This window comes from Streptomyces sp. NPDC060232, assembly GCF_042726555.1.
Lineage (GTDB): Bacteria > Actinomycetota > Actinomycetes > Streptomycetales > Streptomycetaceae > Streptomyces.
In genome coordinates this window covers 1-47,815 of the sequence record NZ_JBHXAG010000038.1, presented here as the reverse complement: position 1 = coordinate 47,815, position 47,815 = coordinate 1, and the positions used below count along the sequence as shown (strand labels likewise).

General features: G+C 71.7%; 27 protein-coding genes and 5 pseudogenes. 14 read left to right on the top strand and 18 right to left on the bottom strand.

Features of this window, described 5'->3' with window-relative positions; translation table 11 throughout:
• The first annotated feature begins 929 nt into the window (after positions 1-929).
• The 7 genes from ACFWFZ_RS32950 to ACFWFZ_RS32920 all read left to right on the top strand — a co-directional run bounded on the left by ACFWFZ_RS32950 (position 930) and on the right by ACFWFZ_RS32920 (position 11,973).
• The gene (locus tag ACFWFZ_RS32950; RefSeq protein ID WP_387127453.1) at positions 930-1,160 is read left to right on the top strand and encodes a hypothetical protein; all 231 of its coding nucleotides are present in this window, start codon (positions 930-932) and stop codon (positions 1,158-1,160) included.
• Between the two features lie 37 nt (positions 1,161-1,197).
• The gene (locus tag ACFWFZ_RS32945) at positions 1,198-3,852 is read left to right on the top strand and encodes a Helicase associated domain protein (protein ID WP_387127451.1); all 2,655 of its coding nucleotides are present in this window, start codon (positions 1,198-1,200) and stop codon (positions 3,850-3,852) included.
• Between the two features lie 149 nt (positions 3,853-4,001).
• Positions 4,002-4,676, top strand: coding sequence for a TnsA-like heteromeric transposase endonuclease subunit (locus ACFWFZ_RS32940; RefSeq protein WP_387127449.1), 675 nt, complete (start codon positions 4,002-4,004; stop codon positions 4,674-4,676).
• Positions 4,676-6,835: a Mu transposase C-terminal domain-containing protein gene (locus ACFWFZ_RS32935; RefSeq protein WP_387127446.1), complete on the top strand. Its 2,160-nt coding sequence runs from the start codon at positions 4,676-4,678 to the stop codon at positions 6,833-6,835. Before ACFWFZ_RS32940 ends, ACFWFZ_RS32935 begins: the two co-directional genes overlap by 1 nt.
• Positions 6,829-7,887 carry a TniB family NTP-binding protein gene (locus tag ACFWFZ_RS32930; RefSeq protein WP_387127443.1) on the top strand — a complete coding sequence of 353 codons (1,059 nt, stop codon included), beginning with the start codon at positions 6,829-6,831 and terminating at the stop codon, positions 7,885-7,887. The genes ACFWFZ_RS32935 and ACFWFZ_RS32930 overlap by 7 nt, the downstream gene beginning before the upstream one ends.
• Before the next feature lie 15 nt (positions 7,888-7,902).
• Positions 7,903-8,406, top strand: a complete 504-nt coding sequence (locus ACFWFZ_RS32925; protein WP_387127441.1) for a hypothetical protein — start codon at positions 7,903-7,905, stop codon at positions 8,404-8,406.
• A 3-nt stretch (positions 8,407-8,409) separates the two neighbouring features.
• Positions 8,410-11,973 carry a helicase associated domain-containing protein gene (locus ACFWFZ_RS32920; RefSeq protein ID WP_387127439.1) on the top strand — a complete coding sequence of 1,188 codons (3,564 nt, stop codon included), beginning with the start codon at positions 8,410-8,412 and terminating at the stop codon, positions 11,971-11,973.
• Here ACFWFZ_RS32920 and ACFWFZ_RS32915 read toward each other — a convergent pair.
• Positions 11,946-12,182: pseudogene (locus tag ACFWFZ_RS32915) on the bottom strand (ATP-binding cassette domain-containing protein); the annotation flags it as partial. The gene ACFWFZ_RS32920 and the pseudogene ACFWFZ_RS32915 overlap by 28 nt on opposite strands.
• A 113-nt stretch (positions 12,183-12,295) precedes the next feature.
• Here ACFWFZ_RS32915 and ACFWFZ_RS32910 point away from each other — a divergent pair.
• Complete coding sequence (locus ACFWFZ_RS32910) at positions 12,296-12,952, top strand: TetR/AcrR family transcriptional regulator (protein WP_387127437.1); 657 nt, start codon at positions 12,296-12,298, stop codon at positions 12,950-12,952.
• A 407-nt stretch (positions 12,953-13,359) separates the two neighbouring features.
• A complete protein-coding gene (locus ACFWFZ_RS32905; protein WP_387127435.1) occupies positions 13,360-13,884 on the top strand; it encodes a VOC family protein in 525 nt (174 codons plus the stop codon).
• Positions 13,885-14,238: 354 nt separating this feature from the next.
• Here ACFWFZ_RS32905 and ACFWFZ_RS32900 read toward each other — a convergent pair whose 3' ends face one another.
• Genes ACFWFZ_RS32900 through ACFWFZ_RS32870 form a run of 7 tightly spaced genes read right to left on the bottom strand, consistent with a single transcriptional unit; the run spans position 14,239 to position 22,451 of the window.
• Positions 14,239-15,096, bottom strand: coding sequence for a phytanoyl-CoA dioxygenase family protein (locus ACFWFZ_RS32900; RefSeq protein WP_386187136.1), 858 nt, complete (start codon positions 15,094-15,096; stop codon positions 14,239-14,241).
• A gap of 55 nt (positions 15,097-15,151) precedes the next feature.
• Positions 15,152-18,103: an amino acid adenylation domain-containing protein gene (locus ACFWFZ_RS32895; RefSeq protein WP_387127433.1), complete on the bottom strand. Its 2,952-nt coding sequence runs from the start codon at positions 18,101-18,103 to the stop codon at positions 15,152-15,154.
• A complete protein-coding gene (locus ACFWFZ_RS32890; RefSeq protein ID WP_387127431.1) occupies positions 18,100-19,719 on the bottom strand; it encodes an amino acid adenylation domain-containing protein in 1,620 nt (539 codons plus the stop codon). The genes ACFWFZ_RS32895 and ACFWFZ_RS32890 overlap by 4 nt, the downstream gene beginning before the upstream one ends.
• On the bottom strand, positions 19,712-20,041 hold the full coding sequence (locus ACFWFZ_RS32885; protein ID WP_387127429.1) for an acyl carrier protein: 330 nt from the start codon (positions 20,039-20,041) through the stop codon (positions 19,712-19,714). The genes ACFWFZ_RS32890 and ACFWFZ_RS32885 overlap by 8 nt, the downstream gene beginning before the upstream one ends.
• Positions 20,038-20,304 (bottom strand): acyl carrier protein, encoded by a 267-nt coding sequence (locus ACFWFZ_RS32880; protein ID WP_386187126.1) that lies wholly within the window; start codon positions 20,302-20,304, stop codon positions 20,038-20,040. The genes ACFWFZ_RS32885 and ACFWFZ_RS32880 overlap by 4 nt, the downstream gene beginning before the upstream one ends.
• A 24-nt stretch (positions 20,305-20,328) precedes the next feature.
• The gene (locus ACFWFZ_RS32875; protein WP_387127427.1) at positions 20,329-21,699 is read right to left on the bottom strand and encodes an MATE family efflux transporter; all 1,371 of its coding nucleotides are present in this window, start codon (positions 21,697-21,699) and stop codon (positions 20,329-20,331) included.
• Positions 21,690-22,451 (bottom strand): thioesterase II family protein, encoded by a 762-nt coding sequence (locus tag ACFWFZ_RS32870; RefSeq protein ID WP_387127425.1) that lies wholly within the window; start codon positions 22,449-22,451, stop codon positions 21,690-21,692. Before ACFWFZ_RS32870 ends, ACFWFZ_RS32875 begins: the two co-directional genes overlap by 10 nt.
• Positions 22,452-22,591: 140 nt before the next feature.
• Here ACFWFZ_RS32870 and fabD point away from each other — a divergent pair, with 140 nt between their 5' ends.
• Positions 22,592-23,545: an ACP S-malonyltransferase gene (fabD, locus tag ACFWFZ_RS32865; RefSeq protein ID WP_387127423.1), complete on the top strand. Its 954-nt coding sequence runs from the start codon at positions 22,592-22,594 to the stop codon at positions 23,543-23,545.
• Between the two features lie 89 nt (positions 23,546-23,634).
• On the opposite strand, the gene ACFWFZ_RS32860 is transcribed toward fabD, so the two are convergent.
• From ACFWFZ_RS32860 to ACFWFZ_RS32845, 4 genes are all read right to left on the bottom strand, one after another.
• Positions 23,635-30,771, bottom strand: coding sequence for an amino acid adenylation domain-containing protein (locus ACFWFZ_RS32860; protein WP_387127421.1), 7,137 nt, complete (start codon positions 30,769-30,771; stop codon positions 23,635-23,637).
• Positions 30,772-30,833: 62 nt separating this feature from the next.
• Positions 30,834-34,286 (bottom strand): amino acid adenylation domain-containing protein, encoded by a 3,453-nt coding sequence (locus ACFWFZ_RS32855; RefSeq protein WP_387127419.1) that lies wholly within the window; start codon positions 34,284-34,286, stop codon positions 30,834-30,836.
• Positions 34,283-36,886, bottom strand: coding sequence for a beta-ketoacyl synthase N-terminal-like domain-containing protein (locus ACFWFZ_RS32850; protein ID WP_387127417.1), 2,604 nt, complete (start codon positions 36,884-36,886; stop codon positions 34,283-34,285). Before ACFWFZ_RS32850 ends, ACFWFZ_RS32855 begins: the two co-directional genes overlap by 4 nt.
• 9 nt (positions 36,887-36,895) lie before the next feature.
• Positions 36,896-40,027 carry an amino acid adenylation domain-containing protein gene (locus ACFWFZ_RS32845; protein ID WP_387127415.1) on the bottom strand — a complete coding sequence of 1,044 codons (3,132 nt, stop codon included), beginning with the start codon at positions 40,025-40,027 and terminating at the stop codon, positions 36,896-36,898.
• Between the two features lie 307 nt (positions 40,028-40,334).
• Here ACFWFZ_RS32845 and ACFWFZ_RS32840 point away from each other — a divergent pair, with 307 nt between their 5' ends.
• Positions 40,335-40,646: a transposase gene (locus ACFWFZ_RS32840; protein ID WP_387127413.1), complete on the top strand. Its 312-nt coding sequence runs from the start codon at positions 40,335-40,337 to the stop codon at positions 40,644-40,646.
• Positions 40,643-41,119, top strand: a pseudogene (locus ACFWFZ_RS32835) (IS3 family transposase); the annotation flags it as partial. The gene ACFWFZ_RS32840 and the pseudogene ACFWFZ_RS32835, both read left to right, overlap by 4 nt.
• Positions 41,120-41,262: 143 nt before the next feature.
• On the opposite strand, the gene ACFWFZ_RS32830 reads toward ACFWFZ_RS32835, so the two are convergent.
• From ACFWFZ_RS32830 to ACFWFZ_RS32815, 4 genes and pseudogenes are all read right to left on the bottom strand, one after another.
• Entirely contained in the window at positions 41,263-41,769 is a 507-nt protein-coding gene (locus ACFWFZ_RS32830; RefSeq protein ID WP_387127411.1) for a hypothetical protein, read from the bottom strand.
• Between the two features lie 24 nt (positions 41,770-41,793).
• Positions 41,794-42,099, bottom strand: a complete 306-nt coding sequence (locus tag ACFWFZ_RS32825; RefSeq protein WP_387127409.1) for a hypothetical protein — start codon at positions 42,097-42,099, stop codon at positions 41,794-41,796.
• A 347-nt stretch (positions 42,100-42,446) separates the two neighbouring features.
• Positions 42,447-43,613, bottom strand: coding sequence for a hypothetical protein (locus ACFWFZ_RS32820; RefSeq protein WP_387127407.1), 1,167 nt, complete (start codon positions 43,611-43,613; stop codon positions 42,447-42,449).
• A 408-nt stretch (positions 43,614-44,021) separates the two neighbouring features.
• Positions 44,022-45,080 (bottom strand): annotated as a pseudogene (locus tag ACFWFZ_RS32815) (IS630 family transposase); the annotation flags it as partial.
• 295 nt (positions 45,081-45,375) lie between these two features.
• Here ACFWFZ_RS32815 and ACFWFZ_RS32810 point away from each other — a divergent pair.
• Positions 45,376-45,741, top strand: coding sequence for a hypothetical protein (locus tag ACFWFZ_RS32810; protein ID WP_387127405.1), 366 nt, complete (start codon positions 45,376-45,378; stop codon positions 45,739-45,741).
• Between the two features lie 193 nt (positions 45,742-45,934).
• On the opposite strand, the pseudogene ACFWFZ_RS32805 reads toward ACFWFZ_RS32810, so the two are convergent.
• Positions 45,935-46,370, bottom strand: a pseudogene (locus ACFWFZ_RS32805) (transposase); the annotation flags it as partial.
• A gap of 379 nt (positions 46,371-46,749) precedes the next feature.
• A complete protein-coding gene (locus ACFWFZ_RS32800; protein WP_387127403.1) occupies positions 46,750-47,052 on the bottom strand; it encodes a hypothetical protein in 303 nt (100 codons plus the stop codon).
• A 175-nt stretch (positions 47,053-47,227) separates the two neighbouring features.
• Here ACFWFZ_RS32800 and ACFWFZ_RS32795 point away from each other — a divergent pair.
• Positions 47,228-47,634: pseudogene (locus ACFWFZ_RS32795) on the top strand (transposase family protein); the annotation flags it as partial.
• Positions 47,635-47,815: the final 181 nt, after the last annotated feature.

Here is a 47,815-nt window from a genome sequence, read left to right as displayed (position 1 = left end):
GAGCGGGTCCCTCCTCGCTGCGCGAGGAGCAAGCGAAGGCACCCCGCTTCGCGGGGTGCTGAGCGGTTCGCTGCGCTCACCGCGCCCACGGCTTCGCCGTGGGCGGCTCCCTTCGCTGCGCTCCGGGAGCCTTGGGGCCGGCCGCTGCGCGGCCGGCCCTGGTGGCGATGCGTCAGGCGGCCTACTGCGGATGGTGAGTGGCGGGGTGTCAGAGGCGCTTCGCGCCCAAGGTGGGGTGGGTCCGCTGCGCTCCCCTGCCTGACGGTCCTTCCGGCTGCGCCTCCAGAACCGTCGGGGCCCGCTGGCGCGGGCCGGGCTGGCTACGAGGGGTGGGGGTCGCTCGTTCGTGTCGGGTCCCAGTATGGCGGCTGCATCAGGTTGATGCAGCATGTACCATTGGCGGAAAGACGAGACATCTCCCAACCACCCGGAAACCCTCCCTCATGTTCAAGAGGAACGGCCGCAGATGACCGGTCACGGTGAATCTACCGGAAAGACACCCACGCTGAGCAGCGATTCCGTGCGCAGGGTGAGCCAGTATCAGACGGCGGGCACCAACGCCCGGTTGAGGCTGTTCGCGCTCCTGGCCGCCCAGGGCGTGCCCGCGAGCGAGGCAGACGACCTGGTGGCCGCGCTGGAGACCGGGGCGGCCGCCGGGGCGCAGTCCGAGGTTGTCGAGTTGGACGGCATGGCGCCGGCCTCTCGCGGCTCGGTGTTCGCGGACGGCTGGGACGAGGGCGTGGTGGCCGTCAGCGAGGCCCTGGTGGGCATCGCTGACCGGGACTGGGACCGGCGCGGCGGCCGGTCGGCCGGGGCCGCTGAACTGGCCGTACATATCGCGGACGTGAGGAAGCGTGAGCGCGCCGGGCTGGAGCGCCTGGAGGCGTTCGTCCGGGAGACCGTGCTGCCGCGCACGTACCCCGAACACCATGGAGCGCCGCCGCGTCCTGGAGGCGCTGGGCGAGGCGGACCGGCTGTGCAGCGCCCGCACGATCGAGTACTCCACCGGCGACGTCATCCTCTGCACCCTCAAGGCCGGCCACTACGACCCCGAGGGCTACGACCCGCTGAGCGAGGAGAAATCGGAGGGCTGGCACAAGTGCAATACGCGCACCTGGATTGATGACCGGCCCTACAGCCACCCGCACACGGCCGCCTGAAATTCCGCGAGAAGATCCGAAAAGGGGAGGCAAGGAAATGTCAGCGATCCAGCTCAAGGAACACCAGGTCGACCAGAAGTCGGCGTTCCGTAAATGGGTCGGATTCCCCGCAAGATCATCTGTGCCTCCGGAGGGGGCCCGTGCCATGGGGGTGTCCGCGACCGGGACCGGGAAGACGATCACCGCCGCTGTCTGTGCTCTGGAGTGCTTCCCGGGCGGGCGGATCCTCGTCATGGTGCCCACCCTGGATCTGATCGTGCAGACCGCTCAGGCGTGGCGCCGGGTCGGTCACCGCGCGCCCATGGTCGCGGTCTGCTCCGTGGAAAAGGATGAGGTCCTGGAGCAGCTCCAAGTACGGACGACGACGAACCCGATCCAGCTCGCCCTGTGGGCGGGGTCCGGGCCGGGGGTCGTGTTCGCCACGTACGCCTCCCTGGTGGACCGCGAGGACCTCACCGACATCACCGGCCGGCGGACGGTGCGCGGGCCGCTGGAGGCGGCTCTGGCGGGCGGGGAGCGGCTGTACGGGCAGCGGATGGCCCCGTTCGACCTGGCGGTTCTGGATGAGGCGCACATGACGGCCGGGGACATGGGCCGGCCGTGGGCGGCAATCCACGACAACGCGCGGATTCCGGTTGATTTCCGGTTGTACCTGACCGCCACCCCGCGGATCCTGGCCGCGCCCAGCCCGCAGCGCGGTCGGCACGGCCGGGAGCTGGTGATCGCGTCGATGGAGGACGACAGCGCCACCTACGGCACCAGGATTTTCGACCTAGGGCTGGCGGAGGCGGTGGAGCGGGCGATCCTCGCGGGCTTTGAGATCGATGTGCTGGAGATCCGTGACCCCGACCCCATCCTGGGCCTGTCTGAGGACGCGCTGCGCGGCCGGCGGCTCGCGCTGCTCCAGGCCGCACTGTTGGAGCACGCGGCGCAGATGAATCTGCACACCGTCATGACCTTCCACCAGCGGGTCGAGGAAGCCCGCGCGTTCGCCGAGCAGATGCCGCGCACGGCCGCCGAGCTGTACGCCACCGAAGCATCCGAGGCCGCTCTCGCCCGTGCGGAGGAACTGCCCGCCTCCTCCATCGACGCCGAGCTGTACGAGCTCGAAGACAGCCGTCACGTGCCCCCGGAGCGGGTGTGGGCGGACTGGCTGTGCGGCGACCACCCCATCGACCACCGGCGGGAGGTGATCCACCGGTTCGCCAACGGCATCAACGCCGACAGCCGACGCGTACACCGGGCATTCCTCGCCTCGGTACGGGCCCTGGGCGTCGGCGTCGACATCACCGGCCTGCGCGGCGTGGAAGCGGTGTGCATCGTCGGCTCGCGCAGCTCCCAAATCGACGTCGTCCAGAACATCGGACGCGCCCTGCGCCCCAACCCCGACGGCAGCGTGAAGACCGCGCGGATCATCATCCCAATCTTCCTGCAGCCCGGGGAAGACCCCAAGGACATGGTCGCCTCGGCCAGCTACCAGCCCCTCGTCGACATCCTCCAAGCGCTGCGTTCACACTCGGAACGTCTCGTCGAGCAACTCGCCTCCCGCGCCCTGACCCGCGGCACCGGGCGCCGACGCCTCCACGTCCGCCCCGCCCCCGCAGCGGGAGCCGAGGGCAGTGACGAGGAGGAGACCAGCGAGGCGCAGCAGGAGGTCGACCCCGTTACCTCGGTCGTGGTCAACTTCGCCTCCCCCCGCGACGCTGCCGACATCGCCGCCCTGACCCGCTGCCGCGTCATCCGCCCCCAGTCCCTGGTCTGGCTCGAGGGCTACCAAGCCCTCATCCGCTGGCGCGCCGAGAACGAGATCACCGGCCTGCACGCCATCCCCTACGACACCGAGACCACCGTAGGCGCGACAACGGATTTCCCCCTGGGCAGATGGGTCCACCAACAGCGAAAAGCGCTGCGCGCCGGAGAACTCGACCCCCACCGCAAGGAGCTCCTCGACGAGGCCGGGATGGTCTGGGAGCCGGGCGAGGAGGTGTGGGAGACCAAGCTCGCCGCGCTGCGCTCGTACCGGCGGGTCACCGGGCACCTCGCGCCACGCCAGGACGCCGTGTGGGGCGAAGACGCGGAGATGGTGCCCATCGGACAGCACATGGCCAACCTCCGCCGAAAAGACGGCCTCGGAAAAGACCCGGAACGGGCCGCCGTGCGCGCGAAGCAACTCGCGGCGATCGACGAGGACTGGAACTGCCCCTGGCCGCTGGACTGGCAGCGGCACTACCAGGTGCTCGCTGATCTGGTCGACGCCGACGGCAGTCTGCCCGACATCGCCCCCGGCGTGCTGATGGACGGCGACGACATCGGGCGGTGGCTGGAGCGGCAGACACAACCGGGCACCTGGGCGCAGCTGTCCAGAGAGCAGCAGGAGCGGCTGTCGAAGTTGGGCGTGCAGCCCGTCCAAACGCCGTCTCCCGCCCCCACGGCCAAGCCCGCGGCGAAGGGCCCGACGAAGGCACAGCAAGCCTTCCAGCGCGGCCTGACCGCCCTCACGCAGTGGGTGGAACGAGAAGGCACCCACCGGCCCGTCCCGCGCGGGCACGCTGAGGAGATCGCGGTCGACGGCGAGACCGAGCCGGTGATCGTGAAGCTGGGCGTATGGGTCTCCAACATCAAATCAAGGCGCGACAAACTCACCCAGGAGCAGCTGAACGCGCTGCGGAAGCTGGGCGTCGCATGGGCGTGACGGAGTAGGTCGCCATATGCCCATTACCTGATGGGATGCTCGTCGGTTGATGGTGCGTGTGGCAGCAAGGCTCCTCGGCGCACCTGGCGGTCGCTGATCCAGGTTCGTACAGCGCCCGTTTCCTGGATCCGTACGGTGGAGAACAGCGGATGCCGTGGGGCGAGGCCGCTCGTGTCGTTCGTCTGGAGGACTGCGGTCCGGTACGTCCGTTTCCCCTGCGATCTGGCCGTCGTTTCGCGCCGGGCTGGTGGTGGTCGGCTACCACCGGGCGGCTGGTGCACTACGGGTCGGGTGTCATGCGCACCCAGGTGATGCTGCTGGACCGTGATCCTTCGGTCATAGCGATGGCATGCCGCCCTGTAGAGCTGTCCTGGCGGGAATCTGAGGGGACCGTGTCGCATGCGCCGCATCTGATGGCACGGTTCAGCGACGGCGGCGGTCTGCTGCTCGACTGTGCCGGGCGAGGGGAGATCTCTCCCCGGCTCGCACACCGTGCTGCCGTCATGGCAGCGGCGGCACGTGCGGTGGGATGGCAGTACAGGGTCGCCTCGCCTCCAGAACCGGCTGTCGATGCCAACCTGGGCTGGCTGTCGGGATACCGGCACCCCCGCTACCGGGACACCGCGCTCATGGAGGAGGCGGTGCGGGCCTTTGCCCGTCCTCGGCCGCTGATCGAAGGAGCACGTGACCTCGGAGACACCATCAGAGTTCTCCCAGCCCTCTTCCACGCCCTATGGACCGGGGCGCTGTCAGTCCCGCTGAACGAGCCCTTGCATGAACGGGTGACCGTGACAGCAGGCCCGGGCGTGGGGACCTCTGCGTGATGGCGGCAGTACTCGAGGTGGGGAGCCAGGTGCGGTTCGAGGGCCGCTCTTGGACGGTGGTGATGCTCGAAGGGGCCCGTGCCAGGCTGGTCGACTCGGACAACTCCCCGGCAACGGTGCTGGTGAGCTATCTGTTCGCTGCTCCTGACTTCGAACTCGTAGGAGCGCCCCGCCGCCACGTGCCTCCGTTCGGCCTCCTGGAGGAACTGCCTGTGCAGGCACGCGAGCGTGCTGAGGCCTGGGAGCGGCACGTGCGCGAGGTGGAGACCGGCCTTCCTGTGCCGGGGCAGGGCGGTGTGCCGCGGGCGGAGTTCGATCCGGCGCAGCGGACTGTGGCGGAACGGGAGGAGGCCAAGGCGGCGGAGTTGACTGCGGCGGGGCAGCCGACGAGTGCGGTGACCGTGCGGCGGATGCGGGCCCGTTACCGCGAGAAGGGGCTGTGGGGGCTGGTCGACCAGCGCACGGCTCGTAGGCGTTCTGTGGTGGGACGGGCCGATGAGCGTGTGGTCGCTGCGATCACTCAGGTGCTGGAGACGCAGCGGGAACGTTCCAGTGGCACGCTGAGCCGGCTGCGGCGCATGGTCGGGTGGGTTCTGGAGGAAACCCATGGTCCCGGCGCGGTGGAGGTGCCGCCGGTGACGACGTTCAACCGGCTGGTGCACGCGCTCGCCGACGGCAATGGGCTGCTGGGGTCGGCGGCACAGCAGCGGCGGCGCACGTCGCGGCCGGCTCCTCCCTTCACTCCGACCGTGGCGCTGCGGCCGGGTGAGCTGGTGATGCTGGACAGTACGCCGCTGGATGTGCTGGTTGTGCTCGCCGACGGGGTGACGGGGTCGGTCGAGTTATCGATCGCGTTGGACGTGGCAACGCGCAGTATCTGTGCTGCGGTGGTGCGTCCGGTGGGCACAAGATCGGTGGATGCGGCGGTGCTGCTGGCGCAGATGGTCACGCCCATGCGGATGCGCCCGGGGTGGGAGGCGGCGCTGGCGATGTCCCGGTCCGTCATCCCCTATGAGCGGCTGGTGTCGTTGGATGCGCGGCTGGAAGGGGCAGCGGCCCGGCCGGTGATCGTGCCGGAGACGGTGGTGGTCGACCAAGGTGCGGTGTTTGTCTCCGGGTCCTTCATTGCCGCGTGCGAGAGCCTGGGGGTGTCCGTTCAGCCGGCGCCGCCGGCCAACGGCCCGGCCAAGGGCCATGTCGAGCGGACGTTCCGCACCATCGGGGACCGGTTCTCCCAGTACGTGGCCGGCTACAGCGGCTCGGATGTCACCCGGCGCGGTACGCGCGTTGAGGACGAGGCGTGCTGGACGCTTGCGCAGGTGCAGGACCTGCTGGATGAGTGGCTGGTCACCGACTGGCAGCACCGCCCGCACGCGTCGCTGCGCCATCCGCTGGCGCCGAGGCTCGCCCTGTCGCCGAACGAGATGTGGGGCGCGCTCGTGGGAGTCACCGGCTATATCCCGGTGCCGCTGAGCGCGGACGACTACATCGAGCTCATGCCCATCAAGCGGGTGGCCATCAACGACTACGGCATCCGCTTCGACTACCGCACCTACGACCACAAGGTCCTCAATCCGCACCGCGGGGACCGGTCGGGCGCGCCGGACGGCAGATGGGAGGTGCACCACAACCCCTACGACCCCAATCAGATCTGGGTGCGGCTGCCCACCGGGGGGGAAGAGGTGCCGTGGATCCACCGCGGCTGTGTCAGCCTGCCCTTCACCGACTTCACCTGGCAGCACGTCCGTGCCGCAGTCGAGCGCCGCGGCGACCGCGTCGAGCACGAGCGGCAGCTCGCCCAGGCCCTGGACCGCCTCCTGCGGCGTGCGAGCAACGGTGCCGGGACTCGCCGCGAGCAGACGGTGGCGGCGCGCGCCAGCGCCGCAGCGTCCTTGGCCCGGCCGGCCGTGCCGCAGGCGATCCCGGACCCCGTGGCCGCTCCGACCCTCTCCTACGGCCTGGTGGGTGCCTTCACCCCGTTGGAAGAAGAGGATCAGCAAGGGGAGACAGGGTTCGAGGGCGGCTGGGATGAGGACGACGACCTACCCGGCCCCGCAGACACCGACGAGCCTGCCGGAGGCGAACGGCCGGACTCCTCAGCCGAAGTTCCGCGTCCCTCTCGGATCTATGACGCCCACCAGGAAGCAGCACAGTGGTGACAGACGCCCCTGCCAACAGCACTCTTCACGACGGAGCGAGTGCCGCGGCGTACGCGCCGCCGACCACGCGGGACGGATGGCAGCAGTTCGTCGCCGCTCCCCCGCTGCAGCCCCATCCGGCCACCGACGAGGACTGGTCGCTGGAGGAACGGCTGGACTACCACTCCCGGTTCGTGGTGCTGACCACCCCGGCCATGGAACGCATCTCCCTGTCGCTGCGGCGCCTGATGCTCCTCAACCGCCGCCAGCAGGGCACCGCACGCCGCGGCCTGATCGTCTCCGGACCGCCCACCACCGGCAAGACCACCACCCTGCTGGAAATGGGCCGCACCTTCGAACTCGCCGAGCAGCGCCGGCACCCCGGCAGCACGGACCGCCTGCCCGTGATCTTCCTGGCCGTGCCACCGGCCTCCACGCCGAAGATGCTGGTCAGCGAATTCGCCCGGTTCCTCGGCATCCCCATTGCGGTCCGCATGAACCAGGCACAGATCACCGACGCCGTCTGCCACCTGCTGTGCCTCCTGGAGACGAAGCTGGTCCTTGTGGACGACGTCCACCTGCTCGACACCCGCACCCGGTCCGGCGCGGAGACCTCCGACCAGATGAAACACCTCGGCGAGCGCATCCCCGCCACCTTCGTCTACGCCGGCGTCGACGTCGAAGCCTCGCCCCTGCTTACCGGGCCGCGCGGCGCCCAGCTCGCCGGCCGCTTCACCCTGATCCGCAACACCGCGCTGCCCTGCGCCACCGAAGAGCAACGCGAGATCTGGCGCGCTCTGGTCACCGATATGGAAGAAGCCCTGCGCCTGCGCCACCACACCCCGCACACCCTGGCGCGGCACGCCGACTGCCTCCACCAGCGCACCGGCGGCGTCATGGGCAGCCTCTCCCACCTCATCCGCGAAGCCGCCCTGACCGCCCTGCTCGACGGCAGCGAAAAGATCACCAAGAAGCTCCTGGCCGGCATCCAGCTCGACATCCGGGCCGAACAGCAAGCCCGCCCGCCCCGAAAACGCCTCCCACGCCCGCGCAGCCACAAAGCGGGATCCTGACAGGTTGGAGCGGCGGTGACGAAGACCACCAGCGCGCAGCAGGCGCAGCCACTACAGCGCGAGCAGCCCGAACTCTGCGGGCCCAGAGGGGCTTTGGGCGCGGTGCGGGTAGCGCCGCTGCACAGCGAGACGACGCTGTCCTACATGAGCCGAGTTGCCTCCCGCTACCGGCTCACGGCCAAAGAGCTCATCGGCGCACTCGTGGACGTGGGACGGCGTCCCAACCTCTTCACCGTGCGGCCCGACGGCGAAGTCGTCTTCAACGCCGAGGCCTGGGCGGTGGTCGCCGCCTTCTGCCGCATGCCCGAAGAGCACCTGCGCCGTGCCCTTCCCGCCTGGGGCCGGGAGGTTCCCTCAAGCAGACTGGGCAGCGGGCCGGCCGCCTGGGTCCGCACCGCAGCCACGATCCCGCCGACAGGCCCCGGCTGCCGGGCCTGCACCGCGAGGGCCACACAGGGCCGGGAAGAAGCACGCCGCTACCTCCAGCCCCACGGCCGGGTATGCGTCAAACACCAGTGATGGATGCTGGAAACCCCCGTCGTCGATGAAGCGACGGCCGGCCCTGGGCAGCTGGACGTGCGGCACGTGCCGCAGATCGCAGCGGCCCAGCGCCGTCACGCAAGGCTGCTACGGCGCAGTCCGCACGCCGGCGAAGCGTTCGCTGTGGCGCAGGCGGTTGCGGCGTCGTGGTGGGACGAGTCCTGGCCGGAAGAGACCCTCTGGCCCGATCGGCTGCGGTCGATGGCCTTGGGCAACGGCCTCGTATGGCGTGTAGCGGCGCGGGATGCGGTGACCTACCCGGAAGCCGTCACGCTGGCCGCGGCCCTGGCCGATGCGGGGGTGCAGCAGCAGCTGCTCGACGAGGCGGGCCGGCATCAACCGCACTCGCTCGCCGATGTCCCCCGCCTCGTCGACGAACTGGCCCGGCGTCTTGAGCGGCCGTGGATCGCCGACCGCCTCACTGTGGCCACAACAGGACCGCTGAACGCCTGGGTGCGCGCCTGCGTACGCAGCCAAGCCGGACATAAACCGAAGACGCGAAGCATGTGGCGCGTCTCCCCGCCTCACCGGCCCACCCCAGTTTCCCAGCTCCTGGCGCAAAGCAGCGACCGGGGCGGGACACCCGTGCAGCCCGAGCCTGCGTTGCTCCCAGACAGCGCCGAAGACGCGGCCCGGGGGTTCGCGCGTGGGCTGCGCCATGCCCGTGCCTACGCCACCGAGCACGGCCACCTGTGCGCGCCCAACACCGTGCGGGCCGAAGGCTTCGCCATCGGCCTGTGGCTCGCCAACCAGCGCGCCGCAGGACCCGAACTCGCTCCCGGACCCGCCGCCGCCCTCGACGCCCTCGACCCGTGGTGGAACCCACCCTGGAACCTGTGGTGGCAGCGCATCTACCACCGCGCCAAGGCACTGGTGCACGCCGGGCAGCCGCTCACGCCCGAACACGGCTTCCCCGGAACCACGGAGAACCTCGGCACCTGGCTCTACGAGCAGTGCACCACCTACACAAGCCTCCACCCCGGACAGCAGCGCCTCCTCGCCGACCTCGGCATCACACCGGAACGCGCCCGCGCCGCCCTGCCCCGGCGCCGGGATCTCAAGGCAGCCCGGCGCACCGCCCTGGACCACGCCCGCGCCTACGCCGGCGAGCACGGCCACCTATGCGCCCCCACCTCCACACGCCAGGACGGCTTCGCCATCGGTAAATGGCTGCACAGCCAGCGGGTGCGCGCCCGACGCGGCCAACTCGATCCCATACTGAACCAGGCGCTGACCGGCATCGACTCCTGGTGGAATCCGCCTTGGCCCACCGACTGGCAGCGCGAGCACCACCATGCTCACGCCGCCGTCGCCGCGGGCACCCTCCTCGACCCCCAAGCCGGGTTCCGGAACTTCGACGACCGCACCGGGCAGTGGCTGTACGCCCAGTGCGTCAACTACCGCCTTCTCCAGCCCGGCCAGCTGGACCTCCTCGCCCGCATAGGACTCACCGAACCCGTCGCGGGCAGCTCCGCGCCCAACCCAGCCACCCAGCACCCGGTTATGGAGACCGGCCTGTACTACGCCCGCACTTGGGCAGCCGAGCACGGAAGCCTCGACCTTTCCCGCACCGCTCAGCACGGCGGCTTCCCCCTCGGCCGCTGGCTGGCCCAACAACGCCACCAGGCCAACCTCCACCGCGAACTCTTCGACACCCCCTGGCCGCACGAGGAACACCTCGCCCGCATCGACCCGTACTGGAACCCGCCGTGGGGCATGAAATGGCAACGCCGCTACCAGGCCGCCCGCACACAGCTCACCCCCGGCCAAAACCTCGCCCCCGAGGAGGGCTTCCCCGGCACACCGGACTGGACCGGGCAGTGGCTGTACAACCAGTGCACCGTCTACGACGACCTCCACCCCCGCCAGCAACAGTTACTCACCGACCTCGGCCTCACCGCCGAAGGCGCCCGCACCGCCCGGCCCCGCCGCATCTCCCAGGCCTCAACCTTCGCCGCCGGACTGGCCCACGCCACGGCCTGGGCTGACCAGCACGGCCACCTCACGGTCCCCGGAGACACCTGCCACGACGGCTACCCGCTCGGCAGCTGGCTCCGCCAACAACGCAAACGCGCCGCCCGCGGGAGGCTGCCCGACGACCGCGCACAGGCACTCGCCGCTCTCGACCCACGGTGGAACCCACCCTGGAACATGCGCTGGCACCAATCCCTGCACACCGCGCGCGCCCATACCGCCGGCCTTCCTCTCAGCACCACGGCCGACCTCGACGCCCTGCCCACAATCACCTCGAAATGGCTGTTCACCCAGAGCTCCAGCTACGACAACCTCCACCCCGGGCAACACCAGCTGCTGGCCGGCATCGGCCTCACCGCTGAACGCGCCCGCGCCCTGGCCCCACCGCCGAAGCCTCCCCAGCCATCCCGCCCGGCCCGCCCCCGCCTGAAGAACCCGCCCTCGTCCATCGCAGCCGGCCTGCCCTACGCCCGGTCCTGGGCCGCCCAGCACGGCAACCTCACCTCAGCCGGCTACCGCACCGAACACGAAGGCTTCCCCCTCGGATGGTGGCTGTACAAACAACGCCGAGCCGCCATCGGCCACCTGAAACGCACCGGAAACCCTTGGCCCCACGACGCGCAACTCGCCGCCCTCGACCCGTGGTGGAACCCACCCTGGCGAGCCAACTGGAACCACAGCTACCACCAAGCCCACGCCTACTACAGCGCCGGCCGGCCCTTCCCCAACAACACCACAAAGTGGATCCGCACCCAGCAACGAGCCTGGGAGCAGCTCCACCCCCACCAACAACACCTCCTGGCCACCCTCGGCATCCTCGGCCCCACACCCCTGTGCCGCTACAACAGCCTCCCAGCGGAACTGACCTGCCAGCCAAACAAACTGACCAACAGCCACACCGGCGCCCCGAAGCGAGAACACCACAGCTCACAGACCTGCCCGGCTCCAGCCCGCAAGCAATGTCAAGCCCCCCCCCCGCCAGCACACAGCACACCGCCAGCCCCAACCAGCCAACTGATCAACCCAGCTCAACACACCAGACACCGATCAAGAAGAACGAACGGCGACACGCGACCCAGTCGTCACCCCGGACCGGCTTCTGGGCGAGGAGCGGTACGAGGAGCGGTTGCGGGGGCAGCGGCTGGCGGCGACGCAGACTGCGCTGCTGGAGACCATGGCCGAGCACGGGCTGCAGACCACCATCACGTTCCACCACCGCACCGTGGAAGCGGAGGCCTTCGCCGCAGGGCTGGAACGGGTCGCCGCACGGCTGCACGCCGTCGACCCCGGGCGGCATCCGCAGCGGGTGTGGTCGGGCTGGCTGTGCGGGGAACACGACGGCTCCCACCGGCAGGCGGTCCTCGCGGACTCGGTGACACCGCGGACGAGACCCTCACCGCCTACGCCGACCTCCTCACCGCCTTCGAACTGCGCGGGGGCTACGACGGCCCACCTCACCGTCCAGCAGGTCCTCGACCGCGCCCTCGCCGAACTCCGCGTCCTGGAGGACCGCCTACGCCACACCGAGGCCCGCATGGCCGACCGGGGAGGTGCTCCTCCTGGGCGAGGTAGCCGATGCCGCCTTCGGCGCGGGCGGTGACCGTGCCGCTGTCAGGGCGTTCGGCTCCGGCGAGCAGGCGCAGGAGGGTCGACTTGCCGGATCCGTTCTCGCCGACGATGCCGAGGCGGGTTCCGTCGGTGACGGAGCAGTCGACGGAGTCGAGGACGGTGCGGCCTGCGTAGGACTTGCCGAGGTCAGTCGCGGTGAGCTGTGCGGTCATGGAGCGGCTCCGGGGGTTCGGGGGCGGAGGAGAGTGCGGGAGCGGCGGTGTGGTGGCGGGTGAGGGTCATCGAAAGCTCCTTATAGCGACGGATGTTGCTTTAAGATCGTTCCATGGATGTTGACGCACAGGCAAGCGAGAATTCCGGCCATGGGGACCATCCGGATCCGGCCGCACCGCGGCGTCGGACGGGCGGGCGGAGCGCCCGGGTCCGGGCCCAGGTGCTGGCCGCGGTGGGCGAGCTGCTCATGGCGGGCGGGTACGACGGGCTGACCGTCGAAACGGTCGCCGAACGGGCGGGCGTGCACCGCACCACCGTCTACCGGCGCTGGCGCGACGTCGGCGGCCTGCTCGCCGACGTGCTCGACGCCGCGTCCGACGACGCGTGGAGCCCGCCCGACACCGGATCGCTGGAGGGGGACCTCACCGCACTCAACCAGGAGGTCTACCAGGCCCTGGCAGGCGGCGGACCCAACCTGACCACGGCACTGATCGCCGCCGGATTCCGCTCGACAGAGGCGGCGGCGGCCCTGGCCCGCTTCTGGGACGACCGCTACGCACGCTGCGCGGTGGTCGTCACCCGGGCCGCCGAGCGGGGCGAGCTGCCGGGCCCCGCGGACGCCCGCGCGCTGCTGGTCGCGGCGACCGCCCCGCTCTACCACGAGCTACTGCTCCTGCGGGCGGCCCCCGACCCGGCCCTCCCCCGCCGGGCCGCGGCGGGCGCCGCGGCGGCGGGACGGACGGGTGCCTACAGCGTCCCGGATGCATGACGGCGGGCGTGGTCTCCTGGCGGAGCCGAGGGCACAGGCACTCCCCCGCGGGCCGGGCCAAGGCTTCCGGGCGTGCGCTCGGTTGACGCACCGTTCGTCCCGTCCGGTCGGGAGCCGGTCCACGGCCTCCCGAACGGTCGGCCCGTTATGATCAAAACGGGCCGTGCGTCGTCGACATCATGCACCTCACCCCCGCTCAGCCGCCCAGCCGATCGCAGCGGCCGTCGAGAGTCGGCCTTCCGGCGCAGCGTCTCGCAGGTGACAACACGGCTGTCCCACGGCACCGGGCGGACGCCGGAGAGCGGGAAGGGGCGGTACTGATCTCGGGCCCGTTCTAGGTCAAGGGTTGTCCTCATTGGGTCTTAGGGTCGTCTCATCGCGAGGGACCGATTGGGAGGACGAGACCGATGAGGCACACCGCGCCTGAGGGATACACGAGTGTTGCACCGTGGGTGGTCACCGATGACACCGGTGCGCTGCTCGACTTCATCACAGCCGCCTTCGATGGCGAGGAGATCGCGCGCGTTCCGGTCGAGGACGGCACCATCGGTCATGGTGAGATCCGTGTCGGCGACACGGTGGTGCTGGCCTTCGATCGGCGGTCCGACTGGCCCGAGATGCCCTCGCTGCTGCGGGTCTACGTCCCGGACGCGGACGCCGCCATGGCCGCTGCTGTCGCGCACGGGGCTCAGTTGGTCACCGAAGCCGCCGACAGCGCGTGGGGGGATCGCGGTGGCCGGGTGCGGGATCCGTTCGGCAACATCTGGTGGGTGGTGAGCCGGGTCGAGGAGGTCGCACCGGACCGGGCCTGGGAGCGCATGTCCCAGCCGAAGTACGCCGAGGCGATGCGCATGGCCCAGGAGACCCTGGACACCGCACTGAGCGGCCGCGATTCAGGGCGGGCGAGCGCCCCGCAGCGCCCGACCGACTGAGCCTCTCCCCGGCCCGGGGCGACGGACTCCCGCAGACCGGCCGGCAGACGCCCAACGGGGCGCCGTACCGCCGAAGGACGTATCGGGCCCGTGGCAGCGCGGGACAGTGCCTCATGTCCGAGGTGCGGTCCGGGCCCGGCAGGGGCGCCCGGGCCGGAGGGGCCGGGCGCCCCTGCCGGGGCGGTCAGGTGGGGGTTCGCCCGGCGGTGTGCCCGTGGCCGGCAATGCCCCGTGCCAGCAGGGCGATGCAGGACGGGCAGCAGACGTCCTCGGACACGGCACGGGACAGCTGTCGGGTCATACCGACGAGTGCCACCGCGGTCCGGGCCGTCTTCCGCCAGGTGGCCCGCACGGTCACCTCATCTCGCCCGGCCGGCCCCGCACCAGGGACCGCTGCTCAAGGGTGAGCCGGTCGTCGGTGATCGGGGTGACGGGAGTGGAATCCCGCGCCACGAGGAACTCCGGCCGCGTCGGGTTCGGCGGCGCGTTGTCGACGGCGTTGTACGTGATCAGCAGCAGCGCGCGGCGATCGGGCGACAGGTTGTTCGACGAGGAGTGCACGATGCTCGGGTGGAAGGCGTGGACCGTACCGGCCGGCCCCATGATCCGTACGCGTCCGCGCTCTCGGCCCAAGGCCTCGGCCCGCTCCTCACTGACCGTGTAGGCAAGGTCCGCGGAGACGTGCTGCTGCCAGGTGGAGCCCTCGCCCGCGCTCTTCTCGGGGAGGTCGAGGAGGCCCAGGCGGTGCGAGCCCGGGACCACCACGAGAGGACCGTTGTCCTCGTGGATGTCATCGAGGGGGACGGCTATGTTGACGGCGTCGGGCCGCGGCATACCGTCCTCTTCACTCCAGAAGGCGTAGTCCTGGTGCCACGGCCAGGCGGCCCCCTCATGGGCCTGTTTGAGGTTGACCTTGAACTGGTACACGTAGACCGGCTTGCCCGTCAGTTGCTCGGCCAGGGCGACCAGTCGCGGATGACGGACCAGCGCGGCGCACAGGTCGTCGAAGTCGTGGCATCCGTGGATGGCGCGGACGGTCTCCGAGTCCTTCTCGTAGACCACCTCGGGCCTGCGCTCACGACTGATCGCGGCCACGGCCTCCTTCATGAGCCTGACCGCCTCGTCGGTGAAGCGGTAGGGCAACTCACACCAGCCTGCGGTGTCATAGGCGCCCTTCAGGTCCTCGACCTCGAGTTCGGTGGTGGTGGACATATGTCGCCTCTTTCAGATAAGGGTTCCAACTGGTGCAGGGGTGGGATCCGACCGGCTACGGGAGTGCCGCCAGGGCGAGCCGGTCGACCTTTCCGCTCGGTGTGCGCGGAAACTCTCCGTCCGTCGGGATGTACGCCGACGGGAGCATGTACTCGGGCAGGAGGTCGGCCAGCGCCGTGCGCAGGGCCGCCGCGGACGGGGCCGGGTCCGTGCCGGGCCGGTAGTGGACGACGAGCCGGGTGTCGCCGACTTCCGACGACCGGGCGATCACGACGGCGTCGGCAATGCCTTCGAGCGAGCGGATCGTGGCTTCGACCTCGCCGAGTTCGACGCGGTATCCGCGGATCTTGACCATGCCGTCGCGTCGGCCCAGGAACTCGATCTCGCCGTTCGGCAGGTACCGCGCCATGTCGCCGGTGCGGTACAGCGCGCCCGGGCCGCCCAGGGGATGCGGGACGAACTTCTGTGCCGTCAGGTCCGCGCGGCCCCAGTACCCCTGGGAGACCGGTGTTCCCGCGACACACAGTTCGCCGACCACTCCGGCCGGCTGGGGACGCAGCCGCGCGTCCAGGACGTACACCTCGGCGCCGTTGATCGGATATCCGATGGTGGGCATGAGGGGCCAGGCGGACGGGTCACCGTCCAGGCGCAGCGAACTGACGCTGTGGGTCTCCGTGGGCCCGTACTGGTTGAAGAGCACGGCGCCGTCGAGCCGGCCGAAGAACTCCCGGATGGCCGGGGTCACGTGCAGTTGCTCGCCGGCGGTCACGCACTCGCGCAGCGCGGGGGCGGGCAGGTCCATCGCGGTGGCGTAGAAGGCGATGCTCTGCAGCGCCACGAAGGGCAGGAAGATGCGCATCACGCGCTGCTGGTCGATGACCTCCAGCAGCGCGTCGTAGTCCGTGCGTTGCTCGGCGTCGATCAGGACCAGGGTTCCGCCCGTGGACCACGTGCTGAAGAACTCCAGGAACGAGGCGTCGAAGCTGAGCGCCGAGAACTGCAGGGTGCGGTCACCGGGGCCGGCCGCCGAGTCGCGGCACTGCCACTGAACGAGGCCGGCGACGGGGCCGTGGGGCATGGCCACGCCCTTGGGCTGTCCCGTGGATCCGGAGGTGTACATGAGGTAGGCCAGGTCGTCCGGGCCGGTCTCCGGCAGACCCGTCGCTGCGACCCCGGTCGCCTCGGCGCCGGTCCCCGCAGCGCCGGTCGCCCCTTCCTCGGCCCACTGGTCCGGCTGGAGGACGTGCACGGACGGAGGGAGGGTGCACCGCTCACGCAGGGACGGCTGGGTGAGCAGGGTGTGCAGCCCGCTGTCCTCGATCATGTAGGCGAGCCGTTCAGCCGGGTAGGACGGGTCCAACGGCACGTACGGGGAGCCCGACTTCAGTACGCCGAGGACCGCGACGGCCATGTCCAGGCTGCGCTCCATGAGGATGCCGACGGGCCGGCCGCTCGAGCCCCCGCGGATCAGGCGGTGGGCGAGCCGGTCGGCGGCGGCGCCGAGTTCCCCGTACGTCAGCTCTCGGCTGTGCCAGACGGCCGCGGGTGCGTCGGGCGTGCGCCGGCGCTGGGCCTCGAACGCCACGTGCACCGGCGGCGGGGGTTCGGCGGGGTCCGCGGCCCGGGCCCAGGTCCGGGTCACCAGTGCGGTCTCTTCCGCTGTGAGCAGGGGTGCCTCGGCCACGCGCAGGTCGGGGTCGGCGACGGCGGCGGCGAGCAGCGTGCGGAACCGGTCGGCGATCCGGCGGACGGTGTCCGGGTCGTAGAGGTCCGTCGCGTAGTCGAGGAAGCCCCGGAAGGAGCCGCCCTCGGCCGCGAGGTCGAAGCACAGGTCGAATTTGGCCGTCCCCGGGTGCACGTGCAGCCGTTCGGCCTGGATCCCCGGCAGGTTCAGGTCCGGTGCCGGTGCGTCGTTGACCTGGACGACGGTCTGGAACAGGGGGAACCTGCCCAGCTGTTCGGCGGTGACGGTCCGCCTGACCAGTTCACCGAAGGGAACGTCGCGGTGCCGGAGCACGCCGAGTGCCTCGGACCGGAGCGACCGGACCAGGTCGCGGAAGGACGCGTCGCCGTTCACACCGGTCCGCAGTGGCATGAGGTCGCTCAGGCAGCCCATGACGGAGTCGAGGTCGGCGTTCCCCCGGCGGGAGACCGGCGTTCCGACGACGATGTCGTCCCCCGCGCCGTGACGGTGCAGCAACGCGGTGACGGCGGCCGCGAAAACCGTGAACGGAGTGGTACGGGTGGCACGGGCGAGCCGGCGCACGGCGTCGGTGAGGTCTTCGTCGAGGCGGAAGGCGATGCGCGCCCCGCCGGTGCCCAGCTCCGCAGGGCGGGGCCGGTCCGGGGGGATCGTGCAGATCTCCGGCGCGTTCTCGAGGCGTGTGGTCCAGTGACGCAGGTCGTCCTCGTCGAGGGGGGTCGCGCGCTGGGCGTCCGCGTACGTGCCGAGCTGTGGGGGCGGCGTGGTTTCGGCGGAAGGGGCCGGCGTCGTGTCCGGTCGGGTCCGGGCGCGGTAGAACCGGCTGAACTCGCGGTCCAGGAGGGACAGTGACCAGTCGTCGATGACCAGGTGGTGGATGAGGGTGGTCAGTACCCAGTCGTCGTCCGAGAGCCGTAACAGCACGGGCCGCACGGTTCCGTCGGCCGGATCGAGCGGCTCCGCCGCCAGGGCGGCGAGCCGTTCGCCGAGTTCGGCCTCGGGGCAGTCCGCCCGGACCAGGGGGTGGCAGGGTCGCTCCTCGACGTACTGGAGCGGGTTCCCGTCCTCGATGAGGAAGCGGCTGCGCAGCGACTCGTGCCGGTGGATGACGTCGTCGAGCGCTCCTGCGGCCGCCTCGGGGTCGACGTCACCGCGCAGGCGGTGCGCCCACAGCACGGTGTAGCAGGATCGGTCCTCGGAGAGCGCGTCGTTGATCCATATCGCCTCCTGCTCCCGCGTCAACCGGTGGGCGGCTGCGGCCCCGGCGCGGTTGCCGGTCGTTCCGCTGTCGGCCGGGGTGGTCATGTCGTGCTCCGTTCGATGGGAGGGACAGCGGTTCGGCGCGCCGGCCGCCGTGCGGGCCGTCGGCGTCGCCGGCGTGAGGCCGTGCTCTCCAGCGCGGCGCGGTCCAGCTTTCCGTTGGGTGTGAGGGGCAGGGCCTGCAGGGCGGCGGTGATCGCGGGGACCAGGTGGTCCGGGAGAACGGCCGCCAGGTGCTCGTGCAGGTGCACCGGGTCGTCGTCGCCGGGTTCTCCTCCGGGCCGGTGCGCGCCGTCCGCGCATGTGTAGAACAGGGCGATCCCCGTGGCTGTGCCGTCCGCCGCGCGGAGCGGCACCGCCGCCGCGGAAAGGACGCCGGGCACGGACGCGGCGGCTGCTTCGATCTCCGCGGCCTCGACGCGGTGGCCGCGGATCTTCAGCTGCCGGTCCGTGCGCCCCCGGAAGTGCAGTACGCCCGCCTCGTCGAGGTGGCCGAAGTCGCCCGTGCGGTAGGCGCGTACGGTTGTTCCCGGCAGCTCGACGGGGACGAAGGCGCGTGCCGTCGTCTCGGGCTCGTCGAGGTAGCCGAGGGCCAGTCCTTCCCCCGCCACGTGGATCTCGCCCGTCCGGCCGGGCCGGCAGGGTCGGCCGTGGGGGTCGAGGACGATCACCTGCGTGTGCGGAACCGGGGTTCCCAGGGGGATCCCGTCCCCGCGGTCGCAGTCCTCGGGCCGGACAGCGCGGTTCGTGGCGTGCATGCAGCTCTCGGCCGGCCCGTAGCCGTTGGTCAGGGTGGTGCCGGGGTGGCGGGCCAGGAAGGCCGAGGCGTGCGCGGGTGACATGCGTTCCCCGCCCGCGTAGACGTGGCGCAGTCCGGTGAAACAGTCCGGGTCCTCGTCCACGAACAGGTGGAACAGGGTCGTGGTCAGTCGCAGCGTGGTGGCGCCCTGCTCAGCGATCATGCGCCGCAGTGTCTGGGGCAGCAGGTGGTCGCCGTCCGTCAGCACCGAGGTGCCTCCGGTCATGAGCTGCCCGAAGAGTTCGTAGGCGTACATGTCCCACCAGGGCGGCGCCGCCTGGGGCATGACGTTGCCCCGGCCGAAACCGGGCGGCCCGCCGTCGCGGAAGATGCGGGTGATCGCCCGGTGCGGCAGCACGACTCCCTTGGGCCTGCCCGTCGTACCGGACGTGAAGATCACCGTGGCCGGATCGGCCGGTGAGGGCTGTGCCGTGGGCGCCCCGGTGCCCTCCCGGGCAGCCCGGTGGAGGTCTTCCTGCGGCGTCCAGACCGTGTGGGGGTGGTCCAGGGGTACCGGGCCCTCGGCCACCACGGTGGCCGGATCGCCCAGTGTGCCGAACACCTGGCGCAGCCGGGCGGCCGGCCAGCGGCCGTCCAGGCTGGTGTAGGCAGCGCCGAGCCGCAGGACGGCCAGCTGCACGGCGACCAGTCGCGGTGAGCGCGGGAGCAGCAGCGGCACGATGCTGCCCGGGCCCACGCTGTGCCCGGCCAGCTCGGCCGCGTACCGGCCGGCTGCCGCGTCCAGGGTCGCGTAGTCGACGCACGTGTCCTGGTGGACGAGGGCGACGGCGTCCGGGACACTGTGCGCGTGCCGGGCCACCGCGTGGTGGACCAGGGACGGGTTGAGGGAGGGATCAGCCACGGCCGCCCTCCGGTGCCTGGGAGAGCAGCAGGACCAGGTCGCACAGGACGTCGTACTCCAGGACGTCGACCGGCTCGATCGCGCGGCCGGTGGCCTTCTCCAGGCGGACGCAGAGGCTGATGGCCTGCAGGGAGGTGCCACCGAAGTCGTAGAAGCTGTCGTCCATTCCGACGCGGTCGACGCCGAGCACCCCGGCGACGACGGAGGCCACGGTGGTCGCGAACTCTCCTTCCGGTGCTCTGTATTCGACCTCGCACGTCTCTTCCCTGCGCCGCGGCGGCGGGGTGTCCGCGGAGGTACCGGGCCTGACCGGGGCGCTCACCGGCTGACCTGCTCGCGGATCGCGGCGGCCAGTTCCCGGACGGTCCGGTGCCGCATGATGAGACGGATCTGCAGACGGGCGCCGAGGCGGCCGCCGAGCCCGACCATCACCCGTACTGCGGTCAGGGAGTTGGCTCCGTCGAGGGAGAGGAAGGCCTCGTCGTCGGCGAAGTCGGTGTGGCCGAGCACCTCCTCCCAGGTCTCGCGGACCGCGGTTTCGAATTCGGCCTGCGTCGTGGGCAGGGTGTTCTGCTGATGTGTCATGGGTGTGTGTTCTCCTTGTGCGGTTCAGGTCCGGGCGGCCGGGGTTGCGGAAGCGGCGAGCCTGCCGCTGCGCTGGTGGAAGAAGCCGACCTGCCCGACGATCAGCAGGATGTTGGCCACGAGCAGGGCGAGCCACAGGGCGTTCAGGCCGCCGACGGCCGAGAGGGGTACGGCGGCCAGGGCGAGCAGGCCGTAGCAGACGGCGAAGGCGACCAGGCTGGGCACCGTGTTCCTGATCGCGATGAGCCCGAAGCCGAACACCGCCTGCAGTGCGTCCGTGACCACCACCAGGAGCAGCAGGGGTATCAGGGCCAGCACCTGGTCGCGGGCAGCGGGATCGTGGGTGAAGAGGGAGAGCACCGGTTCCCTCAGCACCGCCAGGACACACCCCAGGAGGGCCACCGCGCCGAGGGCGGTCTTGGCCCCGGCACGAACGCCGGCGCGCAGCCCTTGGACGTTCCCGGTCTTCAGGTGGGGTGCCATGAGCGGGATGGTGGCCTGGCCGATGGCGACGGCGGCCGTGAACATCAGGGCGACCAGGGACACGGCGATGCTGTGTGCGGCCGCGGCGACGGTGCCGACCCGGGCGGCGGCGACGGCCAGCACGCCGAGGACGGCGAACTTGATGAGTACGGTGGCGGCGAGCGGGAGGCCTACGCCGGCCAGTTCGAGTACGGCGCGGGGGTGCGGGCGGCCAAGGCCGAGGGGGCGGCCGGCCAGGAGGGTGGACCGGCGGAGCCCCCAGTGTGCGACCACCGCGCTGATCAGGCTGGACACCAGCATGGCGACTCCCGCGCCGGGCAGCCCCAGCCCGTCGATCGGGCCCACGCCGTTCACGAGCGCCAGGGAGAGGACCACGGCTGCGGCGGTGCCGGCCGTCCCGGCCCGCATCACGAGCGCGGAGCGGCCGAGGCCCACCAGGGTGGACGTCGCCGAGTTGCCGACTGCGGCCACCAGGACACTGGCCGCCAGCAGGGCGGGAAGCGGGCCGAGTGCCGACAGGGTCTCCTGCGGGACGCCGGAGGCCAGGCCGATGAGCGGCACGGCGCAGACGGCCACCGCACCCAGCGTTCCCGTGAGGATGCCGAGCCAGGTGCCGTTGCGCACCACCGGCACGAGGGCGTCGGGGTCGTCGTCGTGGGCGGCGACGAAGGGCATCACCCCGCGCATGGCGCCGGCGACGGTGGCCGTGGCGGGGGTGTAGACGGCCATCGTGAGGGCGAACGCGGCCAGTGAGGCGGTGGCGTGCCGGCCGAGCACGGCGGTGTCGACCAGTCCGGCGACGGACGAGGCGATCATGGTCAGGTAGAGCGGCAGGGCTGCCGTGATGGTGCGCCTGACCAGGCCGCGGTCGGCGGCGCCGGGGGACGGAGCGGTATGCGGACTCAGGCCCATGACGCTCCTTGCCGCGTTTGCCTGCGCCCCTGCGCCCGCCGCATCGCCGCGTGCACGTCCTGCGTCCACTGAGCGGCGAATTCCCGGGGCCGGTCGAAAAGATAGAAATGCCCACCCGGCCGAGGCCGTATTTCGGTGCGCTCCGAGGAGTATTCGGACCATGGCGACACCAGTTCCCGCCCCGCCAGCGGGTCGCGGTCACCGTAATAGACGGAGAGCGGAATGCCGAGGACTCCCGAGGGGTCCGCCGTGTAATTCTGCATGAGGTTCAGGTCCAGACGCAGGGCGTGGGTCAGGTAGGCCATGAGTTCGGGCTCTTCGAATGCCTGGGGAGGTGTTCCCCCGAGCTCGCGCAGGAAGCCGGCGAGGTCTTCCTGCGTGTGCAGGTCGCAAAGTCCGTCCCGCGGCTCCCGCACGTGCGGAGCCGGGCTCGCCGAGACGCCCAGCAGGACGGGTGGCACGCCGAGCCTCTCCAGTTGCCGCGCGAGTTCGTAGGCGATGAGAGCGCCCATACTGTGCCCGAACAGGGCATAAGGTTCGGTCAGTTGCTCCGTCAGGGCCGGCGTCAGGAGCGAGACCGCCTCCGTGAGTCCGGTGGGGGCGGGGATCGCGGCCGCCGGACCGCGCCCCGGAAGTTCGAGCGCGAGCAGCCGCCAGTGGTCCGGGAAGAACGAGCGCAGCGGAAGGAAGCTCAGGGCGGAACCGCCGGCGTGATGCACGAGGACGAGCGTGAATTCCTCTTCACCGGTCACACCATTGTCGGCGCTCCGACCTTTTCTCAGGACCCTCACGAGAACCGTGGAGGGCTTTGCATCGGCGCCGGAGGGCCGGTAACGTACCCTTCCGTCAAAGCGCGATTCTTGCATCATTTTCCCTTGAACAGGAGACTGCCGTGAGTCGACTTGCATTTTTATTTCCGGGCCAGGGTTCGCAGGTTCCCGGAATGGGATCCGAACTTCTGGAGCGGTATCCCGAACTGGCGCGCCCCTACTTCGAGACCGCCGACGAGGTGCTGGACATACCCCTGAGCCGCCTGTGCTTCGAGGGCGACGCCGAGGAGTTGCGGGACACGTCCGTGACCCAGCCGGCCGTCTATGTCGTCAGCCTGGTGGCGGCCGCCGTCCTGCGTGACCGGGGGGTCAGCCCGTCGGTGGTGGCGGGGCACAGCCTCGGCGAGTACACGGCGCTGGTGAGCGCCGGGGTCCTCGACTGGGTGGACGGCCTCGTACTGGTCCGCCGGCGCGGCCTGCTCATGGCAGAGGTGAACCGGCGCACGCCCGGATCCATGGCTGCCGTCATCGGACTGCCCGCGGCGCGGGTACGGGCGCTGTGCGAGGAGGTTGCCGCCGCCCGGCAGCGGGTCGTCGAAGTGGCCAACTACAACTCCGCCCTGCAGACGGTCGTCTCCGGCGACGCCGACGCGGTGGCCGAGGTCGGCCGGCGGGCGCTTCAGGAGGGCGCCGGCCACGCGAAGGAGCTCCGCGTCGGAGCCCCCTTCCACTGCTCCTTGATGGCGGATGTCGCCGCCGAGTTCGGCGAGCACCTCGCGGCGACCCCTTTCGCCACCCCGAACCTCCCCGTGGTGGCCAACGTGACCGCCACCTACGTGCATTCGGGGCAGGAGGCCCGCACGCTGCTCGCGCAGCAGCTCGCCGCACCCGTGCGCTGGCACGAGACGCTCAGCCTGCTCGGCCGTGAGGAGGTGTCCGCGTTCGTCGAGGCCGGGCCGGGGCGCGTGCTGAGCAACCTGAGCCGTTCCGTGCACCCGGCCGTCCCGGCGCTGCCCGCGGGAACCTGCGGCCAGATCGACCGTGCGGTGGAGAAGCTGAGCGGCGTCCTGGTGTAGCGGGTGCCCGGTGGGCGCCCCCGTGCGGGGCGCCCACCTCGGGCGGGGCGCGGCCCGGTACGCGGTTGCGGCGCGGTGCGTGGCGGCGGTCATGAGCCCGCTCCCGTCGGGTCGAGCGAGTCGGCGGTCGCCTCCGGTTCGAGGACGAGGCCGTACAGGGCCTGGCGGTACAGGGCGAGCAGCCGGTCGTCGCCGGTCGACGCATCGTGGCGCAGCAGGGCCCGGAAGGAGTCCTGGGTGTCGACGACCGTCAGGTGCAGGCGCCGCCCGGGGGCCAGCAGATCGGGCCCGACGTCACGCAGGGTCCCGGTCCCGAAGCGCAGCGGCTCGTCGTCCCTGGCGTAGTTGAACACCACGTCCAGGTCGGCGAAGGCCGCGAGGTCGGGGTGCTCGGCCGCGAGGTCCGCGTACGGGACCGCGCTCACCGACAGCACCTGGTCGACGGTCGCCCGCGCGTCCTCCAGGATCCGGCCGAGCGGCCGGTCGCCCGGCACCGCCAAGGGCATCGGCACGATGTTGGCGAACGCGCCGACCGATCCGTCGAACCGCCGCTGGAAGCGGCCGTCGAGCGGGAGCGCGGGGCAGACCACGTCGGTCGTGCCCATCCGGCCCAGCGCCACCGCCACGGCGGTCAGGTGCAGGACGAACGGGGTGGTCCGCTGCTGCGCGCAGCGTGCCCGCAGGGCGGTCTGCAGGATCGCGTCGGGTGCCCAGGTGGCGCGGCCGGGTTCGCGGGCGGGCCGGGGGGCGAGGCGTGGAACGGCGGACGCCGGCGCGAGCAGACGCCGCCACAGCTCGACGGCCTCGGTGCGCCGGGGGCTGCCCGGCAGGGCGTTGCGCCATGCCAGATGGCGCAGGAACCCGTCGTCCGGCCCGCGCGGTGCGGGCGTCCGGTGGTAGGCCTCGTCCAGCACGCGGCACAGGTTGTCGAGGCCCCGGCCGTCGAGGGCCAGCAGGTGGACGGTGACGGCGAGCAGGCCCGCGCCTTCGGGCCCTTCGACGGTGGACAGGCGGACGAGCGGACCGGTGCGGGGGTCGATCGGCTCGGCCTGGCCGCGCTCGTACAGCCAGTCCGCGAGCCGCTCGGCGGGGACGCCGTCCGGGCGCCGCCGCCGTACCACGGCGTCGGAGACGACTTCGGCCGTGGGCGCCGGTTCGGCGTGGTGTCCCCGCGCGACGCGCAGACGGAGGGCCGGCTGCTGCTCCAGCAGCACGGTGACGGCGTGGCGCAGCCGCTCGGGATCCAGTTGCCGACCGGTGTCGTACACGGTGGTCTTCTGCCGGTCCGGACCCGGGAGATCGGCCAGGGCGGCCAGGCCGGGCGGCAGGACGACCGGCGTGACGGCCGGCGGCAGTTCCTCATCGGGATGGGCGGCGCCGAGCCTTCGGCGCCCCGCCACCAGGCCGGCGACGTCGCGGGCGGTGCCGCACTCGTAGAAGTCGGAGATGGACAGCCGTACATCGAGCTCTTCGCGTACCCGGTGCACCAGCCGCGTGGCCAGCAGGGAATGGCCTCCGGCGTGGAAGAAGTCGTCGTCGGGTCCCAGGCCGGGCTGGTCGAGCACGGCCCGGAACGCCGCCAGGACCCGCTCCAGCGGATCGTCTTCGGCCGTGGGCCCGTGCGGAGGTGCCTGCGCCGGCCCCAGGAGCCGCGGACCGGCTTGCGGAGCGGCCGTGCCGGGGGGCGGGAGCAGGGCGTGGTCGACCTTTCCGTTGGCGTTGACCGGCAGTCGGTCCAGGAGGGTGAAGGTGGAGGGCACCAGCGCGGGAGGCAGTACCCCGGCCAGGCGCCCGCGGGTGCGCGGTCCGATGTCCTCGGATCCGGGCAGCGCCGGGACCAGGTAGGCGTCGATGCGCCGGTCGCCCTCGGGGCCGCGCACGACCAGCGCCACGTCCGCGATGTCGGCGTCCTCGCGGATCACCACTTCGATCTCACCGGGCTCCACCCGGTATCCGCGGATCTTCACCTGCTGGTCGCGGCGGCCCAGGAACTCCACGTCGCCCGTCGGCAGCAGACGGGCACGGTCCCCGCTGCCGTACTGACGCCGCCCGTCGGCGGACGTGGTGAACCTCGCTTCCGTGAGCCCGGGTTCGTCCAGGTAGCCGGTGGCCACGCACGGTCCGCCGATGACCAGTTCCCCGACGGACCCCCACGGCACGGGCCGCCGCCCGTCGGAGCTCTCCAGTGCCAGCGTGACGTTCTGGATCGGATGGCCGATCGGCGCGTAGCGCGGCCAGTCGGCCGGCCGCCCCGCAAAGCTGTAGGAGGTGACGACGTGGGTCTCCGCGGGACCGTAGTTGTTGATCAGCCGGCAGCCGTCCAGCTTCTCGAAGAACGCCAGGAGCGACGCGCTGAGCCGCAGCTGCTCGCCGGTGGTGGCGATCTCCCTCAGGGAGGCGAAGGAGCTGGGATCCTGTTCGAAGCGCGTGGCCAGGGCGTGTGCCAGCGACACCGGCAGGATCGCCTTCTGCACCTGGTGGAGCCGGACGAACTCGGCGAGCGCGTCGTGGTCGTGCCGGGTCTCTTCGTCGGCCACATGGAGCGATCCGCCGGAGCACAGGGCGGCGAACGTCTCGTGGAAGGCCGCGTCGAAGCCGAAGGACGCGAACTGGAGCCAGCGCATCGCCCTGCCGTACCCGTCGGTCTCCCAGTGGATCAGGTTGGCCAGCGCACCGTGGGGGAAGTGGATGCCCTTGGGACGCCCTGTGGTGCCGCTGGTGTATGTGAGATAGGCGCCGACCGAGGCGGGCACCCGGTCGCCGGGGGCGGAGCCGTCCCTCGCCGGCATCCCGGACACGTCCGGCAGCACGATCCGACGTACGCCCTCGGGGACGAAGTCCGCCTTCTCCGGGGTGTCGCACAGCACCAGTCGTGTTCCGCAGTGCTCGGCGATGGCGGCGAGCCGGGCCCTCGGGTGGCTCTGGTCGAAGGGCACCGGAGTGGCGCCGGCACGCAGCACGCCCAGCAGGACCGCGACGGTCCGGGCGTCGCGCGGCAGGGCGATGCCGACCGGCTCTCCGATGCCCGTCCCGTTCGAGGTCACCAGGTCGGCGACGCCTGCGGACAGGCGTGCCAGCTCTCCGTAGGTGAGCGTCGTGCGGCCGTCGCTCACCGCCTCCCTCTCGGGGTGGCGTGCGGCGTGGTCGAGGAAGACCGCGTGCACCGGCAGGTCGGGCACCGGCACCCGGGGGCCGGTGAGCGCCGCCGCCGCCCGCCCGGCCCGTGCCGGCGGCTCGGCGGGAACGCCGTCGACGGCGGCGTCGGGCGTGCCGGTGAGGGTGTCGAGGAGGAAGGCGAACGACTCCCGCCACGCGTCGACCGTGGGCCGGGTGAAGCGGTCACTGTCGTAGATGAAGCGGCCGCCGATGGTGCCGTCCTCGGTCCACCAGTCCAGGGACAGTTCGTAGGGGCTGGTGGCGCGGTCGAAGGGGATGGGCCTGACGTCGACTCCGGCCGGTGCGGGCGCGGTCATGCTTCCCGGGTGCAGCAGGTTGAACAGCACCTGGAAGACCGGGGAGGACGCGCCGCGTGCGTCGGATCCGCGGGCCGCGTCCCGCGCCATGATCTCGTACGGCAGTTCCTGGTGGTCCATGGCGCCGGTGACCCGCCGGGCCGTCTCCCGCACCAGGGAACGGAACGACTGGCCGGCCGAGATGGTGCTCCGGATCGGAAGCGTGTTGACGAAGTTGCCGATGAGGTCGCGCGTCTCGGGACGGTGCCGGCCGGAGACCGGGCAGCCGATCACGAAGTCCTTCTGGTCGCAGAGCGATGCCAGCAGGACGGAGAACGCGGTGAGGACCACCACGAACGGTGTCGTCGACTCCTCGGAGGCAAGGGCGTGCACGGACTGCGAGGTCTGCGTGGGCAGGGTGAAGGTGAGCTTCTCGCCCCGGTAGCTGCGCCGGGCGCCGCGCGGACGGTCGCCCGGCAGTTCCAGGGGTGCCGGCAGGTCGGCGAGCTCCCGGCGCCAGTGGGCGCGCTGCCTGTCCGCGTCGGCGGTGGTGAGCCAGTGGGCCTCCGCCCTGGCGTGCCGGGCGGTGAGTGTCGCGACGGGCGGCAGGTCGGGCGCACCCTCGCCCGTGCGCATCCGGTAGAGGGCGTACAGGTCGTTCAGGAGGATCCCGATGGACGTGGCATCGGCGACGAGATGGTGCAGGGCGAGGGCCAGGACGGTCCGGTCGGGCCCCATCCGGAACAGCCGGACGGCGCACAGCGGGGCGCGGTCGGTGGGGATGGTGGAGTCCAGCAGCGAGGCGATCGCTCCGCGCAGGGCATCGTCGTCCGCCACGTCCTCCTCCCGCACGTCGACCTGCGCCTGCTCGTCGAGCACTTGGAGGGGACGGCCGCCCACGGTGCGGAACACCGTGCGCAGGCTCTCGTGACGGGCGACGAGATCGGCCAGCGCCTTGCGCAGTACGTCGCGGTCCACGGGGCCGCGCAGGTCGGCGAGTACGGGCACGTTGTACGCCTCGGCGGCTCCCTCGAACTCGCTGAGGAAGAGGAACGCCTCCTGGATGGAGGTCGCCGGCACCGGTCCGGTGGCCTCGTCCGGTCCTGCGGACGCCGGCCCGGCCGGGGAAGGTCCGGCACTGGTGGCCGACGGGTGCGCCTGGGCGGCCAGCCGGGCCAGCCCCGTCGGGCTCGGTTCCTCCATGAAGGAACCGAGCGGGATGCTCCTCCCCCAGTGCTGCCGTGCCTGGGCCACGATCCGGGTGGCGAGGAGCGAGTCGCCGCCGAGGGAGAACAGGTCGTCCGTCGGGGCGATGTCGCTGCGGCCCGTCGCCTGGGCGAAGAACCTCAGGGCCGTCGCGGCGAGGTCGTCGCCGCTCTGGGCGCCGGGGTCGGCGGGAGGCTCGGTGGCGGGGGCCTCGCCCGCCGCCGCGGGACGCGCCTCCAGCCAGTACCGCCCGCGCTGGAACGGATAGTGGGGCACCTGCGTGAAGCGGTGGGGGGCGTCGGCGGACGCGAACGGCTCCGCGTCCTCGACCAGCCCCGCCACCCAGGCCTGGCCGAGGGCGGCCGTCAGCGCTTCGGCTCCCGGCCGGACGTCCTTGGCGACCGTGAGCGTGATCGCCTCGGGGAACACCGCGGGCAGGGGCGGCGCCGGCTCGGTGACCGGTACGGGGTTCAGGAGTGCCGGAACCCGCGGAGGCAGTGTGCGCCGCCCGGCAGGGGCGGTGGCGTCACCGAGGGCTGCGGCCGCGTCGGGCGTCCGGCCCGCGGGGCACCGTTCGGCTCCGTCGGCGTCGTACCAGGGGATCGTCGCGGGATGCAGCGCTACGGCGGTCAGTGCCTCGGCGGGGTCGGCTCCCCGGGCCAGGGCCGCCACGATGCCGGGCGCGTCCGCGTCGGCCACGACGCCGCTGATCACGGCGGCCGCCGCCCGGTTCCCGGTGGTGGCGACGACGGCGCCGGGGCGTACCCCGTGCTCGGCCCACAGCGCGGCGCCGGCGAGAGCCGTCACCGTGGCCGCGGCGCTCGGAGCCGCCCGCCGCAGGTGGGCCAGCGGGTCGGTGCCCGGCGGGAGGGCGCAGTGTGCGGTCAGTCGGCGCACGTGCTCGGCGAAGGCGGGCCGGCTCTCCAGGAGCGAGGCCACGGCCCCGCTCGGCAGGACGTCGTCGGTCAGGGTGAACGCCGGTGCCCGTCCGCCCAGGGCCGCGTCCGGGAGCCGGCTCTCCAGCAGTACCGGATCGGCGCCCTCGCGCCAGAGCAGGCCGCGACGGAGGGAGTGCGCGCCACGGCGGGCGATCAGGGTGGAGGCCACGTCCAGGGCGTCTTCCGGCGTGCTCGCGACGACCCGGGAGCGTACCGCGTCCTCCAGCGCGTCCAGCGCGGCACTGGACCGGGCGGAGAAGAGCAGCAGTTGGCGGGCATCGGCGGCCGGGTGTCCGGCTGCGGGCCGGTCGACTGCTTCCGGTGCCTCCTCGACCAGCAGGTGGACGTTGGTGCCGCCGACGCCGAGCGAGCTGACGCCGGCGAGCAGGGGCCGCGGCCCGGTCCACGGCCGCAACCCCGTGTTGACCCGGAAGGGCGAGGTGTCGAAGTCGATGTGGGGGTTGAGGCGTTCGCAGCCCAGCGTGGCGGGCAGCTGCCGGTGGAGCAGCGACAGCACCACCTTGATGAGGCCGGCGATGCCGGACGCCGAGTCGAGGTGGCCGATGTTGGACTTGACCGAGCCGATGGCGCAGTGGCCGACGGCGGACGTGGTCCGCCGGAACGCCTCGGTGAGCGCGCCGACCTCGATGGGGTCGCCGAGCGGAGTGCCCGTGGCGTGCGCCTCGACGTAGGAGACGCGGTCCGCCGCGACTCCCGCGACCTCGTGCACCTCGGCGATGAGTTCGGCCTGTCCGCGCAGGCTGGGCGCGGTGTACCCGCTCTTGCGGGCGCCGTCGTTGTTGAGTCCGCTGCCGCGGATGACGGCGAGCACGCGGTCGCCGTCCGCCAGTGCCTCGTCGAGTCGGCGCAGCACCAGCAGGCCGACGCCGCTGGAGAACACCGTCCCGCCGGCGTCGGCCGAGAAGGGGCGGCAGTGGCCGTCGGAGGAGGAGATGCCGCCTTCGACGGGCGCGTAGCCGACGTCGGTCGGGTTGATCGCGGCGCCGCCGACGAGTACGGCGTCCGCCTCGTAGTCCATCAGTGCCCGGCAGGCGTGGTGCACCGCGGCGAGGCCGGAGGAGCATGCGCAGTCGACGGCGAGGCTGGGGCCGGTGAGTCCGAGGCGGTAGGAGAGCTGCGTGGCCGTGTACCCGCGGTCGTTGCCCATCAGGACCCGGTGGAAGCCGAGCGGTTCGATGGCCTCGGGGTGCGGCAGTACGTTCTGCAGGAGGTAGTCGGAGATGTTGACGCCGAGGTAGACGCCGATGCGGCCCGGGAAGGATTCCGGTACCAGCCCTGCGTCCTCCAGGGCGTGCACGGCGGTCTCCAGCAGGAACCGCTGCTGGGGGTCGGTGACGGCCGCCTCCGCCGGGGACATCCCGAAGTAGTCGGCGTCGAACATCGACGGGTCGCCGAAGGTCTTGCGCACCGCGACGTAGGAGGGGTCGGACAGCGCCCAGGCGCGGCCTGCCCTGCGCAGGTCCTCCTCGGGCACCGGCTCCCGGGGGTCGACGCCCTCACGGAGGAGTTCCCAGAACTCCTCGGCCGACTCGGCGCCCGGGAAGCGGCAGGCCAGGCCGGTGATGGCGATGGCCGGCACGTCGTCGGACAGCTCGGCGGCTTCGGTCATGTCGCGGTCTCCATCTGATCAGCTGGTGGGGGTCTGGGTGGGGGTGGCCGGGCGGCGGCGGATCAGCCGGTGCGCTCCCGGCGCCGCTGCGCCGCCTGCCGCATGCGCTGCCGTCGGCCGCCGGCACCGGCCGCGTCGGCGGGAACGCGGTGCTGCGGGACGGTGTCGGACGCGTCGTGCCCGCGGTCGGCGATGTGGGCGGCGTAGGCGCGCACGCTGGGGAAGCTGAAGAAGTCGGTGACGCGTGCGTCGGGGCGGACGTGCTCGCGCACCTCTGCCAGCAACTGCACGACCAGCAGGGAGGAGCCGCCGACCTCGAAGAAGTCGTCGGTGACCCGCAGGCCGTCGGTGCCGAGGACGCGGCTCCAGATGTCCAGCAGCCGCTGCTCCAGCACGTGGGCCGGCTCTGCGGTGGCGTCGTCGGGGCGGTGCAGCGGCACGACCGGCAGCGCGGTGCGGTCGACCTTGCCGCCGCTGGTGGTGGGCAGGCGGGCGATCGCGGCGAACGCCGACGGGACCATGGCGGCCGGAAGCCGCTCGGAGACGGCCGCCCGCAGCGTCGCCTCGTCGAGTCCGGCGCCGGGCCGGGGCACGTAGTGGGCGACGAGCACCTGGTGCCCGCCGTCTTCCTGCAGCACCACCGCGCACTGGGTGACGCCGGGGACGGCGTTGACGGCCTGCTCGACGTCCTCCAGCTCGATCCGGTGTCCCCGGAGCTTGATCTGGTTGTCCAGGCGGCCGGCCAGTTCCACGGTGCCGTCCGGCAGCAGCCGGGCCAGGTCTCCGGTGCGGTACACCGGGCCGTCCGCATGGAGCCGCGGGCGCAGCGGGAACCGCTCGGAGGTGAGCTGCGGCTTGCCGACGTAGCCCCGTGCCACTCCGGCGCCGCCGATGACCAGTTCGCCGTACATGCCGACCGGCAGGGCGTTGAGCCGGGCGTCGGTGACGTACAGGGAGGTGTTGGCCAGCGGCCGGCCGACGAGGACGCGTTCGGGGGTGTCGGGCAGCTCCCAGGAACTGGACCAGACCGTGGTCTCGGTGGGGCCGTACATGTTGACCACTCGGGGGATGCCGAGTGCCTTCAGCCGGCGCGCCAGCGTGAGGTCGAGCGGCTCGCCGCCGACCATCAGGATCCGCAGCGCGGCGAGGGCCTCGGCGGCGCGGGGCAGCGTGAGCACGGTGCGCAGGAAGGTGGGGGTGGCCTGCATCGCGGTGGCTCCGGAGGCCAGGATCAGGTCGGGGACGGCCGCGGGTTCGGCCGGGTCGGCACCGCCCGTGGACCGGCGCAGGGTCTCCAGGTTCTCGGCGAGCACGACCGGGATGCCGCGGGCCAGCGTCCAGAGCAGCTCGACTACGGCGATGTCGAAGGTGACCGCGGTGACGGACAGCCACGTGGTGGCGCCCTCGGGGCGGACGACGTCGTCGAGGGCCCGGAAGAGGTTGGCGAGGTTGGCGTGGGTGATCTCGACGCCCTTCGGCACGCCGGTCGAGCCCGACGTGAAGATGACGTACGCCGAGCCCGCCGTTGAACCCCGCGGCAAGTCGCCGGCCACCGCGTCGAGCAGCTCGGACGCGGTGAGGCGAGGCCCGACGAAGGCCGGGCAGACCTCACGGTAGGTGTCGTCGGTGACGAGCGCGCCGCAGTCCGCCGCCCGCACCATCGCCTCGAGGCGGGAGGCCGGTGCCGAACCGTCCAGCGGCACGTACACCAGCCCTGCGGACATCGCGCCGAGCAGGACCGCCACCAGTTCGGGGGTGCGCGGCATGAGGATGCCCACGCGGTCGCCGGGCCGCAGACCCGCCGCCCGCAGCCCGGTCGCGGCGGACGCGGCCCGGCGCGCCAGGTCGTCGCGGGTCAGGGTGGTGCCGCGGAACGTCAGGGCCGGTTGCTGCGGTTCCTCGGTCAGCCGCGCCAGGATGTCCTCGTGGATCGGACGGTCCGGCACCGGCCGGGCCGTCGCGGCGTTCCACCCGTCGATCAGGCCGGCGCTCGCGGCGTCGAGGAGCCCCAGTTCGGCCAGGGGGCGGTCCGGCTCGCGGCACATGTCGTCGAGCAGGCTGCGATAGGCGTCCACGAACCGCCGGGCCTCGTCCTCGGTGAACTGCCGGTCGTTGTAGGTGAGGAGCCCGCGGAGGCCGTCCTCGTGCTGGGTGAGGCGGAACATGACGTCGTACTCGCTGGAGTACGTCGGCACGTCCACGGGGGTGCTGCGCACGCCCGGCAGGTCGAAGTCGGTGTCGGGGAAGGTCTGGAAGAGGAACACGGTCTGGAAGAGCGGGGTGTGCGCGCCCTCGCGCCGCGGGGCGACGGCCTGGACGACCTGTTCGAAGGGGAGTTCCCGGTGGGCGAAGGCATCGTGCACGGCGCTTCTGGCCGCTGCCAGGTACGCGCGGGTGCTCATCTCCTCGTCCACCCGCGTCCGTACCGGGACGAGGTTGAAGAAGAGGCCCATGGCGCGTTCCAGGTCCGCGTGCGGACGGTTCGCCGAAGGGGTGCCCACCACGACGTCCTCGGTGCGCGACAGGCGTGCGAGCAACAGGGCGTAGGCCGAGACCAGTACGGTGAAGGGGGTGGTTCCGGTTTCGGCGCTCAAGGTCCGGACCCGGTCCAGCAGCTGCTCGTCGTACCGGATGTCCAGGGCCGATCCGCCGAATCCGGCGGCCGCTCCGTGTCCCCGGCCGGGCATGAGGTCGAGTGCGGGGGGCGGGTCTGCCAGGGTTCGGCGCCAGAAGTCGCGTTGCCCTTCGGCAGCCGGGCCGGCCAGCCAGCGCTCTTCCCAGTGGGCGAAGTCCGCGTACTGCAGGGGCAGGTCGGCGAGTTCGGCGTCGCGGCCGGCCAGCCGGGCCCGGTACAGCTCCGCGAGTTCCCGTTTGAGGATGCCCGTCGACCAGCCGTCCGAGACGGCGTGGTGCTGGACGACGAGGAGGATCCACTGTCCGGGTCCCGTGCTGATCAGGTCGAACCGGCTCAGTGGGGCCCGGGCCAGGTCGAAGCGGTACGAGACGAGGGTGCTCACCAGGGCGTGCGCCCCGTCCGGGGCGGCCACGTGCTCGCGGAACGGGACGGGGCAGTGCGGTGCGATCGTCTGGACCAGCGCGCCCTCGCTCTCGGTGAGCGCCGTGCGCAGGATCTCGTGCCGGTCGACGAGTTCACCGACCGCACCGCGCAGGGCCGCGACGTCGAGGTCTCCGTGCAGTTCGAGGGCGAAGTACATGTTGTAGACGGGCGGGCCGTCGGCGGCGAGTTGCTCGCTCAGCCACATCTGCTGCTGTGCCCGGGAGGCGGGTATGCGGCCCGAGCGGTCGGCGCGGGTGATCCGCGTCGCGCGTTCGGTGTCCTCGCGGCGCTGTTCCCGCAGGAACTGCAGGATGGCGTCGCGGTGGTCGCGCAGCGTCTGCTTGAGTTCGTCGGTCAGCGCGGCGGTGGGGCCGGTGACGGAGAGCCTGCCGTCCCGTTCCTCCAGGCGTATGCCCAGGTCAGCGAGGTGCCGGAGGATTCCGGTCGTGGTCGTCACAGCTCGAAGCTCCCTGTCGGGTCGGCACTGTGCGGTGCGGTCAGTGCGCTGTAGAGCGCGGCGGACGTCTGCTGCTCGCGCACGAGCGCGGCCATGGCCTCGGGTGTCTCGGCGTCCAGGAGGTCACCGACGGAGACGTTCACGCCGAAGCGCTCGCGCAGCCGGGCCACGATCTGGGCGGCCACCAGTGAATGCCCGCCCAGGGCGAAGAAGTCGGAGTCGGGTGCGATGTCGTCCTCGCCGAGCACGGAGCGCCAGATGTCCGTGACGACGGCGACGACGTCCTGCGAACCCTCGGCGGGCACGGACACGGACACGGGCACGGGCACGGGCTTCGCCCCGGATGCGGGGTCCGGGTGCGCCGCGGCGTCGTCCGGGGTCGCGATCGCCCAGTGCCGTCGCGGGTGGAAGGGGTAGCCGGGCAGGGCGACCACGTGCGCGGAACCGGCGCGCAGCCGGCCCCAGTCGAGGTCGGCCCCGCGTTCCCAGCACCACGCTGCCAGCTCCAGCCAGTCCTGCCAGGACGCCAGCGCCTCCATGAGGTCCGCGGCGTCCCTCGGCGCTGCGCCGGGTCCGCCGTCCATGACGGCGGACTGGGCCACGTCCAGGAAGTGGTCGGCGGTCAGCTCGGTTCCCGCGGGCACCGTCTCCCCCAGGCTGAGGGAGCGCAGTGCGCTCTCCGGACGGGTGGGCGGGTGGGCCCGCAGGTCGTCCTCCATGGCGGCCAGGTGGGTCTCGCACGCGCTCAGGTCGCCGCCGTCGCGGACGACGGCCCGGACGGCCTCGTGCCGTACGGCGCAGCGCAGGGCGACGTCGCGGTCCAGGGCACCGGCGTGGGCCGCAGCCAGGTACTCCCCCGCGCCGTGGGCGGTGATGGTCGCGACCCGCACGCCGAGGGCCGCGAGTTCGTCCAGCGCCGCATACGCCGTCAGGAAGGCCCGCTCGGTCGCGTCGGGGCGGGCCCGGGCCGTGGCGAGCGCGGGGATCCGGTCGGTCAAGGACGGCCCGGGGCGTACGGCCGAGCCGAGGTCGAGCGCCACTTCGAGGGGTCCGGCGGGCACCGGGGCCGCCTCGTCCTTCAGCAGCACCGCGGCCTCGGGTAGTGAGGAGGCGACCCACGCGCGCCGCAGTTCGCGCGGCATACGGCCGTCCTGGAGGGTGCGGGCGACGTCCGCGGATGCCGTCTCGCCCGCGGAGGTCAGGGCATCGGCGAGGCTCCTGCGCAGTTCGTGGAAGGCGTCGGCCGAGCGTGCGGAGACCGGGAACACCGCGGGGGTGGCGACGTCGGTGTCCTGCGGTCCGGGTGCTGCGCGGTGGTGGCCGACCACCACGTGGGCGTTGGTGCCGCCGACGCCGAGCGCGGACACGCCGGCGCACCGCGGCTGCCCGTTGTCCGGCCACTCCCGGAGCCGGGTGTTGACGTACAGTCCGCTGCCCTCGATGCCGGCCGACGGGAGCAGTTCGCGGTGGTGGGCGGTCGCCGGAATGACGCCCTCGCGCACGCTGAGGACCGCCTTGATGAGTCCGGCCATCCCCGCGGCCGTGTCCAGGTGGCCGATGGACGACTTCACGGCGCCGATGGCGCACGGGGTGTCGACGCCGAGCCGTTCGCGTGCCTCGCGCAGGGCGGCGAGTTCGACCGGGTCGCCCAGGGGCGTACCGGTGCCGTGCGCCTCCACGTAGCCGATGGCCCGGGGGTCCACTCCGGCGTCGGCGACGGCCGCGAGGATGACGTCGCGCTGCCCGGCGACGCTGGGCGCGGCGAAACTCTGACGGTCGGAGCCGTCGTTGTTGACGGCCGTCCCGTGCAGCACCGCGTGGACGCGGTCCCCGTTCCTGAGCGCGTCGGCGAGCGGCCTGAGGACGACGATGCCGACCCCGCTGCCGGGCACGGTGCCGTTCGCGGCGCGGTCGAAGGGGCGCAGCGTGCCGTCCGGGGACAGGACCGCGCTCTCCCCGGCGAGGTATCCGTGCTCGTGCGGCAGCTGCAGGGACACCGCGCCGGCCAGGGCGATGTCGCAGTCACCGGCCAGGAGGCTCTGGCGGGCCAGGTGCACCGCGGTCAACCCGGTGGAGCACAAGGTGTTCACGAAGACGCTGGGGCCGCGCAGGTCGAGGTGGTAGGAGACCCGGAGCGGCAGCATGGCCGGGGCGTCCGACATCCTGCGGTGGCTGCCCGCCCCCTCCTCGGGGGCCGGGAGCAGCCGGCCGTACCGATTCTCACCGCTGCCGCAGAAGACCCCCACACGTCCTCCGGCGGCGCGGCCCGCCCAGCCCGCGTCCTCCAGGGCGTGGACGGCTTCCTCCAGGAACAGCCGGTGCTGGGGATCCATCGCATCGGCCTCGGCGGGCGCGATACCGAAGAAGGAGGAGTCGAATTCCTCGACGCCGTCGACGGCGCCGGAGACCGCGACGTGTCCCTCACGGGCGTACCGCTCCCGCGGTACTCCCTTGGACCGGAGGGCGGACGCGTCGAGCGGGGCCAGGAAGTCGGATCCTTCCAGCAGGTTCGACCAGTAGCGGTCGACGTCCCGGGCTCCGGGCAGGCGGCATGCCATGCCGATCACGGCAATGGCGGAGTTGGAGTTCTGCGCGCTCACGGGGCTCCCCTAGTTCTGCGGTGTGCGGACACGGCGGCCGAGGGCCTCGGCGAGGGCCGATACGGTCGGGTACTTGAACAGGTCGGTGACGGGCACGTCCACCGCCAGTTCCGTTCTGATCCTGCTGTGCAGCTGGATGAGGGTCAGCGAGCTGCCGCCCAGTTCGAAGAGGCTCACGGTCCTCGGCACGCGCTCCGGGGGGACGCCGAGGGCGCCTGCCCACAGCGCGGTGAGCCGCTCTTCCAGAGCGGTGCGCGGTGCGGTGAGCGCGTCGGTGTCCCGTCCCGCTTCCGGCACCGGCAGGGCCCGGGCGTCGGCCTTGCCCGTCGCCGTGACGGGCAGTTCTTCCAGCCTCACGACGTACGCGGGCAGTTGTTCGGCCGGAAGGCGGTCGGCCATGTGGCCGAGGAGGTCCTCGGTCGTCGTGCCGTCCGGGGCGACGACGTACGCCACCAGCGTGTCCTCGCGGCTCGGGTGCACCACCACCAGGGCGTCCTTCACGTCCCCGTGCTCCCGCAGCACGCTGCCGATGCCGTCGAGGTCGACGCGCAGGCCGCGGATCTTGACCTGGCCGTCCTCCCGTCCGATGAACTCCAGGGCTCCGTCGGCACGCCCGCGTACCAGGTCGCCGGTGCGGTAGAGCCTCGTCGTCGCCGCGCCGTCCTGTGGCTCGGGCGGCGGTGCGACGAACCGCTCCGCCGTCAGCTTTTCGCGGTTGACGTATCCGTCCGCCAGGACGATGCCGCCGAGGTGCAGTTCGCCGGTGAACCCGGGGGGCAGGATCTGGCCGCCGACGCCCAGCACGTACGTGTGCGCGCCGTCCACCGGGCGGCCGATCGGCATGAAGGCACCGGTGTCGTCGTCGGCCCCGCACACGTGGTACGTCGCGTCGATGGTCGCCTCGGTGGGGCCGTAGAGGTTGACGACCTGTGCCGTGGTCGTGCGCCGCACCATCCGCACCACGGCGCGGTCGAGCTGCTCACCGCCGCAGAACAGCCAGCGCAGTGAGGGGCACCCGCTCAACCCCTCCTCGCCGGGAAGGGCCTTGAGCAGTGTCGGTACGAACTGGGCGACCGTGACGTCGCGCCGGCGCATCTCGGCGAGGAGGACGGCGGGGTCCCGGTGCGCGTCGGCCCCGGCGATCACCATGGACGCGCCGATCGTCAGCGGAACCAGGTACTCCCACACCGAGGCGTCGAACACGGGGGGTGTCTTGAAGTAGAAGCGGTCCTGGGGACCCAGGTCGAACGCACGACGTTTCCATGCCAGGTTGTTGGCGATGGCCCGGTGGGGAACCACAACGGCCTTGGGCAGGCCGGTGGTGCCGGAGGTGGTGATGAGGTACGCCGGTTGCGTCCCCTCGACCGGCGCATCGGTGAAGGTGGCCGCGTCCGTGACGTGGCCCGGTCCGGCGATGTCGAGGATCGGCAGGTCCGTTGTCAGCTGTTCCGCTGCCCGGGCGTCGCCGACGAGGACGGCTGCGGCGCCCGCGTCGTTCATGACGAAGGAGCGCCTTCGGGGCGGCTGGGACATGTCGACGGGCAGGTAGGCCATGCCGGCGCGGAGCACGGCCAGGGCGGCGACGACGAACGCGGCGGAGCGCGGCAGGCAGAGCGCCACGGTGCTGCGCCCGGGCAGTCCCAGCGCGGCGATCCGTGCGGCCAGGCGACGGCTGTCGTCGTCCAGGTCCTGGTAGGTCATGGTGCTCTCGCCCTCGATGAGGGCGGTGGCCCCGGGCCTGGCCGCCACCTGCTCCGCGAAGGCTGCGACCACCGGCGGTGGGGACGGGGCCTCCGGCTCGGGGCGGCCCTGCGCGGCCGCACCCGTCCGATGCTCGTCGCCGGCCAGCGCCACGCGGAGCGCGGAGGGACCGGGGGTGGCCAGCACTTGTTCGAGGACGGTCCCGACCGCGAGCGCGATGCTCCGGGCGGCGTGGGCGGGGTACTGGTCCCGTACGAAGTCCAGCCGGCCGGTGAAGCCGGCGCCGTCGGCGTTGACGGACAGCAGCAGGCCCGCCTTGCCGTCGCGCGGAACCATGGGGACGCGCCGCGCATCCACGCCCGGCAGGCGCAGTACTTCGTCGGCGGTCGCCTCATTGAACGACATGAGGGCGGGGAACACCGAGGCAGAGACGGACTGCGTCCCGCTGCGTACGGCCGCCCACGCCTTCGTGAGCGAACCGCCCTGATGGGCCAGGCAGTCAAGCACCGAGTCCTGGACCTCGTCGATGTACGCGTCCGCGGTCCTGTCCTGCCGGGCGGGCGGGCGGAAGGGGAGCATCTCGGAGTACAGCCCGACCGTGTGCGGGTACTGGGAGCGACGCCAGTCGACGGCGGGGTATCCGATAACGATGTCATCGGTGCGGAAGTAGTGCTGCAGGGTGAGCGAGTAGGCACCGAGCAGGGCGGTGAACGGCGTGATGCCCCGTTGCTCGCAGCGGTGGCGGAGGTCCTCCGGCAGCGGTACGCCGACCGAGGAGGTGTGCGGGCCCGACCCGCCTTCGGCCGAGCGTTCCGGGGCTGTCGGCGCGGTGGTCACGCCTCGTAGGTAATCGGCCCAGAAATCCTGGTCCTGGCTTCCTTCGGGCGACTCTTCATAGTTCTTCTGCGCGATCGCATACGCGAAGTACCCGTCCTGTTCACCGCCGTCGAGAGCCCCCGCGCCACGGTCCGCGGGGGCGGAGCAGAGGGCGGACAAGTCGTTCAGGAGCAGCCCCACGGATGGCGCGTCCACGGCGATGTGGTCCAGCAGCAACAGCAGGACGGCGTCCTGCGGACCACTGCGGAAGAGGTCCGCGCGCAGTCGCAACGGGGCGTCGGCGTCGAAGGGCGTACGGGCCACCTCGGCCGCGCAGGCGTGCCCGTCCTGGCCCGGAACCTCGTGCACTCGCAGTAAGCGGTCCGGTATCTTGTCGCTGACCTGCGATAACACGCCTTGTGCGTCGGGGCGGGAGCGCAACACCGGATGGCGGGCGACAAGCCGGCACAGGGCCCGGTCCAGAGCGGCCTCGTCCAGCGGGCCGGCCAACCGATGGACGACCGGAATGTTGTAGGCATCGCCGGCGCTCAGCCGCTGCGCCGCCCACATGGCTCGTTGTTGACGCGTCAAGGGCAGCACTCGGCGCCCCGCGAAGGCAGTCATGTTTCCCCCGTAGCCGCACCCACGAGCCCAGGTTCTGAAGTCGCGGGCGTACATCAGTAAAGACCCCAACGATCTTGGGTCGTTATCGCTGTACACGTCAATGAAATATCGGTCCCGCGACTGGAAATCGCTGCTCCGGCTTCAGCCAGAACGGCCGGTGAGCCGCGCGTGGACTGCTGCTCCACCGCCTCCGGCGAAGTCGTGCCTCATGGCTGAAAAGCGGGGCTGCCCGATGTGAGCTGTACTGAGATTTGTGGAGTCCCTGATGCCAGGGTTACCGTCCTGGCGAAGGAGATCCACCAGCACCATGGCAGCACCCCGTAAATACCCAGACGAGCTCCGCGAGCGCGCGATCCGTGAGGTCCGCAGCACCGGCCGCCCGATCGCGCACGTCGCGAAGGACCTGGGCATCCACAAGGAAGCCCTGCGCGGCTGGGTCCGCCAGGCCGAAGCCGACCGCGGCGAGCGGGATGACCGGCTCACCACCGCCGAGCTCGACGAGTTGAAGCAACTCCGCAGGGAAGTCGCAGAGTTGAGGCGGGCAAACGAGATCCTGAAAGCCGCCTCGGTGTTCTTTGCCCAGGAGATCAACCGTCCCCGGACGAGGCCGAGCAGGTGATCGACCACCTGCGTGGACACGGCCTCGGGGTCGATCCCGTCTGCCGGGTGCTGGAGCTGTCCCCGTCGACATACTTCGCCCGCAAGAAGCGGCCGAAGTCGGCCCGCCGGCTCCGGGACGAACAGCTCATGCCGCTGATCGAAGAGATTCATGCCGAGTCGGGCGGCACCTACGGTGCCCGCCGGATCACGCGGGCCCTGGGGCGCAAGGGCGTCGAGGTGGCCCGCTGCACCGTCGAGCGGCTGATGGCCGAGCTGGGCCTGGAGGGCGTCATCCGTGGCCGGCGGCGCCGGACCACGGTTCCAGAGCCGTCGGCGCCGCGTCCGCCGGACCTGGTCGACCGCGACTTCACCGCCTCGCGGCCTGATCAGCTGTGGGTGGCGGACATGACCTATGTCCGCACCTGGTCGGGATGGGCGTATGTGGCGTTCGTCCTGGACGTGTACTCGCGGATGATCGTCGGCTGGCAGGTCGCGGGCCGGACACCGCGAAGGACACCCCCGCACCCGTCACACCGGCACCCGCCGCCTCGACTCCCGGCACCGGCCCCACCACTGCCGCTCCCGCGCCGACCGCGCGGGGAGCCGCCCGGCCCCGTGGGGCCGGGCGGGGGCCGTCAGCAGGCAGCCTCGAGGGCCTCGGCCGTCGACAGGGGCTCCCATTCCAGGGAGCGCGCGGTCTTGCGGGAGCAGCCGTCAACGGCGACGGTCACGCCGTCCCGGTACGCGCGGCCGCCGGTCATCCGCACGTCCACTGCTTCGACGGTGCCGGTTTGGCCGGCGGCCACGTGCCGGGCCCGCTCGCCGACGGTACGGGACAGGTGCGCTTCCCTCAGGCGCCGCGCGCCAAGCCGGTGTCCGGCCAGGCCGCCGCCGTCGGCACAGAGCTCGCGCACTCGGAGACCGGCGTCGCGGAGCCGGTCGAGGAAGTCGGCGTCGTCGTGGGCGAGTGCGGCCGCGGTCCGGACGGTGCGCTGCAGGGACTCCCGGGCGGTCTCCAGCAGGCCCCGCCGGTCGGCCTTCGCCTTCTCCCCCGTCGACGGGCGGCGCACCGCAGTGCGGTCCTGCGGCGACATCGCCGTCAGCCCCCACCGGGCCTCAAAGGCGCGGACGACCGTGTGCATCGCGAGGCGTGGGCCGCGGGCGGCTCACTCGAGTTCCCATGCCTCCAGGAAGTCCGGATCGTGCCGCCACTGCGCGGCGATCACGCACAGGCTGTCCCACGCCCCCGCAAGGGCGGGCTCGTTGTCCCACTCCCGAAACGCCCTCGCCTGCCCCAGCAGCACACGCACCACATCGTTGAGAGCCTGCACCGCCCGGTCCGCACCGGCACCCACAGGACGGTCCAGCAGCAGAGGATCCGTCCGGGCGAACAGGAACCGCGCCAGCTCCGCGAAACGCTCCTCGGCGTACTCCGCCCCGGACTCCTGCGCCACCTCATACAACTCGTCCACCACACGCCTCCCCCGCCTGCACCCACACCGACGCGCGATCGTACCCACCCCCAGACCACCATGCCCACCAGCCGGCAGTGGCCACCACGAGCCCCGCCGCCGCGCTGCCTCCGGACCGGCGCTGCCTGCCCGCCGTCACCATCACCGCACACGCCCCACGCCCTGGCCGGTGCGGGCTGCTGCCCGTACGCGGGCACGGCGGGTTCCGCGGGCGCGGCCTTGCCGGGCACGGTGGCGGGGGTGGTGGTGGAGCGGGAGCAGACGGCGGGAGGTGCCGGACGCCCGAACGCCACGCACCCGCCAGCACCACGATCCCGCCCAGCAGGGTCAGGACCCTGCCCACGACCTCACACCCGGGACCACTGGACCAGTCGGCCGGCGCGGGTGGCCAGGGCGGCCTCGAAGGCCGTGTCGGAGTCGGGGGCCTCGACCCTCAGGAAGCAGCGCCCTTCGGGCAGGCCGGTGTGGGTGATGGTCCAGGTGTCGGTGATCGCACCCTGTGCCTGGTCGGTGGCGGCGTCCTGCTTGGCCGCGGCATCCAGGGTCGGCACGTGCCAGACGTGCAGGGAGGAGTGCTCACCGGGCTCGACGAGCCAGCCTTCGGTGCGCTCGAACAGCTCCTTCGCGACGCTCAGCCGGGCCAGGGGCGGCCGCCCGTCGGCGTCGGTGGTCTGCCTGCCGCTCTCGACCCAGGTGACGGCCAGGCGGCCGCTGGTGCCGTCCGGCCGGACCCAGTAGCCGGCCACCTCGCCGAGGTCGTCGGGGCCGTTGACGTCGGCGAGCGGCTGTCCGGCCAGGGCCGTCACCGCGGCGGCGGCCGCCGAGTGTTCGGCGTCCCGGGGCAGTACGCCCGCACCGGCCGCCGGAGCGGCCTCGGCCGGGCCGGCGGCGGGCGGCGGGACGAGGACGGCGTTCCAGGAGCCCGCGCCGTACTCGGCGAGCTTGATAAGGCCTGCGGCGTGCAGGCTCCGGACGGCGGTGAGGTTGTGCCCGTATCCGGCGCCGATGGAGCCGTCGCGCTTGACCACGGCGTACACCCGCCGCTGCGGTTCGGTCAGGGCGCCCTCGGCGCGCTTGCGCCTCTCCTGGGCGTTCATGTAGTCGGCGCGCTCCTGGGCGCCGGCCTCGGTCTGCCAGTCGCGGGAGACGACCAGGCCCGAGGTGTTGACGACGTCGAAGGATCCGCCTGCGGCCGGACGGACGGAGTAGTGGACGAGCGGCTCGCGCTCGGCGGCCGGGGCCGGCTGGACGGTGGCGGGCGCCTGCTTCGACGCCGCCTTGCGGGTGCGGGCTGGCTTCTCCTGGACGGTCACTTCCTCGACCGTGACGTTCTGCCAGCCCGCGCGCTCGGCGGTCCGGGCAGCCCTGGCGACGTTGGCCGCGGACATGGACCAGGTGTGCACGATGCGGCCCACCTCGCCGTCGCGGCGGTCGGCGATGACGGCGTGGGTGTAGTGGCGGGTCTCGCTCGTGCGGGTGCAACCGGTGGAGGCGACGAAGGTGATACGGGCCATGACGGGACTCCCTGGGCTTGTGGTGTGTTGTCGGTGCCGGTCGGCTGCCACGGCCGACCCGCGGGTGAGACGGCCGGGGCGGCGTCGTCACGCCCCCGGCGCTGAGCCTCGGGGTCCGCGGCGCGGCCGCGGACCCCGCCCCGGTCAGCCGGAGAGGGCGTCCTCAGCCAGGTACGCGGCCACCTCAACAGCGTTGGCGATCTTGTGCTTGAGGCTGTCCGCCACCACGTCGACCGTGTGGAAGGCCGCGCAGACGCCCCAGCGGCTCCCGGTGGCCGGGTGCTCGATGAAGTGCTGCGCATACGCGCGGCACCCGTTGACGAGGTTGCACAGGGGAATGTAGCTCAGGGCGGGGTTGGGGTTCTCCTGCCAGCCCGCGAGAATCGGGCCGACGTCGGTCAGGACGGTCTTCGCGCGGGTGCCGTTTGCGAGGACATCGGGGTGGCGGGCGTTCTGGTTGCGCCAGCGCAGGTAGGCGTGCAGGGCCCGGGTCTGGACCGTGTGGTTGGGGTGGTGGGAGTTGGCCAGGGTGAACTGCCGCAGGGGTCCGAAGTGGGCCTCGATGGGGTTGGCCCAGGAGGCGTAGGTCGGGGTGAAGCACAGCTCGACCTTGTTCTTGGCCGCCCACCTTTTCATCCGCCAGTTCGTGTGGGCGGAGAGGTTGTCGAGGATCACGTAGATCGGGGCGCCGTCCGGGCGGGCGGCCCGGATGGTTCGCAGGGCCGCCCAGGTGTGGTCGATGCCCTTGCGGCGCCGGTTGATCCCCCACATCTGGTCGTCGCCGACGGAGTAGCAGCCGTGGAAATAGGTGATCCCGTGGGTTCGACGGAACGTTGCAGGCAGTCGGTCTGGCCGGCCCTGTTCTGCCCAGCACGAGCCAGCGGTCGGGCGGATGCCCAGCGGTCCGAACTCGTCGAACGCGAACGTGCGGTCGGGCCGCTGGTTGATCGCGTACTCGATTCGGGCGAGCTTCGCGTCGAAGTCCGGGTCCGGGGAATCCTTCCAGGTCTTCGTGCGCTGGAAGGAGATCCCGCGGCGGGACAGTAAGCACCGCAGAGCCTCGCGGCCGATCCGGACGGGCCGGGCAGTGTTCCTGCGCAGGTGATCGGCGAGCTTACGGATCGACCAGCGGGTGAAGGGCTTGCCCAGCACGGTTGGGCGGGTGGTGGCCGTCTGGACGACGAAGTCCTCGTCGTCACGATCGAGAAGGCGGGGCCGGCCTCCCGCCCATCGAGGGTTGAGGCATGCGAGCCCGATCTCGTTGAACTTGTGGATCACGTCGCGGACGGTGTCCTCGTCCGCCTGGACCAGACGGGCTATGACCGGGACCGTGCTGCCGCCGGCCGAGGCCAGCAGCATCATCGCCCGCCGGAACCGTACCGAGCTGCTACTGCCTCGGCGGACGATGTGCTGGAGTTTCTGCCCCTCCTGCTCGGTCAGCCTGCGAACCCGGACCGGTTGCGCCATCCCGCCTCCCCACACTGGCTGGAGAAGTCATTTCCAACCAGCACGACGAGCAACCCGGCGAACCATCCCGGTCACAGCACTAGGTCCTGGCTGCGTCGGTTCCCCTGGTACTCGGCAGGTGCGGCCCCTGGTGCTGGTTGCGCCGTGTGGCGTGGGCCGAGGCAGCGCCGGAAAATCTGTGCGGTTCGCCCGACAGGCGGGGAGTCTTCCCGGAGTATGGAACCGCCTTGCAGGACGGCGGTTCTCGGCGCTCGTGGCTGCGTCGAGTGGGTTCGTACGGGAGAGGGGGACTTCTGTGTCGAGGAAGCAGCGGATCGCGGTGATGGTCGTCGCGATGGTGGGAATCGTCTCGACTCCTGTCATCTGGTTGCTTGACGGACCGGACACCGCAGGAGTCGTGGGCGCGTCGATTCAGGCCGCCACCGGAGTCGCGGCGCTGGTGTGGGCATGGGCCCAGTCTCGGGCGGACACGGCAGGCGCGTCTGGGGACACCGCGACGCAGACAGGACGGGCAGAAGCCATTGGCGGCGGGCAAGCCCATACGGGTGTACGGCGCCGTGGTGACGGCAGCCCTGGCACCGCTCGGGTTCAGGGCACCGGTGACGCTATCGCGCGTGGCGCGGGTAGCAACGCCGGCACCGGCATCGACTACACCGATTAGCGTGGCCGTGCAGGTAGCGCCAAGGCCGGACGCGACATGAGGTGGCGCCGAAGCAAGCAGCGTTCATCCCCTTCGAGGAGCGATTTCGCGGCCTCTTCCATCAGGGACAGCGGTGACGCGATCGCGTCGGCCACGGGCGCCGTGGCCGTCAGTGGCCATGTGGATCACCTGACGATCACCCACGCCGGTCCGCAAGGGCCAGTCCCCGCTTGCGCCCCGAGACCTTTCTTGTTCGCGTCCAGCCCCGTCGTGGTCCTGGGAACACCCGCCGCGGCGCGGACGGACTGGGTGTCGATGATCACGAGGGACGGGTCCTCTAATCGGCGGGCCTTCTCCCGCACCTGACAGCGCAGGAGTTCCTGGATCCGCTGGTCAAGCCCGTCCTGGCGCCACAGGCCGAAGTAGTAGAACACCGCTGACCAGGCCGGGAAGTCATGCGGCAGCAATCGCCACTGACAGCCCGTCCGGTTCTGATAGAAGATCGCGTTCACGACCTCCCGCAGGTCACAGGACCCGGGATCCCCGGTCGCCGACCGCGCCACCCGGTCCTGTTTCCAGGCCGTGATCATCGGCTCGATTAACGCCCACTGCTCGTCCGATAAGTCGCTGAGGTACGGCTCTCTCTCCACACCCCGCATTTCTACATGGACATGCCCATCAGGCAGTCCGGACGACGATCAATACATGGCGGGCCGTCGAGACACGGACGTCTTCAGGATGCCGATTCGTCCGGGTGCTCCGAAGACTGACGGCCACGGGCACGTCGCAAAAAGTGCCTCGCCAGCAACACCACCCACGCGGCCAGAAGGACCGCCGTGACAACCCTCAGCCAGGGCGCGGTGCTGCTACTGGCTGCTGTCCACCCGTAGAACAAGATGCACAAGCACATCCAACCTGGGCTGTCGAAGAAGTCGACCCTCGGATTTCGCGTCATCCCCACCCTCCTCCTGCACTCGTAAGTTTCCGCACAGAACGAGGCATAGGCCACCACGCCAGTGCCTGCCCGGCTCAGGATCCGTCCCACATCCCCAGACGCTTGAGTCGACGCTGGCGGAACCGCTCGGAGACTGCCGTAAGGCCGAAAATCAGTCCCAAGGCCAGCCCGGCGAACCCTGCGAACAGGGGATCGTCGGGCTCCTCCTCACGCGACAGCATCAAGAAGAAGAGCGTGAAGGGAACAGCCATGGAGAGGCCGACGAGGATCGGGTGCCGGGCCACCCATTTCTGGATGCGAGTCGGACGCCGCTGCCCACCCAGGGCGCGATCCCAGGCCCAGAACGCGTCACGCAGTGATCGTTGCCAGTTCGCCACGGCAGAAGGATATGGCAGCCAATCGGTTGGCCCCCAGCCGAGGGCTCATGGCCGAGACGCGGTCTAGCGTTCAGGCACTGCCGTCACTTCTCGCGAACATCCACCAGCTGCAAGATCACCAACCGCTGCCCAAACCGGCATACAAACGCTGCCGCTTGAAGTGAACGAAGCCACCCCGTACTACTCCGGGAAACACAAGCGCCACGGCATGAACGTCCAGGTCCTCACCGATCCATTCGGACGGCTGCTGTGGGCGTCACCCGCCCTGCCCGGGTCCGTCCACGACCTGACCGCCGCACGGACCCACGGGATCATCGACGCGCTCGCCGCGGCCGAGCTGAAGTGCTGGACGGACAAGGCGTACCAGGGGGCCGGCCCCCCGTCCGCGTCCCGTTCCGAGGCCGTCGCCTCAAGCGGTGGCAGCGTAGGCACAACAGCACGCACGCCCAGATCCGCTGCCTCGCCGAGCAGGCCATGGCCACTCTGAAGGGCTGGCGCCTTCTGCGGAAGCTCCGCTGCAGCACCAACCGCATCACCGCGATCGTCCAGGCCGTTCGTGTCCTTCACCACGCGTCAGCGTGAGGTTGGAAATGGCTCACTGACTGCGACGCAGTCGGACGAGGGTCAACCTCTGCGGCAGCAGTTCGGAGGAAGGCTTATCAACTGACTACTGAACTTGATTGGGTGATGTCGGAGCCGTTCGCATGACGGCGGCCGGTCCGCTCCGGTAGCCCTGGACCGTGAGATACGCACAGGGCGGCGG

What these genes read in the sequence shown, in the direction of transcription:
- ACFWFZ_RS32895 (WP_387127433.1), bottom strand. Translation starts at nt 18,103, where the DNA reads ATGACCACCCCGGCCGACAGCGGAACGACCGGCAACCGCGCCGGGGCC.
- ACFWFZ_RS32905 (WP_387127435.1), top strand. Translation starts at nt 13,360, where the DNA reads ATGAGGCACACCGCGCCTGAGGGATACACGAGTGTTGCACCGTGGGTG.
- ACFWFZ_RS32950 (WP_387127453.1), top strand. Translation starts at nt 930, where the DNA reads ATGGAGCGCCGCCGCGTCCTGGAGGCGCTGGGCGAGGCGGACCGGCTG.
- ACFWFZ_RS32830 (WP_387127411.1), bottom strand. Translation starts at nt 41,769, where the DNA reads ATGCACACGGTCGTCCGCGCCTTTGAGGCCCGGTGGGGGCTGACGGCG.
- ACFWFZ_RS32920 (WP_387127439.1), top strand. Translation starts at nt 8,410, where the DNA reads ATGCTGGAAACCCCCGTCGTCGATGAAGCGACGGCCGGCCCTGGGCAG.
- ACFWFZ_RS32900 (WP_386187136.1), bottom strand. Translation starts at nt 15,096, where the DNA reads ATGTCCACCACCACCGAACTCGAGGTCGAGGACCTGAAGGGCGCCTAT.
- ACFWFZ_RS32840 (WP_387127413.1), top strand. Translation starts at nt 40,335, where the DNA reads ATGGCAGCACCCCGTAAATACCCAGACGAGCTCCGCGAGCGCGCGATC.
- ACFWFZ_RS32880 (WP_386187126.1), bottom strand. Translation starts at nt 20,304, where the DNA reads ATGACACATCAGCAGAACACCCTGCCCACGACGCAGGCCGAATTCGAA.
- ACFWFZ_RS32820 (WP_387127407.1), bottom strand. Translation starts at nt 43,613, where the DNA reads ATGGCCCGTATCACCTTCGTCGCCTCCACCGGTTGCACCCGCACGAGC.
- ACFWFZ_RS32935 (WP_387127446.1), top strand. Translation starts at nt 4,676, where the DNA reads ATGGCGGCAGTACTCGAGGTGGGGAGCCAGGTGCGGTTCGAGGGCCGC.
- ACFWFZ_RS32845 (WP_387127415.1), bottom strand. Translation starts at nt 40,027, where the DNA reads ATGACTGCCTTCGCGGGGCGCCGAGTGCTGCCCTTGACGCGTCAACAA.
- ACFWFZ_RS32945 (WP_387127451.1), top strand. Translation starts at nt 1,198, where the DNA reads ATGTCAGCGATCCAGCTCAAGGAACACCAGGTCGACCAGAAGTCGGCG.
- ACFWFZ_RS32910 (WP_387127437.1), top strand. Translation starts at nt 12,296, where the DNA reads ATGGATGTTGACGCACAGGCAAGCGAGAATTCCGGCCATGGGGACCAT.
- ACFWFZ_RS32860 (WP_387127421.1), bottom strand. Translation starts at nt 30,771, where the DNA reads ATGACCGAAGCCGCCGAGCTGTCCGACGACGTGCCGGCCATCGCCATC.
- ACFWFZ_RS32875 (WP_387127427.1), bottom strand. Translation starts at nt 21,699, where the DNA reads ATGGGCCTGAGTCCGCATACCGCTCCGTCCCCCGGCGCCGCCGACCGC.
- ACFWFZ_RS32940 (WP_387127449.1), top strand. Translation starts at nt 4,002, where the DNA reads ATGCCGTGGGGCGAGGCCGCTCGTGTCGTTCGTCTGGAGGACTGCGGT.